We start from the raw sequence: 57,671 nt of genomic DNA on the forward strand, positions 1-57,671 counted from the left end.
TTAATTCTCCTTCTGGGGTTTGGGCTTGTGCCAGTAACCCCAAAACGAAAAATGCAATTAAGCAATTAAGTTTAGTAAGTTTCATAATTAAATTGGTTTTAAGTTTACGAAAAGGTCATTATTTATTAGCGGATTTCTTATCCAAAGAAGTATGATGTTTTCTATTTTTTCTTCAGAGCAAGTACCATGTCAGAATGAAAAAGCTAATTGGGGAATAAGCTATTATAAAATAGAAGTTGGTAAATTGTTAATCAATAAAATCAAGTGTATGAATAAGGAGAATCCGCTAATATTAATTTTGTGGATAATTCAGTGTAAATTTTATTTCATATTAATGCCAGGAAACACCTGAATAAAAAGCACAGTGCTTAAAATTAAAAGATATACATCTTGCATGAATTGTTGTAAAATGCGTTTTCTAAAGCAATTGTTGATAAATTGTGTACTACTTCGAGGTTTTAAGAAGGTAAACATATGGGGGTAAGTTTATTGGTTTTAAGATATAGCAAAGCTATTTGATGCATTTTTAAATATAATACACGATTTTATCTATCTTTTGTATTTTTTTAACCTCTTTGATTCTTGTAAACCTTTGCAAAAAAGTTTTTTTTTGTGCTAAATAAGGCAATCTTACGCCCTGTATGAGTTGATTACGTTCGTATTCTCTACTATATACTAACAACGGAGAGCCACCCATAGATTGTTAAAATAACGATTAATTTCAGGTAAACGAAAAAATTGGTAATTTCGAGGGAATCAAATCTACCTGAGTACAGTTCAAAATAATCGAATCTAGAATAATTACGTTCATATATTGCTATGGGCTTGTTTTTTTACTCCTCGAATTACGAACCATAAGATGAATATTAACTCTCCAAAGGTCATTAACTCCAGAATTAAGTTAAGTTGATCAAAATCAGGGAAAATTAATTTTAGTAAAGAGTTAATGAGATATCCAAAACCAGCAATAAATAGGAAAATTCCGATTAATTTGGGAAACCAGTCAAACTTATACGCTAACCAACCAAGAGGTAACAACCACAATCCCCAAAATATTATCGAAATATACATTCTCTGATTATAGAGTTCTAATAGTTGTAGGACTTTATTAGGATCTTCTAAATGCCCAACAACACTTAAGTTTATGGTTTCATTAACCATTGAGATAGGCACACTTACCAATGCCAGGATAAGCAATAGAGTTGATGCTGTCTTATCTAGATCTTTGAACAATTGATAAAAAAGAAAAGGAATAATAATAAAAAGCAATTGTGTGATTAATCTTCCTGCAATTCCAAGTCTAAATAGTAACATATTTTCCTTAATATTTTCGGACGTCGCTATTGGATCGGCAAAATCAATTAAGACTGAAGGAACATACATAATGCCAAACATTCCAAAAAGCATCCAAATTGGGTAAAGAATTCTAAGGTTCCTAACAATACTTGTTTTGTTTTCCATGATTCAATTTTTAGAAACTAAGCAGTGGATAATTTTGAAACTTCTTAGCAGATTAAAAATATACGACGATTGTATAGGAAGTATGTTACTTGAGTCTCTTCTTTTTCCAAGTGGTCTACAACATATGTGCAGTGACTTAAGATTAATATATACTAATTTAAAAAATGAGATTTGCATTGAACATATTAAATTGGTCACATAAAAAATCCTAATGAAAAGCTTAAAGGCAAACTGGTTCCCAGAAGGTTCTTATCTTACCATAAACAATCCCTATCTACTTTTAGCAATAATCAAACTGTTTTTTTTCTTTCTCTTTTTTACGTAATGATCACATTTAGAATCTGAAGAAAAACCTACTTTCAATTTCAAACAATACACTCTTTCGGCAAGTACACCGTCGTAATCCACCGATCCTGCTTTGGTGCAATTGATACATGACTCTTTCATTCTTTTTACTTTTTATTTTTCCCTGTCTAACGATGTTTAGCTTATAGTAACTGCCAAAACCAAAATAAATTCTACACCTAATGTTAATTCTACGTCAAGGATATATTATCCTTCCGCAAATCTCTCAAAAACATAGGTGTTTATTCCATTTATTATGGATGCATAACAGTTTTTCTACCGTTACACTGCCTTATTTTACGGCTTTCCCATAGAAAGTTTGTCTTTACGGTAAACCTCAATATAAATTGAAAATCATTTTGTAACTTTAAGATATATATACCCTGAACTATGCCTTTTAACATAGCACAATTAGAAGTTCTTGCAGAAAAAACGCAGCTTTTTCTTTTTATCTTTTCACCAGAAGGAGAGATCATTGCGTTTAATAAAAGATGTGAACTTTTGTTCCCTGAAGGTTGTGATGGAATAAAAGGAAAAAACATAACGGATTTTGTAATCGATGATGATGTGCAGGTATTTACCGACACCATTTCGAACCTAACCGTACAACAACCTAAGACTAATGAGTCTTTTACGTTTCCCTCTGGAAAAATGGGAGTCCTCTCTTTAAAGTTCGACTTTACGCTTTGTGATAATTTGGTGTATGCCGCTGGTATAGATACCACCGAAGAATATAAAGAGCATAGAGCACTAATTACGATTTCCAAACTCACCAAAACCGGAGCCTGGTATTTTAATCCAAAAAGCAAAGAAATGTACTGGTCTCAAGGGTGCTATTTTGTTAAAGACCTAGATCCCGGTACACCGATGACTCGGGATTTAGGAGCTAGCTTTTACCCCGAAGAGTCCAGAGCGCGGGTAGAAAACTATCTGGACACCCTGCTACGAACAAAAAGACCCTATGAGTATACCGAAAAGATCATCACTGCCAAAGGAGTAGAAAAATGGGTAAAAGTAGTGGCTCACCCAGTGATCTATAAAAACGAAGTGGTCTTTGTAAATGGAACTATTGCCGATATTACCGAACGCTATAACTACATCGAAAAACTAAAGTATAACGAAGAGACTAAGCACCTAGCACTAAAAGGAATTCAATCTGGTCTTTTTGATCATATCATCCCAGAAAATGAAGTTTACTACAGTGCCGAATTTAAACGAATGTTGGGGCTTCCTTGCAATCAAAACCAAGTGTCTGAAGAGGTTTTCAGACAGATGATCCATCCTGAAGATGTAGAAAATGCGATGCAACGACATTCTGAAAATCTAAACAAACCAGATAACTACTATTTTAATCATTACCGCCTAAAAGATAACTCTGGGGAGTACCGATACTATGAGGTACACGGTTTCAGAAGAAAAAATGAAAACGGCAAAACGATACGCATGATCGGAAACCTAATCGATGTGCATCAAAGAAAGGTACATGAAAAAACCATAGAAGAGAATAAAAAACGACTTCAGGCTATGGTAAACAATGGGATGGATTATGTGGTACTTTTGAATACCAAAGGAGAAATTCTAATGGCCGATGAGGATTCTGTAAAGATTATAAAACGGGACTTTAATGTTAATCCAAAAGAATCTACCTGCCAATTTATCGATGTTATCCCTATAAACTTCAAAACGACCTTTGCTCATTTTTTTAATGAAGCCATAAAAGGAAAAATTGTAAAAGAGGAAATAGAACGAGTTACCCCTATGGGAGTGAATCAATGGCTGGAAATCAAATATATCCCCATTTTTGATGACCAACTAAAAACGGATTCGGTATTGATCACTTTTCATGATATCACCGAAGAAAAACTGGCTCGTATTGCCATTAGGGATGCGCATATCAAAGAACAGGAATTAAGTGATCTCAAATCGAATATCTTGTCTAATTTTAGTCATGAAATACGAACCCCTCTTAATGGAATCATCACCATTAGCAAGCTTTTGCTAGACGATCACAGTAAAGAAGAAAAAGACCAACTCAAAGATTATCTTCAGGAAAGTCAAGACCGATTATTAGATACTTTGGATACCTTGGCTGGTTTTAGTGAGATTGAAACTATACAGAAGAATCTACAGTACACCAAACAGGACATCAATTATGTGGTAGAAACCTCACATCGGGACCATAAACATCTCGCAAAAGCCAAAGGCCTTGATTATTTTCTGGATTTGGACGAGTCAAGTCCCGAGGCCCTAATTGACGAAGGACTATTTAAAACTGCCATAGATCATATTATTAATAACGCCATCAAGTATACGAACATCGGAAGTGTAAGAGTAAAGATTAGCACCCAAGAGTCGAAAAAAAATATTTATATTTATATCATTGATACCGGAATCGGAATCGGCAAAAAATTCTTGAATAAAATATTTGATCCTTTTATTCAGGAAAGCATTGGTTTGAGTCGAAAGTATGAAGGAACCGGTATTGGCCTTAGTTTATCAAAGCGATATATTGAAATCTTAGGAGGAGAAATAAATGTAAAAAGCAAGCTAAACAAGGGTACCGAGTTTACGATTATAATTCCGAAATGCCTATGAATATTCTCTACGTAGAAGACAACAAAATAAATGCAATGGTGATGGATAAGATGTTGTCTAAACATAATTCTAATGTTATTATTGCAGAAAATGGTAGCGAAGCACTAAAATTAGTACGAGAGAAAAACCTTGATCTTATTTTGGTAGATATCAACTTAGGCTTAAATCAAATGGATGGTTGTGAGCTATTGCAACGTTTCAAAAGACTGGAAATTCTTAATAACATTCCTGTGTTTGCCGTTACTGCCTATGCCATGCCCGGTGATGAGCAACGATTTCTTAGATTAGGATTTGACAACTATTTCTCTAAACCAGTAAATTTTGAAAAGTTAATATCTGCTATTTCTACCCTAGCGATCAACTAATCTTCTATACGAATATTACCGTACTTGTCCGAATCTAATTCCGAGTTCTTTCTCTATAGACCGAATCATTTTTACCTCGGCTCTTGTCACCAAGGCTAGCGAAAGCCCTGTATTACCTGCTCTGGCTGTTCTACCACTTCGATGTGTATAGTATTCTATCTGATCCGGAAGTTGATAATGAACAACAAAAGCCAAATTTGCTACATCGATTCCTCGGGCTGCCACATCTGTAGATACCAAAAGTTGTAATTTTTTACTCCTAAAAGCCCGCATCACCTTATCTCGGTCTTTTTGAGTCATCTCCCCTTCTAGCAATCCAACTTCATAATTCTTGGCTTTTAATTGTTTTGATAATGTTCTTGCTGCAACCTTAGTCTTTGTAAAAATAATACCTCTGTTGTCCTTTTGTGTCTTTAAGAAATACGTGAGTGTATCCAACTTTCCAGCGTCTTCTCCTATTACAAATTGATGATCTATTCCTTTGTTAGCAGTGTCTTTACGGTCTACCTCTATTCGAACTGCATTTTTTGCTACATAGGTGTTGATAATCTCATTAAGACTATGCGGCATGGTGGCAGAAAATAACCAGATATTACGATACCCTTTGGTTTTATTTAAAATAGTAGTTAGATCTTTTTTGAATCCCATGCTCAGCATCTCGTCAGCTTCATCCATAACCACAGTATGAACACGAGAAATATCTACTACTTTCTTATCTATCAAATCGATAAGTCTTCCTGGAGTAGCTACAATAATATGGGTTGGTCTCTTTAATCTGGTGATTTGGCGTTCAATCTTTTCCCCTCCATACACAGATTCTGTGAATATTTTATGGGTGTACTTGGTGAACTTAAAAAGCTGTTTTGCGATTTGTTGTCCTAATTCACGGGTAGGCGCTAGAATTAATGCCTGTACCTGTTTTTTGTTAGGATCTATTTTGGAAAGTAACGGAATACCAAAAGCCGCAGTTTTTCCAGTTCCTGTTTGTGCTTTACCAATAAAATCAGTTTGCTGCTCAAGCAAGATAGGTATGGCTTGTTCTTGGATTTTGGTGGGCACCACAATACCCATTTCTTTTAATCCTTTATTAAAGTCTTTAGGTACTCCTAAATCTGAAAACGTCATAGTTCACGAGTTTAAAGTGCAAAAGTAATTGAATAATAATAATTATTCGCATACAATTCAAACTCATAAAAATGGTTTAGCAAGAAATTTTCACAAAGTATCTGAAAAGTTGTCTTCTGCTTTTGATATTTAATCCTCTTTTATGAAAGTGAGTATGATCCATACAAAAACCTCCAAGGCAATTTAGATCCTCTTCTTTTTCAGAAGACATAATATCTAATAAGGATACATCATTACAATGATTATGTTCAGCTTCTAACTCAAGGTTAGCCAATAAAACAATAATAGTATCCGCATCCAAATGTGTATTTATGGATACCTTTTCGTGGGTATGCTGATGTGCTATTTGAAAAGTAGGTGTCGACGATTGAGAAAATCCAAGGTTGGATAAAAATATAAAAACCAATAAGAAAGAATAGTGTAGAAGTTTAGTCATATAGCTCATTATTAGGGGATTGAGTTTTGTTTTTTACAATTCAAAGGTAAATTCGTACAATTTAAATCCATAAATTCTTACAAAATTACTTTTAAATTCATCGGCAAAGTACATATATTATCGTTTAAATGCAAGTTTAAACTGATTTTTAACACTTTAGCTTTGAAATTAGTAAGACAAACTACTTATCCTTATATAAAAACTATATATGCTACTCAAATAATCTAGGCTCATTAGACAAATGAGCAGGTAAATGCAACTGCAAATTTAGCTTTTCGTTTAGCTTTTTGATAAAATATCCAGACAATAATGGAGATTCTTTTTCTATGTTTTGATGTACAAAAAAATGAATATGGTTGATTCCGTAGCCTTTCCAGGCAACTAATCTTTCAATCCAATCATCTAACCTAGAATAATCAGTATCGTGATTTGCGCCTACATAACGCACAAAAGCTTCGTCGTTGGTAAGTCGCATATGCAATAGATCTCTGCGTCCTGCACTATCTGTTATAATATTGGCAATCGAATGTCTTTCTAAAAGATCATACAACTCATTGGCTACTGTTTCATCATTAAACCAATCTGTATGCCTAAATTCTACTGCTAATCGAACTTCCTTGGGCCATTTCTGAATAAAATTAACAACTCGATCAAAGTTTTTGGGAGCAAAGTTCCCATGCATTTGTAAAAAAATGGTTCCTAGCTTTTCTTTGAGATGTATCGCATTGGCCAGATACTCATCTACATAAGGATATACATCCTCATTTAATCTTTTGAGGTGAGAAATATTTTGTACTAGCTTTGGGAAAAACTTAAACCCATCTGGGGTCTTGTCATACCACTTCTTGAACTGATCTTCTGGAAATATTCTATAAAACGTGGCATTGAGCTCTATACTATTAAATTGCCTCGAGTAATACTCAAGCTCATCTTTGGTCCCTCTGGGATAAAACCCTTTAAGATCCTGTCGATTCCATTTGGCACATCCCACATGTACCGATAGACTATTTGTACTTGTTTCTTTTAAAACTCTTGGAGTTTCAGAATGATCATTAGGTAAAGTAAAATCAATGATTTCAGGACGTTCTACACTGCCAAATTTCATAAGAATATCAAAAATTAGTTGCTATTAACAAAAATAGGGTTTAATTAGTTATGCTATCTATTTTAAGAAGACAAACTATATGGACTCTTTTCTTAGCAATTCTCACCCCACTGTAACCTTATTATTATGAATAACTTATAGTTCTCCTAACTTTTCAGAAACATTAAAGTCATAAGTTATCAACGCACACAAAACATCCTGTACAACCAAAATAAACATTGTTTATAAGTAGTTTAAAACTCTAAATACAGACTTGAATTTTGCATAAAACATTTAAGTAACTTTAGTAAACCTTCTTTAATTATGGAAAACAGGGAATCTAATTTATTGGCAATGCGTCCGCAATTGCTGAATGCAAGAGTATCAGATAATATGTCTAATGACGAGAGGTTTCAGAACAAAACCATTAGACCTATTATAAAATTACAAGGAGATTTATTAATCGTAGTATTTAAAAACTACATCAAAAAAAGGAAAAACACTTTCTACGAGCTAAAGCTCGAAAAAAGAATGGAATTTATTGAGAACGCCATTCAAAAGGACATGAAATTCAGAAATAGTTTAAAAGGAATGATCATAGGCCAGTTTACGGTAGAAGAATATCAGATTTATATCCAAAATTCTTCTGCCCTCAACAAGCGTATGATGAATATTGTAAAAGAACGCTTGCAAGACAATGTGCAATTGCTTGAGCATTCTTTAGCCTCTTAGACTTATACTGTAGTCGTCTTTAAATAAGACAGCACATTGTTCTCTATGCGTTGTCTTATTTGAGACACGTCTGCTTTTTCAAAAGAAGTAGCGGTAATGTTCTCGAACAGTTCTATGTATCGATCTGAAACAGATTGAATATATGTCTCTGTCATTTCAGGAACTTGCTGTCCTTCTTTACCTTGAAATCCATTGCTAATTAACCACTGACGCACAAATTCTTTGGATAGCTGTTTTTGAGGCTCTCCTTTTTGTTGCAATTCTTCATATCCATCTGCATAGAAGTATCGTGAAGAGTCTGGTGTATGAATCTCATCAATCAGCACTATTTTACCGTCCTTGGTTTTCCCAAATTCATATTTGGTGTCTACCAAAATCAAACCACGTTGTGCTGCAATCTCTGTTCCTCTCTGAAAGAGTTTACGGGTATAGTCTTCCAATACCAAATAATCCTCTTCGGATACAATGCCTTGAGCCAAGATTTCTTCTCTCGAAATATCTTCATCATGCTCTCCGTTCTCCGCTTTTGTAGAAGGAGTAATAATAGGCTCTGGAAATTTATCATTTTCTTGCATTCCTTCTGGCATAGATACACCACAAAGCATTCTTTTGCCAGCTTTGTACTCTCTTGCTGCATGACCAGACAAGTATCCTCTGATTACCATTTCTACTTTGAAAGGTTCACAAAGATGACCTACGGCAACATTGGGATCTGGTGTAGCAATCAACCAGTTTGGCACCAAATCTTCAGTAGCCTTCATCATTTGGGTTGCAATCTGGTTTAGAATTTGCCCTTTAAAAGGAATTCCTTTAGGCATTACCACATCAAAAGCCGATAAGCGATCGGTGGCAATCATTACCAAAAGTTCATCTCCTATATTATATACTTCTCTTACTTTTCCTTTATAAACCGATTTTTGATTAGGAAAGTTATAATTTGTACTTACAATTGTATTCATTGATCATTGATTAATGTTGAGTCTTTGTGTTTCTACCGAAACCAAGACTACATTATCCATTTCTATTTTCTATTTCTTTGTAGGCTGCAATTACCTTTTTCACCAATTTATGACGAATCACATCTTTGTCATCCAGGTGGATAATCCCTATACCCTCAATATTTTTTAACACAAGTAACGCCTCTTTAAGCCCTGAAGTGACTCTGCGCGGTAAATCGATTTGACCTGGATCTCCAGTAACGATAAACTTTGCATTTTTACCCATACGAGTCAAAAACATCTTCATCTGCGCATGAGTTGTATTTTGAGCTTCATCCAAAATTACAAATGCATTATCCAAGGTTCTTCCTCGCATAAATGCCATTGGCGCAATTTGAATAACTCCTTTTTCAATCAAACTATTTAGTTTTTCACTAGGAACCATATCTCTTAAGGCATCATACAAAGGTTGCATATAGGGGTCTAGCTTTTCTTTTAAGTCCCCTGGTAAGAAACCTAAATTTTCTCCAGCTTCTACTGCTGGTCGGGTAAGGATAATACGTTTTACCTGCTTTTCTTTAAGCGCTTTTACTGCCAAAGCAACTCCTGTATAAGTTTTTCCGGTACCTGCTGGTCCTATCGCAAAAACCATATCATTCTTGTAGGAGCACTCTACTAATTTCCGTTGGTTTGCGGTTTGGGCTTTGATCAATTTACCTCCTACCCCATGTACCAAGGTTTCTCCGCTATTCTTAGACGTTTCATAATCTGCTTTACTCTCACTGGTAAGTACGCGTTCGATTATATTTTCGTCTAATTTATTGTATTTGCCAAAGTGTTCCAGTAACATGTTCAAACGAGTATCAAACTCTTCCAACATGTCCTCGTCACCATACACCTTCATTTTGCTACCTCGTGCTACAATTTTAAGCTTTGGGAAATATTTTTTTAACAATTGAATATTGCTATTCTGAAGTCCGAAAAATTCTCTCGGGTTAATTTCTGTAAGTTCAATAATAAGTTCGTTCAAAAGCTATACGAATTTTAGTATGAATTGTTTTTAGGATTAACTAAGTTTGTTATTTCGAATTTAATCGGAAAAACAAGTTGGTTTTATTGGGAAAAATGAAATGATCAATGGTAATTTACACACGAAGAGTATACGATAATACACTCTTCTAAAACGCTAATTTCTTTCATTTTATCTTTCTGACAAAACCTTTTTAAAGTTCGAAACAAATTTACATATTTTTAAGCGCTTACGATTAAAAGATATTAACAATTATTGTTCATGCCAATTATTACTTTAACTACAGATTTTGGAATTAAAGATCATTTTGTGTCTGCGGTTAAAGGGGCTATCTATTCAGAATTGCCAGAGGCCAATGTTGTTGATATCTCTCACGAAATTTCTCCCTTTCATATTACGGAAGCCGCATATATCATTCAAAATGCTTACAAAAGCTTCCCAAAAGGGAGTATTCATATCGTAGGTATAGATAGTGAGATGCATGCAGAGAACAAGCACATTGCGGTTAAACTGGATGATCATTATTTTATTTGTGCCAATAATGGATTGATATGCTTAATCACCTCTCAGTTTAATCCTGAAAAGATTGTTGAAATCAATATTCATGATGCTATAGTTTCTAACTTTCCAGTTTTGGATGTTTTTGTAACTGTCGCTTGCCATATTGCAAGGGGTGGAACACTAGAAGTTATCGGGAAACCTATTTCAGAAATTAAAACCATTAAAGGGATAACTCCAATTGTAAATGTGGGGAACAAACAGATTGTTGGAAGCATCATCTATATAGATAACTACGGCAACCTTATCACCAATGTAACTCGCAAGCTATTTGACGATGTAGGTAAAGGAAGGAAATTCAAAATAACTGCGCGAACCGCAGTTTTTCAAAAGGTATATAACCGTTACAGCGACGCCATAAATTTTGAGATTGAGAAAAGTAGACGTGAGGAAGACGGTAAAAAACTGGCGATTTTTAATTCGTCAGGATATTTGGAGCTTGCCATCTACAAGAGTAACCCCAAGACTGTAGGAGGAGCTTCAAGTCTTTTTGGTTTGTATTACAGAGATACAGTAAGTATCACTTTTGAATAGTTTTTTTTAATGTTTATTAAAGAAAAACAAAATATAAAACTTTGTAGCTTTGCCCTTTGGGTTGAAATTTAAAACAATGATAATACGGATTGTAAAAATGGGCTTTGTCCCCGATCAAATTGATGCTTTTCTTGAAAACTTTGAAAAGAATAAAGATAAAATCAGACATTTTGAAGGGTGCAGCCATCTACAACTCTTAAGAGATATACAGCATACGCATCAATTTTTTACTTATAGTCATTGGGAATCTGAAGAACATCTCAATAACTATAGAAACTCTGCGTTATTCAAAGAAGTTTGGGCAAATACAAAAAACAAATTCAACCAAAGACCAGAAGCCTGGAGTGTGGATGCCGTTTAATTTTTATGTTCATCCTTTCAATCTATAAACCTGAGCACATATGCTACCATTAATACGAAAAGAAATAAGTACCTTTTTTTCTTCGGCCGCCGGATATTTGGTGGTTGGTATTTTTTTAATCTTAAATGGACTTTTTCTTTGGGTTTTTAAAGGACAATACAATATTCTGGATAGTGGTTTTGCAGACCTATCTCCCTTTTTCCAAATAGCTCCTTGGATATTGCTTTTTTTGATTCCTGCGGTAACTATGCGTAGCATTGCCGAAGAAAAAAGGCAAGGCACACTCGAATTATTAATGACCAAGCCGCTACCTGTATGGAAACTGGCAGTTGGTAAATATTTAGGTTGTTTTTTACTGATTCTTATCGCCTTTATTCCTAGCATTCTATATGTGATCAGCATTTATCAACTAGGCAACCCTACTGGGAATCTGGATATAGGAAGTACATTAGGGTCTTACATTGCGTTATTGCTTCTAGGAGCAACATACACTGCTATAGGGATATTCTCTACCGCGATCACCAAAAATCAAATTATAGCATTTCTGATTGCGCTTTTTTTATGCTTTGTATGTTATTTTGGGTTTAGTGAATTCGCGCAGTATGCTTTTTTAAATTCAGATTCATTCAGTGCAGAGGAGTTAGGGTTAGCTTTTCATTATGATAGGATTAGCAAAGGAGTATTGGACACCAGAGATATCTTCTATTTCTTAGGGATTATTATCTTATTTCTAATTTTGACCATTATTGCGCTTAACAAAGGTGATTTCAAACAAAAAATCAAACCTATAGCTATTGGACTAGGAGCTATATTGTTTATTAATGTAGTTGGAAACTCCTTCTATAAAAGATTTGATCTTACCCAAGATCAACGTTTTACTTTATCTTCGGCCACAGAAGATTTAATCTATCAAGCAAAAACACCAGTAGTCATAGATGTTTTATTAAAAGGAGATTTTCCTTCAGAATTTAGGCGTTTGCAACAAGAAACTACACAGGTTTTAGAAGAGTTCAACGCCTTGAATTCGAACATTCAATATATTTTCACCAATCCTTTTGAAGAAGAAATTTTACGTTCCGAAACGATTGAAGAACTACAGCGTTTTGGACTAACTCCTATGGAGGTTAGTGTAAAAGAAAGCGGGAAGACAGAGATCGAAACCGTTGTGCCTTGGGCGATACTCAGTTATCAGAATAGAAGTATAAAGGTACCTTTGATCAAAAACACCATTGGAGCCACATCAGAAGAACGTGTTAATAATTCGATACAACAATTGGAATATGCTTTTGCTGATGGGTTATCGAAGTTATTGAATCCCAAAAATCAAAAAATAGCTGTGTTAAAAGGCAATGGCCAGTTACCCGATATACAAATTGCAGACTTTATAAAGACACTTCAGGATTACTATTTTGTTGGCGCTTTTACTTTAGATTCGGTAGCTAGTGATCCAGAAAAAACGCTAAATGACCTGGAAAGGTTTGACATGATCATCAACGCAAAACCGACAGAGGCATTCTCTGAAAAAGAGAAGTATGTCCTAGATCAGTTCATAATGAAAGGAGGTAAATCTCTTTGGTTGCTGGAGTCTGTAACCATGGAAGTGGACAGTCTAATGAACCCCGAGGGTAGTGCGGTGGCCGTAATGCAAGATCTTAGACTGGGAGATGCTTTATTTTCTTATGGTGTACGTGTAAATCCGGTTATTGTGAATGATTTGTATTCTGCTCCTCTGGTATTAGCTTCTGGACAAGGAAATGATACGCAATTTACTCCATACCCATGGTTTTATGCTTCTCTAACCAAAAGCAATAACAATCATCCGATTGTAAAAAATACAGAATCCGTCAAATTCGATTTTGCCAATCAGATCGACACTCTTAAAAACGAAGTTAAAAAAACAATTTTACTTACTAGTTCTGATAAATCGAAACTAGAAGGAGTTCCCAAAGAAATAAGACTAGATATTATCAGAAAAAAACCAGATATCGCCAGCTATAATCAAGGTCCACAAGATTTGGCTGTATTGTTGGAAGGAAAGTTTAAATCCACCTACAAGGATCGTATTAAACCGGTTAATCTGGATACTCACATCGATTATAGTAATCCAACAAAAATGATTGTAATCGGCGATGGAGATGTTATTCGCAACAAAACCAGAAGAGGACAACCTATAGAATTGGGGTATGATCCATATATGAATCTAAAATATGGTAATAAAGAGTTCTTGCTCAATTCGATCAACTATTTATTGGATGATTCTGGTCTGATAGAAGTACGTAGCAAGGAAATTGAAATTCCTTTTCTGAATGTAGAAAAGGTAGTAGCCAACAAAACACTATGGCAAGTAATCAACATTATTTGCCCTCTATTGGCTCTTGGCGCATTTGGTTTTCTCTTTTCCTGGATGCGAAAGAAACGCTATCAAAAATCGAGTTAAAATCTATTTTCTATCTTTGGGATAAGCGCAACCCAAAAAATTTAACCTATCGACCCCGATAATCTTCATATCGTATTAAGAACGGAAGACCTTTCTATTGGTTATCAAACCAAAAACGAATTAAAGGTAGTTTCTGCAGATCTCAATCTGAAATTATACGAAGGAGAACTGGTAGGACTAGTAGGTGCAAATGGTATCGGTAAATCTACTTTATTAAGAACATTATCCAAGGTACAATCTCCTTTGCACGGAAAGGTGATCCTCTCTGAGAAAGAACTCAGTTCTTATAAATCAATTGAGTTAGCTGCTCAACTTAGTATTGTACTTACTGAGCAAATTGCTTCCAAAAACCTCACGGTCCAAGAACTTGTTGCTCTTGGCAGACAACCCTATACTAATTGGGTAGGTAAAATGACCGAAGAGGATATAGAAAAAGTAAAAAAAGCAATCGACGTTACCCATATTAACGATCTGGTATCCAAACGTTGTTATGAGCTTAGTGATGGTCAGCTTCAAAAAGCACTAATAGCAAGAGCAATAGCCCAAGACACCCCATTTATTATGCTCGATGAGCCCACAACACATTTGGACATTTATCATAAAGCATATATCTTAAAACTACTGAAAAGACTGGCCTTTGAGACCAAAAAAACCATATTATTTTCTACTCACGAGATCGATTTTGCCATTCAATTATGCGATAAAATGATCGTGATGAACAAAGACGGTTATGAATTTGGCAGGCCCAAGGAATTGGTACAAGCAAGAGCCTTTTCTGGATTATTCCCCGAAGACCTAATACTTTTCGACTCAAAATCCGGCAGGTATAAAGTCAGAAACTAAACTTAAAAAGCTATGAAAACATTTTACTACAAACTCTTTGCACTTCTGTTTATTGTTACACTAACATTTTCTTCTTGTTCTAGTGATGACTCTACAGAACCAGATGGGATGGAAAACCCTGATGAGAATGGACTAACGGATTATCAAAAAGACGTTGTCACTTACTTCAAAGAAGTAGCTTTAGGATTCGAGTTTGGAAATGCTAGCAGAATTACCCGAAAATGGAATACGGATATGAAAATTTTTGTAGACGGTACCCCAAGTACAGCTTTGAGAGATGAACTAGATAGAATCATTGCAGAAATAAATGCACTTACCACCGATGGATTTATGATAGAAATCGTTCAGGATCAAAATGAGTCCAATTATTTTATATTCTTTGGATCTGGAAACGATTATGCTTCGATTTACCCTGATCAATCTTCATTTGTTGTCAATAACTGGGGGCTTTTTAGTGTATTCTGGAACGGCAATAACGAACTTAATGGCGGACATATGTATGTGGATATTGTAAGAGCAAATGAAGCTGCACAAAAACATTTATTACGAGAAGAACTCACACAATCTTTGGGGTTAGCCAGAGATTCCAGTAGGTATCAGGATAGTATTTTTCAAGCGGCATGGACTACTACTAATGAATATGCTACTATCGATACAGACCTCATCCGATTACTATATCATCCGGAGATGGAAATTGGATTAGACGATACTACCGTAGAAACCTTATTGATTGCTATACTCACAGCTCCGTAAACTCTTATTTGTTGTTTGCAATTTCCTTATAGCAAAAGCGACGTTTCTTAGTTCTAATCTTTATCTTTGAATACAATAAATTCAAAGATTAGATGACAGAATACACACCGATCATTATTGCTGTTGGGGCAATGGTTGCAGCCATTATTGTTGGGTTCTTTATAGGTAAGTATGTGGCTTCATTAAAGTACAAAACAGATAGTAGCACAGTTCAAGAGCGGGCAAATCAACTACAATACCAATATGATGAACTCAAAAAGGCTTCGGAAAAGCAGTTGGCAGAGCTAACACAAGATCGGGAAGGTATCCGAAGAGAAAAAGATTTCTTGAATACTGAATTGACTCGTAGAAATACGGAATTTGAAGCTTTACAGATAAAAAATAAAGAACAAAAAGAAGAAGTTGAAAAGCTACAGGAGAAATTCACCAAAGAATTCGAAAATTTAGCCAACAAAATCCTCGACGAAAAGTCCAATAAATTTACAGAACAAAACAAGGAAAATATCAAAAACATTCTTAATCCGCTTCAGGAGAAGATCAATACCTTTGAAAAGAAAGTTGAACAGACTCATAAAGAAAGTATCGACTATCATGCTGCGCTGCGACAGCAAATACTAGGCCTTAAGGATCTTAATGAACAGATGAGCAAAGAAGCTACCAATTTGACCAAAGCACTGAAAGGAGATAGCAAAATGCAAGGAAATTGGGGTGAATTGGTGCTTGAAAGAGTACTCGAGAAATCTGGTCTGGAAAAAGATAGAGAATACTTTGTGCAACAAAGTTTTACCAATGAAGAAGGACAACGCGTAATGCCAGATGTCGTGATCTATCTCCCAGATAATAAAAAAATGATAATTGACTCTAAGGTAGCATTAACTGCCTACGAGCGTTTTACCAATGAAGAAGACGATACCCAAAAAGCTATCCATTTAAAAGAGCATATTGGTTCTTTAAAAAGACACGTGGATCAACTTTCAGAAAAAAATTATCAGGATCTCTATGATATCGATTCTCCAGATTTTATTTTGATGTTTGTTCCTATCGAACCTGCATTTGCAATAGCTATAAACGAGGATAACAAACTCTATAATCAGGCTTTTGAAAAGAATATTGTAATCGTAACACCTTCTACCCTTCTGGCAACATTGCGTACCATAGATACCATGTGGAATAATGAAAAGCAACAACGTAATGCCATTGAGATCGCCAGACAAGCTGGGGCATTATATGATAAGTTTGAAGGCTTGGTAAAAGATCTTACTGGTGTAGGTAAAAAAATTGATGATGCCAAAAAAGACTATTCTGCTGCAATGAATAAATTGGTAGAGGGACGAGGTAATCTTATTACCAGTGTCGAAAAACTAAAGAAAATGGGAGCCAAAGCCAAAAAAGCGTTACCAGAAGCTATCATCAAAAGAGCAACTGAAGATTCAGATCTATAAAACTTTTAGCATGGGACCTAGTATATCAGAAATTATTTATTACATTTTTTTAGGATTAGTTACTTCTTTGGGACAACTATTTCTAGTGGCAATTTGCGTGTATTATCTTTTTAAAAGAGGTCCAAAAGCGGATAGTCTTTTATTAGTGATTGGTAGTGGATTATCTATTTTAGGAACTATTACCAGTCGGGTTGGGATCGGTTATGCTACTACCTGGGGATCCGACAAATATCTAATTTTCTCTTATTTTTTACAGGGGCTTTTCTTTTTAAGTTCACTCCTATTTGCCGTTGGTTTCCTGCTTTTAGTTCGACGAATCACCAAGAAACAACTTTAATTTTATGATTTCAATCCATCTCACACCAATTTCTCGTCTTTTTAGTAGTATACTACTCTTATTATTTATGTACTCCGGTTGGGGACAACAATTGTATTTTCCTGAAAGAGGACAATGGGAAGAAAAAACACCAACATCATTTAAGATCGACTCTCAAAAACTACAAGAGGCCATAGATTTTGCCAAGATTAACGAATATTCTGGTGCCAAAGATTTAAGACAAGCGATATTAAAAGGATTCGAAAGAGAACCCTATCATAAAATCCTAGGCCCTACCAAAAAGAGAGGAAATCCAGCGGGTGTAATTCTAAAAAATGGATACATCATAGCGCAATGGGGTGATACCGAGCGAGTAGATATGACTTTTAGTGTCACCAAAAGTTACTTGTCTACCATGGCAGGGCTCGCTGTAGACGCCAACTTAATCTCTTCTGTAGATGATTTTACACACACTTATCTATGGGATCAAACCTTTGATGGAGTTCACAACAAAACGATTACCTGGCGTCATTTATTAACACAATCCTCCGATTGGTCAGGTCAATTATGGGGAGGATATGACTGGGCAGACAGACCCCCAAGAGAAGGAGGAATAGACGACTGGAAATCTCGCAAGTTCGACACCCCGGGAACTGTTTTTGAGTATAACGATGTACGCGTAAATGTACTGGCATATTCCTTACTTAACGTTTGGCGTAAACCTTTACCTCAAGTACTAAAGAAAAAAATTATGGACCCCATTGGCGCATCAACTACCTGGAGGTGGTTTGGGTACGACAACTCTTGGGTCACTATAGACGGTTTAAAGATGCAATCGGTAAGTGGTGGTGGGCATTCTGGTGGTGGACTTTTTATCAACACCCTGGATCATGCCAGATTCGGACTCTTATTTTTGAACAATGGTAAATGGAAGAACCAACAATTGCTATCGCCATCCTGGATAAAAGAGGCTATACAACCTTCGCAAGCTAACTCGAACTATGGATTTATGTGGTGGCTCAATCAAAAAGGAGCTCGTCATTGGGAAGGGCTTCCAGAACATCTGTATTATGCGGCCGGTTTTGGAGGAAATTTTATTGTTATCGATCAAAAAGAACAATTAGTGGTAGTAACCCGATGGTTAGAGCCTAATCAAATTGATGAATTTATGACCAAAGTCTATCAGGCACTATGAAATGAGTATAAACAAAATTAATTTTTTGTTTACTCACTTAAATAATTAAATTTTTTATGCGAAAACGAAGTGGTTGATCTAAGCAGAAATTTTTTATTTGTTTTATCACCAGAAAATAAAAATTTTCAAATAGATGAAAAAAATACTAGCCATAATTATTGCTGTTATTTTGCTGCTATTTGCGGGTTGGTATGCTACCGTATATTATACCACTTATAGCAAAGGAACACGCAGTGGCGAGCTTATTAAATTTAGCAACAAGGGTGTTGTTTTTAAAACCTGGGAAGGCGAAATCAGTCAGGGAATATCAGGAGCGCAAATTTTTAGTTTCTCTGTAGAAGATAGTGACAAGGAAGTGATCAAAAAGCTTCAGAAATTTCAAGGACGTTATGTAAAACTTACCTACAAAGAACGATTTGCAACCATCTCCTGGTTGGGCGACACCAAATATTTTATTGTAGACGTAGTAGAAGAAATCTCTCCACATTTCAGAAATAAATAACTTGCTATGAAAAAATATAAAACCAATAAAGATTCCAGAGTACTGATTTCTGAACTCATGCTTCCCTCCCATTCTAATTTTAGTGGAAAAATACACGGAGGTTATATTCTTTCGTTAATGGATCAAATTGCCTTTGCATGCGCTTCCAAACATTCTGAAACTTATTGTGTAACAGCTAGCGTGGATAAAGTAGATTTCCTGAAACCGGTAGAAGTAGGAGAACTAGTAACCTTAAAAGCTTCTGTAAATCATGTTGGTACAACCTCTATGGTGGTTGGAGTGCGGGTTGAAGCTGAAAATATACAAACGGGTAAAATCAAACATTGCAACTCTAGTTACTTTACGATGGTAGCCAAAGACAATGCCGGAAAAAGTGTGGCGGTACCTGGTTTAATATTAGAGAATAAAACCGCCGTACGACGTTTTGTAAGAAGTATTATCAGAAAGGAAGATGCCAAAGTAAGACGAGGGCGTTTTAAAGCTTCAGAATTTGAATACGAGTCACATTTGGAATTACTGAAGGAATATAACGTTAAAATTGAACTATAATTTAGCTGTATATTTCCCGTTATATAGGTAATTCTTGAATCTTTTGTATATTTCAGAGAAAAACCCCACGCTATGAAAACTATATGTTCAAAATTTTTACTTTTCAGCTTATTGCTTATACTTGCAAGTTGCGGTGGTAGTGATGATTCTGATCCAGATGCAGGACCAGATCCGGATGTAAATCCTAATCCAAATAAAATAACTACCTATGATGCGGATGTAAAGGCGATCATCGATGAACACTGTTTAGAATGTCATACTATTCCATTGGCTCAAGGTGCTCCTTTCCCAATGAGAAATTATGATGAAACCATTATCGGAGTAAACAGAGATCTGGTATTAAGAATGGTTTCTAATAGTGTAAATAACGTAATGCCTCCTGCAGGAAGGTTACCACAAGAAACTATTGATGTCATTCTAGACTGGGAAGCTGATGGTTTTTTAGAAAGATAGAGCTATTTATTTGTTATTTATAGCGTCCTGTCCTTTATAAAATCTTCCAATTGCGACATAATTACCAGTATACACTTCTACCAGATAGTGCCCTTTCCTAAGGCCAGACACATCGATATCTCGTTCTAAGTGTAACTTTTTCTCTAGTCTAACTAGTCCTCCTTTGTCCATAATTTTGATCTGGAGAGGTCCTTTTACATCCAAATTGGTTTTGATTGTAATCAAACCTGATGTAATAGCGGGAGCAACTTCTACAGAAAACACTTCATTGTTTACCTTTATAGGATTTGTGCTTTCAGGAAGGTTGGGGTATACCAAGGTCATACCTGCGAATAACAAAAAATAGAGTAATACTTTTTTCATGTGACTGCTTTTACTACAATTTACTAATAATCAATAATATAAGTCGTTAACAAACACATAAAACAACAGATCTTTTGAAATTTTGACAAAAGATTATGATTTGTTGAAAAGCTACGCTCAGTTTTAATTTTCGGTTTTAACTTCTACAAATTGAAGGTAATCATTGTTCTTTGCCGATATGATATACTCAGTCTTTTTGTTAGAAATTAGCGCCATATCCTTTACATCTCCAGAAATGAATAATCCGCTCTCTGAAGCTGAAATGGGATCAAAACCGCCCATTCCGTTTCCTTTTAGGAACAAACCATAACCCGCATCATTTCTCGGGGTTTCTACTTCAGAAGCATATAGGTTTCCTGCAACTACTGCATCCATATTTCCATCTTTATCAAAATCCTTCACCAAAACCTGATTGATTGAAGACAATTGCGCTTCTACAGGTAGCACATGTACCTTAAATTCGGTTCCATCTTTATTTTCAATATAAATACTTGCAAAAGACTTAACCTGATAATGCAAAGAAGAATCCAAGGACTTTTTGGTATATACTTCAACCAACGTTGCTTCAGAGAAACTTTTGTAGTCTTTGAACTTATATTCTATCCCTGGGATTTGCTCTGAAGAACATTGTCTCCCCCTAACGGGAAACTGCTTCCCGTCATTAAAATAACTCAATACGATATCTGAAGAATTATTTTTATCAAAATCATTCACATAAATATCAAAGGTTTCATCTTCGGTGGCCTGGTATTTATAATTGAGTCCATTATTTCCTAAGATATAGTCCATATCTCCGTCATTATCAAAATCTCCCTCTGCTATACTCCACCACCAACCGGTAGTATCATCGCCCAACCCTAATTGTTCTGTCCTTTCTTCGAATCCTGCTTTCGTGTTCTTAAAAACCCGTACTGGCATCCATTCTCCCACAATAATCAGGTCTGGCCAATCATCATTGTCTATATCTGTAACTACTGCACTGGTTGCCATCCCCAGTCCTGTTAGTTCCTTCGCCATTTTTTGAGTAACATCTTCAAATTTTGGAACCCCATCGCTACTCACGTTTCGTAACAAGTAGCTATTTGCAGGGCTTGGGTAATGCCATGGCACCTGTCTACCCAGCACCAAAATATCTTCTTGTCCGTCTTTATCAAAATCTAGGTTATACACACGAGATCCACTGGTTAACATTTGAGGTAAGGTACCTTCTTCTGCTTTGGATAAATTTCCTTTACCATCATTGATATAAATCCGATCCTGTAATTGTACGGCATCTGGAGCAAACTCATATCCACCACTTACCACATACAAATCTTTATCTCCATCCTGATCTATATCAAAAACAAGGGCTCCAGTATCTTCGCTTTTCTTATCCGCTTCAAAACTATCTGTCTCTAACTTTTTAAAACCCGTCTCTTCTTGCAAATACACACTTCCTGCAACTCCAGAAGCTCCTCCTACAAAATAGTCTTCTAATCCATCATTATTAAGATCTCCAACCGCTAATGCAGGGCCAAAACGAGACATTCTATGTGGTAGTAGCACTTGTATTTTAAAATCATCATAGGAGTTTTCTTTGTGTTTGTGTGCCGGAAATGAGGTTTCTGCTAAAGAAGAGAACAATGTTTGTCTTTCACCTTCTGAGGAGTCATTTTGAACAGCATCTGCATATGCTAAAGTGAGTATCTGATTTCCAGAAACTCCTTTAAGATCTTGTGATTTACCGTCTGGCCATACCACTTTAACTTCTTCTATTGCAGTCTCTGAACCGATTCCAAAATGCATTTCGGGAGCTACCGAAGATTGAAATCCACGAGTAAGTGTCAATTCCTGCATTTGAGTTTGATCTGCTATAGTGACATAAACTCTGGCTCCCAATCCAAATGTGTTATTTTGATCTCCTTTGAATCGAACCGTAAGATAATTATGAAGCTGTGCGCTTTTATTTTCAAAAACAGAAGCGTGATCGTCAATATTATTGGTCACAATTTCCAGATCTCCATCGTTATCCAGATCTGCATAGACCACTCCATTTGAAAAACCTTCGTATTCAATACCCCATTCTTTATTGATCATTTCAAAATTGTAATCTCCTGTATTGCGATACATGAAGTTATCTATTCTTTCTGAAGGTATTTTTAGGCTTTTTTGTAATAAACTATCACTATCGGCCGATAATCGATCAATTTTCTTAAAATAGTCATTATTGTTTATTTCTCGTCTTGTCCCGTTAGAAACAAACAGGTCTTTGTAACCGTCGTTATTGAAATCTGCAAATAATGGCCCCCAGCTCCAATCTGTAGAAGAGGTTCCTGTTATTCTGGACACATTTGTAAATTGAGGAACACCATCTTTAATAATTCCGGTGTTTTGTTGTAGACAGTTATGCATGTATTGATAATGAAAGCCTGAATTTACGGTACTCCAAAACAAACTAGGATTCATACTGGCCATGTTGGCTTTTTTCCTCCTATTGGATTGCGCATCCATGTCCACCTGAAAAATATCCAGATTTCCATCATTGTTGAAATCTGCGATATCTGCTCCCATACCAAAAAAAGCGGTTTGCGAAGTAGCTTCTTTTACGACTTCTCTAAATGTACCGTCTTGATTGTTGATGTATAAATAGTCTGGCGTACTAAAATCGTTAGACACGTAAATATCTGGCCAACTATCATTGTTTAAATCTCCTATAGTTGCGCTAAGGGTTAACCCAAAACTCCTCACATTGGCTTCCTTGGTTACATCTACAAATTTATCACCATCGTTACGGTACAAATGATCAGATTCATGATCTTTTAATGTTCGCATTTTGAATGCATAATAGAAATTAGGAGCATTAAAGCTGGTAGGAGGATAATTGGCTACATACAGATCCAGATCCCCGTCCTTGTCGTAATCAAAAAACGTAGCCTGCACACTGTTCCCTATATCAGCAATACCATATTCTTCAGCTCTTTCTGAAAAAGTATTGTCCTTATTATTGATAAATAGTTGATTGTATTTTGGTTCAAACTTACCTCCTACTGAACAATAAATATCTAGATAACCATCATTATTGATATCTACCATAGTAACCCCTGTATACCATCTGTCGTCTCCTGAAACTTTGGCAGTTGTTGTAATATCTTCAAAAGTAAGATCTCCTTTATTGAGATATAATGCATTAGCCACCTGATTTCCTGTAAAATACAAATCTTTTAGTCCATCGTTATTGATATCTCCAACAGCTACTCCTCCACCCATATACAAGTATGAGTAGGTAAAATAGTTTAGAGAATCAGTCTCGGTAAGGATGTTACTAAATTCAATACCTGTCGTTTTTGGGGTTAACCTTTCGAAAATTTTCTCATCAAAAGATATTTCTTCTTTTGTACAACTCCCTAAAATCAGCCCTATAATCAGGATTTTCAAATATCTCAATGTCATTTTCTTTTATTTAAAGAAGCAAAAAAACAGTATGCATAACATACTGTTTTTTAGAAAACAATTCAAACTAAAAACAATTTAATATCCATCGTTTTGCATGATAACACCACCGCTCACATCAATTACACTTTGTGCAATTGGATATACAACACTTCTTGCGGGAAAGGTTACTCCACTAAGATGCGTACGCTTGGTGCCTTCAACAGCAAGGTAGGTATTAATTGTATTGACGGCTTCGCCGCGTCTTACTAAATCAAAGAATCTATGTCCTTCGAGTGCAGTTTCAATTCTGTACTCGTGTGCTACAGCTCGTATTGCTTGTGCTTGATCTGTAAAGGTTCCATAAGTACTAATTACATAATTAGCAGCTGGTGTTGCGGTTGGGTTACCGTCTACATCCAACGTTCTTACAAAATCTTCTGGATTGGCCGCACGCATTCTTACTCTATCCACTAGTGCTGCTCCAAGATCACCCTCACCATTAGCAGCCATGATCTCTGCTCTCCATAAAAGAATTTCAGCAAAACGAATAATATTGGTGTTAATCGCACTTACAGCAGGAGCCCATGCACTTGGTGCATCAATAGAAGGATCGTTAAACTGGCTAGCTCTAAATACCGAAACTTTTTGTAAGTACGGTCCTCCATTGGCCGGGTTTCGAATCCAGGATTGTCCTGGCATAATTCCCCAACCATTAAAATCTATTCCTCTTCGACCTACTTTCCAATCTAATCTTGGATCCAATTCACCTGTGAATGGTGTAAAAGGATCTTCTGCAGGAATTCCATCATCATTGGTTACATCAACATCATTAAATGTATCCAACAATGGTAATCCAGAAGCATCGGTCTTATAGGCATTCACCAAATTTTGTGATGGTTGGAAGAAACCACAACAAGCTCCTCCTGTAGTACCTACTGGTGCTCCTTGAGGAAAATTAAGTGCTTGTCCCCAAGTACCATTATCATCATTTGCAGCTCCATCACTAACCGTATGTTGTACCGCAAATATAGATTCACTAGAGTTTTTTGTCGCTGCATTAAAATTATCAGAATATTTCATCGTCAGACTATACGGACCTCCATTGATAACATTATCCAATATTGGACTTGCCGCAGCATAATCTAATTGGTACATATGGGCCTTAGCCAAATAAGCAGTGGCTGTCCAGCTATTTGCTGCTCCAACAAATCTTGACGTTTCAGGAAGATTATCTATAGCATACTGAAAATCGGCTTCGATTAATGCCCAAGAATCTACATTTTCGTTAGTCTGAGATTCTGTTATCGTTTCATCGATATAAGGAATTTTACCCCAAATCTTTTTAGCTTCAAAATGGTAATGTGCTCTAAGGAACCTACCTTCTGCTTCAAACTGTGCAGCTTCAGCCGCAGTTAGCTCTCCACGTTCTAAACCTGTTTGAGCTCCACGGATTGCTTCATTACTTCTTGCTACTCCTTCAAAAATAGCATTCCATAAAAAACCATAATAACTGTTTTCCGTAGCTAAAGCTCTATATGCCTCAATATTATCAATAATAGGCTGATCTCCAGGATCACTACCCTTGTATGCATTATCTGATGATACCTCTCCGTAAATCCAGTGCGAAGGGTCTGATCGCCATGGGTCAGACGTTGAAACATTAAGATCCAACATTCCATAAGCTGCTGTTAATTGTGAACTTACCCAACTACTATCAAACACAATTACATCTTCACTCAACTGACCTTGCAACGGGATTTCTAACTCGTCTTTACAAGCCTGGAATATCGTACCAGCAAGTAACAAAACAGTCATTACTTTGATTGTTCTGATTTTCGAAAGTTTATATATCTTAATCATTGCTATTTTTTTTAAAATGAAACGTTTACTCCCAGGTTTACTGAACGTGAAACTGGGTATGCTCCTCTATCAACTCCGATTTCCAGGTTGGCTTGTTGTTGGTTGGTGTAGTTTGATAAATTGATCTCAGGATCTAAACCAGAATAATCAGTAATCGTAATCAGGTTCTTTCCTTGTAAGAAAAATCTAATCTTATCTAACTTCAATTTTTCACTAATTGCATCTCCCAAGGTATATCCAACGGCTATGTTTTTTAATCTTACATAAGATCCATCTTCGATATAGTAGGATGATCCTACAGACTCATCTGCACTAAGCGTAAATGCAGGTAAAGTACCTCCTGGATTTGTTGGAGACCATGAGTTTCTAATATAATCTAAACTTCTAGCTCCTTCAAAATTTGAGAAATCTGTCCAGAATCTAGTTAGATTATAAATATCATTTCCTTGAGATCCTTGGAAAAGCATCGATAAGTCGAAATTCTTATACGTAGCATCGAAATTGATTCCGTAAGTGAAATCAGGATGCGGGCTTCCGATAATATCTCTGGCATCTCCCGTAATAATAGCTCTACCTGTATTTGGGTCTATTCCTTCCCAAGTAAATCCAACAAAAGAAGAAATAGGCTCACCTGCTAATGTATTGGTCGTTTCGAATCTAGTCTGCGATCCTAAATTCGGATTTGCAATTACTTGATCCAAGTTGCTCTCATCCAAGAAATCCACTTCATTCTTATAGTGAGAAACGTTAAGACCTACCGAATACGTAAAAGCTCTTTCGGGATTACTAGAGTACGTAATTCCTAAATCAAATCCTCTATTCGTCATCTGACCAAAGTTTCTAAAGATAGAACCAATAGTATTACCAAACACAGTAGGATCTACTGGTACTGCCAATAACATATCTTCGGTTACGGCTTCGTACACGTCTAAATCAACACTTAATGCATTGTTGAACAACGTAGCAGCAATACCAATGTTAGTTGTGGTTGTGGTCTCCCAGGTAAGATCTGGATCTCCTATATTAGATAAGAAAAATCCAGTATTCCCATTATAGTTATAAAAGTTCAGGTTCGAAGCAAAAGACGTGATTCCTCTAAACGCAGGAATCGAGTTGTTTCCTACTTGTCCCCAGCTAAACTTTAATAATAAATTATCAACTATGGGAGAGTCCTCAAGGAAATTCTCTCCTGATAATCTCCATCCTAAACTAAATGCAGGGAAAACAGCATCTTGATTACCTCCTTCAAAAAGTGAAGACTGATCTTGACGAACAGTAGCACTTACCAGATATTTATCGTCATATGCATAATCTACTTTTCCGAAGACAGAAAAACTAGAAGATTTTGACTGTCCACTACCTACTGTTTGCACACCTGTACCTGCGCTAATGAAGGTAAAATCAGGATCATCCTGTAAGAAATTTGTTACCTGCGCAAAGAATTGTTCGAATCGGTTCTTTTTAAATTCCGTACCTACGAAAGCATCTACACTATGTACACCATTAAAGATCTTTTTGTACTGTAAAATATTGTACCAGTTTGTATTAAAAATATCTGTAGATGTTTCTCTTAACAAGTTTACTTGTCTCGCTGCAGAATTTTCAAAATCTACAGGTCTAAAGAATGAAAATTTAGTAGCTGTTAAATCTGCAGTAAATGTAGTTTTTAAGGATAACCCATCAAAAATGTCTACTTCTGCATAGATAGAACCTAAGGCTCTAATAGTTTCTGTAGGGTTTTCTGCATTTCGATCAGCTTGTCCAATTGGGTTAGAAGCATTACCAACTCCACCAATACCGGCTGTACCTGCATAATTTCCTTGAATATCAAAAACAGGAATTAAAGGATTACTACGATATAAGGATGCAATTTGTCCTTCATTATTCTGGTTACTTGAACTCCCTACAGGGTCAATAATTCCGATTCGTTCTGAATACGATACGTTTACCGACTCTCCTAATCTAAGACGATCAGTAATATCAAATTCAGAGTTTACTCTAAGGTTATATCTTTCAAAACTAGTCGCACGTCCTACCCCTTCTTGATCTAATAAACCAAGTCCTACGTACAACTTCGAATTTTCTCCTCCTCCAGTAGCAGAAATATTATGTTGTTGTACAAAGGCAGTATCAAAAAATGCATCAAACCAATCCGTTCCTGCCTGATTTGCTCTAGTAATTCTATTATTTGGAAAACTATACGTACTCTCATCAAGTGTTCCCACAAAACCTTCAGGAAGAATGTAATCCGGAAGTACTGGATTAGGTCCTGTACCATATTGTGGATGAGAAAGTGCCAAACCATCATTTGATAGAGCTTGCCAGCGTGCATCTGCAATTTGTTGCGGTGTAGCAAACTCCGGAAATACAGATTCTGGAATAAAATCAACACCAGTTAGTGCACTATAATTAAAAGAAACTTTATTGTTCTTGTTTCCGTTTTTTGTCGTAATTACGATAACACCGTTTGCAGCACCAATACCGTAAATAGAAGCTGCTGCTGCATCTTTAAGAACCTGAATGGATTTGATATCATTAGGGTTTAAATCATTTAAACCTTGTCCTGTTTGTACCCCGTCGATTACATATAATGGATCATTACCATTAATAGTACCATATCCACGAATTCTTACTGCCGAGTTTCCTCCTGGTCCACCTTCAACACCAACAGTAACACCCGCTGCTTGTCCTTGTAACGCCTGCTCTAAACTAGCAGGAGTAGTCGCTGCAATAGCCTCAGATTCTACTATAGTTACAGATCCAGTGATGCTTCTCGCACTTTGTGTTGTATATCCTGTTACGATTACTTCACTAAGTTCGCTAGCATCTTCTAGCAAAGTAACATCCATTGAAGATTGACCTGCAAATGTTAGTTCTTTGGTTACAAAACCAATATATGAAAAGACTAAAATATCACCGCTAGAAACTTCTAACGTATACTTTCCATCAAAATCAGTTTGTGTACCTGTCGAAGTTCCTTTTACCAATACATTTACTCCTGGTAATGGAGATCCGTCGGATGTACTTACCGTTCCAGAAATTGAAGTTTGAACAGTAAGTGCGTCTGAAAACGTTTTCGTAATTGGCTCAATTTTTTGCCTTGATATGACAATTTGCCGATCAATAACTTTGTATACCAGACCTGTTTGCGTTAATGCCTTATCCAGTATTTCGTTTACTGTAGATCTTTTTAGATTAAGCGTTACTTTATGATCCTTTTTTAATACGTCGTCTTTGTAGAAAAATATAAACTCACTTTGAGAATGAATCTGCTCGAACAGATCTTCCAAAGTTGCGTTTTCGACGTTAATAGTAAGCTTTGTTTGTGAGTAAGAGTTATATGCGTATGCACTCGATAGCCCCAGACACAAGAATAAAATAAAAACCCTCATAATGGTTAATAAAAAATTGTATGTCTTCTTTTTGGATAAAAAAGAGTGACAGTTAGCTTTTTTATTCATAATTTTGTTTTTTATGCGTTAAGTATTGCTTTACGCAATACGAGATGACTCTGGTCAGAAAATGTTGCCGCATTTTCTGACTTTTTTATGAAGTAAATAAAATGGAGGTGGTGGTTCTGTTATTTCATATATTTTCTGTTTAGTTAATTACAATTTTACCGTTCTCTTTTTCATATTTTAAATCAGTGGTTTCCTTAATAATTTCGATCACTTTCTCTATACTATCTTTTAAATCCAAATGACCAGAGAAAGTTTCATTCTTAAGATCCTCGTCATTGATAACAATCTGTACATTATAGAATCTGGATAGTTTTTTTACAATTCCTGAAAGTCGTTCTTTTTTGAAAATGAACTTCCCATCTCTCCAGGACATATATTTTGCAACATCTACATTACTGCTCCTTATCGTTTTGTTTCTATGGCTATACACCGCTAATGTTCCCGGCTTGATTTTTATTTTAGAATTTCCAAAAATAGAATTTGAAGTGTATTTGATTTCCACGCTTCCACGTTCTAGAGCTGTACTAGTATAGGAATCATCCTCATAACTACTTACGTTAAACACTGTTCCTAAAACCTTAATATCATAATCATTAGTCAATACATAAAACGGTTTTTTCTGGTTATGTCTAACATCAAAAATCGCTTCTCCTGTCAAGTGTACTTCTCTTTTATTCCCAACAAATGCCACCGGATATGTAAGCTTTGACCCAGAGTTCAACCATACTTTGGTTCCATCTGATAAGGTAAGTTTTGTTCTTTTCCCATAAGGCACCAATATCGTATTGTAACTTTCTTTGGCTACTTGTGCTACCTTCTCTGAACTATTGATATTCACTTGATCCCCAGTACTAGAATATTCAATATTAGATTCTTTTTCCTGGATATTGATTTCTTTATTATCGTGTAATACAAGTTTCACATCTCCTTCTTGAATCAAATTTACCTTATTGGCATCCACATAATTTTTGATTTTCGAAGTCTTTGTGAATTTATTCTGGTAGACTATCGACAGCAATAACACTGAAATCATTGCCGCCGCCATACCAAAAAAATAGGTAACCTTCCTCTTTTTCCTTTTGCGATTATGTTCAACAATGGAGGTATTTATCCTAGATTTTAAAAATTCCTTTTCTTTTTCCGTTAACATCTTTATGATATTATATAATTACAATATTTCTTTATCAACACACTTTTTATTCGACGCAACTCACCATTCTGATACATAACGAATTGATCTTCTACATACTAAAGCACTCATATCAAAAAACATAGACAAAAATCTAATATTATTTTTTTGACTGGCTATACTTCTATTTCACTTCGGAGTTTTTTTACTGCTCTGTAGATAAGAGTTCTTACAGATTCGATAGAAATCCCAAGGATAGCAGCTATTTCTTCGTAAGACTTTTTTTCATCAAATTTGAGGGACAATCCTTCTCTTTGCCTACTAGATAGGGAGGTTAAGGCCAAAGAAAGTTTAGCACTGATTTCTGCAGATTTTTCAGATTGTATAATAGATTCTTCGACAGAACTATTCATAGATACTATTTCTTTTCTATTCTCATCTGCCGAAAAAAGTTTGATTTTAGACTTGAACTTTTTATTAATCTTACGTTTTAAAGATTTAAAAAGGTAGAATTTCACATTATCAACATCAGATAATTTCTTTCTATACTTGTAGATATCCACAAACAAATCATGGATACAATCCATAACATGATCTTTGTCGTTGGTATGTTGTGTCCCAAATGCATACAACGTATCAATATATTTATCATAAAGCGAGTTAAAGGCTTCTAAATCTCCTTGTTTAACTTTAGACCATAATATAGCATCAACATTTGTAACGACTTGCATTTGAACGAATTTGTGTAATTTATGAATTCCTTAAAAATATAACCTCATTAGTACCTTTTCAAGATTAATTTAACATTTTTTTTCATATATAAATATAATCAAAAACGTTTATATCTCTTTTTCTAAAACAATTTTTTTGACCAAATTTCCTACAGAAATTTCAAACTCCCCACTTTCTGCGACCCACTGGTTATTTTCATCTACAAATTTGAGATCATCTACGTTGATTGTAAACGAAACGGTCTTAACTTCTCCCGGCTGAAGTTCGATCTTGCTGAACCTTTTCAGCGATTTTACTTCTGGAGTAATACTCGCATAAAGATCTGTGAGATACAATTGTACCACTTCTTTTCCTTTTCTCTCTCCAGTGTTTTGTACATCTACGCTCACTTTTACAGCATCTCCTTTTTTGAAGAAAACCTTATCAAAGCTTAAATTTTTATATTCAAAAGTGGTGTAGGACAATCCAAAGCCAAACTCCCACTGTGGATTATAACTTCTTTGATAATCTGCATCATCATTTTGTTCACTATCCCCAAGGCTTTCAGTATACTTACGATTGTACTTTTGCAACGCACTGGTATATCGCGGGTAATTATATGGTAACTTACCACTTGGGTTTACATCTCCGTAAACCACATCAACCAAGGCTTTTGCGCCTTCATTTCCTGGAAGATAGCATTGTAGTACTCCGTCCATATCCTTTTCAAACTGGCTGATAATTCTTGGTCTTCCTTCATTAAGTACTAAAATGATTGGTTTATTCAGTTTACTCAATGCTTCAGCCAATTTTACTTGTGGTTCTGTAATTACCAAATCATCAATATCTCCTGGCGTTTCCGTATAATTATGTTCACCCAAACACAACACGATATAATCTGCTTGTTTTGCTAGAGCAACCGATTTGGCAATATCTATTTCTTCAAAAATGGATACTCCCGGAGCATATAATACATTTTCTTGCCCTAATTTCTTTTCAAAAGCTTGCTTAATATTCAAATTATCTTTGGCATACTGATCACTCTTCTCCCCTTGCCATGTATAAGACCAACCACCATTTAGATGTTTCATGCTATTTGCGGTTGGCCCTGTAACCAATACTTTCTTTTCTTTGGATAATGGTAAAACATTCTCCTTATTTTTTAATAACGTAATAGACTCTGAAGCTGCAATGTATGCTAAAGCCGAAGAAGAGGCTGTTCCAAAATCCGGATAATCTTCAGGATTGGTAACTGGCGTTCTAAATAAATCTAATTCGTATTTTACTCTTAATATTCTTCGTACTGCATCATCGATTCTTGACATGGGTATTTCCCCATCACTTACCAAAGAGAATAATTCTTCATAAAACGTATAATCTTCAGGAACCATACTCATATCAATACCTGCCATTACAGACTTTTTTACAGCTTCTCTCATGGTTGCTGCTACTTTATGACGGGTATGTAAATAAATAATATCTTTCCAATCGGTAACTACAAATCCTTTGAAGTTAAGTTCCCCTTTTAAAATATCGGTAATAATCCTTTTACTGGCATGAACTGGTGTACCGTTTATCTCTCCAGAGCTGATCATTACACTTTTGGCTCCAGCTTCTACACTCTTTTCGTAAATCGGTAAATCGTATTGTCTCAATACTCGTTCTGGTATGATACTTGGCGTTCGATCCTTACCTGTTGTTGGACTACCATATCCTATATAATGTTTAATACAAGCTGCAACCTTGTTGGCATCCCCGATATCATCTCCTTGAAATCCTTTAACCATGGCTACTCCCATTTCGGAAGATAAATAAGAATCCTCTCCAAAAGATTCCCAAAGTCTTGACCATGCTGGGTTTCTAGGCAAATCCAAATCCGGAGAAAATACCCATGGGATCGAAGAAGCTCTTGTTTCATATGCAGAAACCGCCGTACATTTCTCAACCAATTCTGGATCCCATGTTGCTGCCATACCAATCTGCTGGGGAAACAAAATGGCACCAGCGGTATAACTGGCTCCGTGTATAGCATCAATGCCATAAATCACAGGGATCTTATTATCGGTTTTATTCGTTTCTTCTAGAATTTCGCTCAATACTTCATACCACCGTTGTGGTGTAGGTGCACCAGGGTTAGGTACATTTAATATAGAACCTATTTTATACTTATGAATAGCTTCTCTCAACTTCTCTTTATCCAAAACACCTGGAGATCCGCTCTTCTCTAAAGCAGTAATTGTGATTTGAGTCATCTGACCTATTTTCTCTTCCAAGGTCATTTTTGACATCAATTCTGCTACTTTTTTATCTATTGGATCTGAAATTTCTTCTTTTTCTTTGAAGGCACAAGAGGAAAATAATGCTATTCCATAAATCATAATTAGGAAAGTGACGGTTCTCATATCAATATAAAATTTATTTCTCAGATACTATTATACAGAGAACCCAATTTACGATGCATAGACAAAAAAAATTAAGTTTTTTTTAAGGAGTCCAAAAAAATAACTTAAAATTTTACGTATTTAACAAAATAAGCCGGATCCTAACTGGTAGAATCCGGCTTATTTTTATGTGTCAAAATGCTTATTTACTTAGATACATCTTTCTACGTGAGTATAGATCGTAGAACTGATCATCTTTAAGATCATCAATAAATAAAATGCTCTCTCCAGTACTTTTCATTTCTGGTCCTAACTTCTTATTCACGTTAGGGAATTTATTGAACGAGAATACAGGTTGCTTGATGGCATACCCATTTAGATGTGGCTTGAAATCAAAATCAGTCACTTTCTTTTCTCCTAGCATTACTTTGGTTGCATAATTTACATATGGCTCTCCGTAAGCTTTTGCAATAAACGGAACCGTTCTAGAAGCTCTTGGGTTGGCCTCGATGATATATACTTTATCATCTTTGATCGCAAACTGGATGTTAATCAATCCCACTGTATTCAACTCAAGTGCTATCTTTTTGGTGTGGTCCTTAATTTGTTGCATTACAAACTCTCCTAAATTGAAAGGAGGCAATGTAGCATTCGAATCTCCTGAGTGAATACCACAAGGTTCAATATGCTCCATGATACCAATAATATATACATTCTCTCCATCACAGATCGCATCAGCTTCGGCTTCTATTGCTCCATCCAAATAATGATCCAATAACAACTTATTGTTTGGTATTTTACGCAACAAGTCCACCACATGCTCTTCTAACTCTTGCTTGTTGATCACAATTTTCATCCCTTGTCCTCCTAATACATACGAAGGTCTTACCAGAATCGGGAAATTTAATCGATCCGCCACTGCTAGGGCTTCGTCTGCTGTTTCAGCGGTATCAAATTCTGGGTAAGGAATTCCATTTTCTTTCAATAAGGTCGAGAAACTTCCTCTGTCCTCTGCCAAATCAAGGGATTGGTAACTTGTACCGATAATCTTGATTCCGTAACGATCCAACTTCTCTGCAAGTTTAAGAGCTGTTTGCCCTCCTAACTGCACAATAACACCTTCTGGCTTTTCGTGTCTTATGATATCGTAGATATGTTCCCAGAAAACTGGTTCGAAGTATAGCTTATCTGCAGTATCAAAATCTGTAGAAACCGTTTCTGGGTTACAGTTGATCATGATCGTCTCATATCCGCATTCTGCAGAAGCTAATACCCCATGCACACAACAATAGTCAAACTCGATTCCTTGTCCAATTCGGTTAGGACCAGAACCCAATACTACAATTTTCTTTCTATCGGTTACTACACTCTCATTATGCACAGACACCACACCTTCTGGCGTTTCTATTTCTTCTTCAAAAGTAGAATAGAAATAAGGTGTTTCTGCTCTAAACTCTGCAGCACAGGTATCTACAAGTTTATATACTCGTTTGATCCCTAGCTCTTCTCTTTTATTATACACTTCACTTTCGTAGCAACCTACCATATGTGCAATTTGTCTATCTGCAAATCCTTTTTGTTTTGCTTCTAAAATCAAATCTTTAGTAAGTGACTGTATCGTGTAAGTAGAAATCTCTTTTTCAAGATTATGCAGTTCTTCATATTGTTTCAAGAACCACATATCGATTTTGGTAATCTCATGAATTCTACTCAATGGGATTCCCATCTGAATAGCATCATAGATCACAAATACTCTATCCCAGCTGGCATAAGTAAGTTTTTCTATAATCTGATCGTAGTTCTTATATCCTTTTCCATCAGCTCCCAAACCATTTCGCTTGATCTCTAGAGACTGTGTAGCTTTATGCAATGCTTCCTGGAAAGACCTACCAATCGCCATTACTTCTCCCACAGCTTTCATCTGTAATCCTAGGGTCCTGTCTGATCCTTCGAATTTATCAAAGTTCCAACGTGGTATTTTAACGATTACATAATCCAAAGTAGGCTCAAATAACGCCGAAGTAGATTTTGTAATTTGATTATCTAACTCATCTAAGTTGTAACCGATCGCCAATTTTGCTGCTACTTTTGCTATAGGATATCCAGTAGCTTTTGATGCCAATGCAGAAGATCTGGATACTCGTGGATTAATTTCGATAGCAATGATTTCCTCCTGATCATCTGGGCTAACAGCAAACTGTACGTTACATCCTCCTGCAAACTCCCCAATACTGCGCATCATATGAATTGCCATATCACGCATCTTTTGGAAGGTCTTGTCACTTAATGTCATTGCTGGCGCAACGGTGATCGAATCTCCGGTATGAATCCCCATTGGATCCATGTTTTCTATCGTACAGATAATAACTACATTGTCATTATTATCACGCAGTAACTCTAATTCGTACTCTTTCCATCCGATCAAGGCCTTATCGATCATTACCTCATGGATTGGCGAAGTTTCTAATCCTCTGGTCAACAACTCATCAAAATCCTCTTCTTTATATACAAAAGAAGCTCCGGCTCCTCCTAAAGTATAGGAAGCTCTAATTACCAATGGAAATCCGAACTCCTGAGCAATTTCTTTACCTTTCAAATAAGAGTTAGCAGTTGCCTGAGGCGCCATTCCAATTCCTATCTTGAGCATTAACTCTCTAAACTGCTCTCTATCCTCTGTAATATTGATGGCGTCGATATCTACACCAATTATTTCAACATTGAAATCTTTCCATATCCCTTTCTCATCTGCTTCGATACACAGGTTAAGTGCGGTTTGACCACCCATAGTAGGCAATACCGCATCAATCTGAGGGTGTTCTTTTAAGATTTCAATAATCGATTTTGTATTCAAAGGTTTAAGGTATATGTGATCCGCCATAGATGGATCAGTCATAATCGTTGCAGGATTCGAATTGATCAAAATCGTTTCAATTCCATCTTCTCTTAATGAACGTAATGCCTGCGATCCTGAATAATCAAATTCACAAGCTTGCCCAATAACAATCGGTCCAGATCCGATAATCAATATACTCTTAAGGTCTTCTCTTTTTGGCATGTACTTAAAATTGTGTTGTATATATTATTTTTTTCTAGCAGATATAAAAAAAGGCGTTACCGATAAAGTAACACCTTTAATATTTTAAACTACGCATTCTCATTAATGCTTGTGTCTTAACTCTGAAGAGACAGATAATTTCTTTCTTCCTTTGGCTCTTCTTCTAGCCAATACCTTTCTACCATTTACAGAAGCCATACGCTCTCTGAAACCGTGTTTATTTTTTCTTTTTCTTTTCGATGGTTGAAACGTTCTTTTCATTACTATCTATCTTTATAAAATCTTCTTGAATACCTTATTTTGAATCTTTCGGATATCTCTACCCAAAACTGCGGGCAAATATACGAAGACTTTTTACTTTGACAAACCTAAATATCAAAATATTTTTATTTGTTTTTATTACCTTTGCCGCGACTTACAAAATAACACATTTTCAATGTTCAATAAAAATATAAAATTAGTAATAGCAGCCCTAATTATTGGTGCTGGCGTATGGCAAATCATAGAAGGATACACGGGTAATGGAATCATGCTAATTTTATTATCACTGGTTTTTGTGTTTTTATACTTTAAAAACGAAATGATTTTGCTTGCTTTTTTAAGACTGCGCAAACAGGATTTTGATGGTGCAAAAAAATGGCTAGATAAAATAAAAAACCCAGAGGTTGCTCTTACTACAAAGCAACAAGGATACTATAATTATCTTTTAGGGATTATGCTATCCCAAACCAATATCACACAAGCCGAAAAATATTTAAAGAAAGCAGTTAAGCTTGGACTATCAATGAATCAAGATTTGGCCGTAGCAAAACTTAATCTTGCTGGTATCGCAATGACCAAAAGAAGAAAGAGAGAAGCACAAACTTTGCTTACCGAAGCCAAAAAATTGGATAAGCATGGTATGCTTAAAGATCAGATTGCGATGATGAAACAGCAAATGAAGAAAATTTAGGCACACTAATTGTTTACTATATTACGTTATGTAATAAGTCTTGTATAGCTTTATTGTTGAAAACCTTAAAGTAGGGAGCATTAGTTTTTATAACAAAAAAGTTTATTTTTAAGGACTTTATAGTACATTAGCTATTGTAATTATTTTAGAATGAGAAAATTATTAATTCTAGGAATACTCTTCTCTTTTTGTAGTCATCTATTTGCACAAGAAGAAGTAAGAATCCCCTTTTCTGTCGCTATTTCTGCTCATATCGTCAAGTATAATCAAAAGATGGATGAAGCTTATAGGCAAAGCGACTTAGAGCGGGCCACCTTTTTATTTGATTCTTTGGTTACCAATCATCTTAATGGGACCTATATGGATGACTTTACCTTTAACACCATTAAGGAAGAGCCTATCACTTTCAAAGAATACGAAAAACCCATTTTTTTAATTACATATGCCGCATGGTGTGTTCCTGGAATTGGAGAAATCCCCGCACTTAATGATTTAGCAGATAGATTTCATGATCAGATTGATTTTGTCGTATTGTTTTGGGACACCAAAGAAAACTTAAAAGACAAAAGCGACGACTATAGCAAGAACATCCAAATGGTTTATGTTGACGAAAAGACAAACCAGGACTCGTATATCGTAAATAAGCTTAAACACGCACTAGGATTCCCGATGATGTACTTTTTGGATGAAGAGAAAAAATTATTGAATATTCAGAAAATAGAAACGCATCACTCTAGCGAAACCTTGAGTAATTCTTATAACATTCATTTCAATTCCCTGTCTAAGGGAGTATCTCTAATCATTGCTGACCTTGATAGAAAAGGTCTACTTAAGGATGATACAGACACTGAAGCTCTTAAAGAAAAAGAAGCCGAAGATGAAGAAGTGGGTGAAGATGGTAGAACTGCCGAAGAAAGAAGAATCGACGAAGAGTACGAAAAATACAAAAGAGAAAAAGATTCGTTGCGAAACCTGTTAAGGGATAAAAACTAATATTGAATTCGCTACTTTCCTAGAATCATTTTTAGAGCTACTAGTAAAAGTACACCTCCGAATATTTTTTTAAGCAAAACTTGATTTACAGATATTGCAAGTTTACTCCCTAGGTATCCTCCTATAATAAAGGTAATAGCAATAATACCTGCATATTTCCAGTTTACATGCCCTTCCTGATAATAGTTATAGGCCGCCAATAAGGTAACTGGTACTGCAAGCACAGCCAAACTCGTCCCTTGCGCTTCGTGCTGAGAAAAATTTAACCACAGTAACATTAACGGAATCATTACCACACTTCCGCCAATACCTAAAGTTCCACTAAAAAAACCAGCTAATAATCCGATTAGCACCAAAGAGACTAGCACACTTATATTCATAGTAAAAATATATAAGCGGCTAACTTACTTAAAAAACTTGTAAAACGGGAGATTTAATTACTGTCCGGTACCTACATTATAATATCCGTCTCTAGGAATTTTTATAAAATATTCCTTACCTGTGGTATTATTCAAGTGGGTTTCTCTTAACCAAGGATTATGCAATTTTAAAATCTTGTAATTGATATCATGTATTTTGGCAAACTCATTGAAATCAGTAATAGGCTCATCCACAAACACATTAAACGTAGGAATATGCTTATACAAATCCTCGTCATTGAAGTTGAATCCATATTTCTTCGGGTTACTCAAAATCTCTTTTACCGCTACAATCCTAAACACATAACGCCCTGTCTCCTCACCTAGCAACAAATCATAGTAAGATCCAGCATCTTGTCTATCTAACTGTCTATTGATCCCAGCACGACCTGCATTGTATGCAGCTGCAGCCAATGTCCAGGATCCAAACTTTTCTTTGGCACTCTTTAGATATTTACAAGCTACTTCTGTAGATTTTTCGATATGATAACGCTCATCCACATTTTGATTTACCTCTAACCCGTATTCTTTTGCAGTTCCTTTCAACAACTGCCAGAAGCCAGTTGCTCTTGCTGGCGATACCGCTTGAGTCAAGCTACTCTCAATAACAGCAAGGTATTTGAAGTCTTCAGGCACACCATTTTCTTCCAAAATAGGCTCAATAACCGGAAAATACTTGTTGGCTCGTTTAAAAAGTAACAACCCATTAGATTGCCAGTAGGTATTTACCAACAATTCTCTATCCATACGCTCTCGGATATCCGGATTATCGATAGGCACTAATTCTCCAGCAAAATTCAGATTATCAGGCATTGGGATTGCGTAAACATTGTAGTCGTTTACCAAATTATCCTCAAGCTGTTCTTGTACGGGGGTCTTTTGAGGTTCTTCCTGCGTTGCGTTTACCAGAATACTAAAAACAAATAGCACTCCTAAAAAAACTAATACTTTTTTTATCATCTTCATCTCTAAGTAGGTTTTATTTTATTGGGGAAATAAAATTTAGATTACAATATAACGTAAAAAGTTAGACTAATGCAAGTTATCCCTGATTATTTCAGGTAAATGTTTATTAAACCATCTCGCCCTATTTACAATCATAACATGCGTTCCCTGATCAACTGTTATGCAATTTTTGATATTCGCTATCGGAAAAACAATATCCTTATCCCCATGGATATGAATCAGATTTTCTGGAGCTTCCTCTTGCTCCCAGCAAACCATATTCTTGATTGCCCAGTCCAAATACCCTTTATCATTCACCGATAAATAGCGTTGATACATCGTCGCTCGTTTTTTGGCAAAATCTCCAAAAGCCAGTTTTTCCCAATTATCAATTTTAGAAACCACAGCAGTTGGCAACAACTTATACAGTCCGGTTTTACGAGCGATTTTCATTCGCTTTGGCAATTCGTCTTTACTCTTTACACTAGAAACGATAATAAGTTTCTTAAGTTGCAAATATTTACTCATTTCCTGAACAATGACCCCTCCAAACGAAACCCCAAGCAACACAGCATTTTCATGCCTGATTTCTTCGCACATACGTTGCGCATATTCCGCAATAGATTCTTCCTTATTTGGGATCTTCCAAGGGATGGTGTAGGTCTTAAAATGTGCTTCCGGCAAACGTATATGTTCAAAAATTGAAACATCGGCAGCCATTCCCGGCACAAAATAAACATGGGTAACTTCCTGCGACATAGGTATTTTAACAGTACTATTAAAGTTTAAAGCTCTAATTTTCTTATCTTTGCAACTCAAAATTATAGTATTCCCCCTTTAGATAAAAGGAAATACATCAATAATTTTTTATTGAAACAGGGAATGTAAACTAACAAATCTTAGTTAGGCATCAACAAAATAATTACTGAACCATCAAGTTTCGGATATGGTTTTGCGTGTTGCTTTCGGATGTTAGTCAGTTAATCAAGGGGGTTACCCCATAAGTAAAACTTATTTACCTCATAATTAAAAAACAATATGGAGAACCTGAGTGATGTTGGATTAGAAGTTATTGACAATGAATTTCTAAGACAATTTGAGACTACAATTGAAGGTCAGAAAGCGACCATCGAGTACGCCCAACAGGAAAGAAAAATTTTCCTGACAAAACTCATCATGAGCGAAGAACTAGTAAAAAAAGGATTTGAGGAAGATTTTATCGTTGCTGTTTTCAACATTATCGAAGATCGCAACATAAGATTGGTCCCCACAAGTCCTACGATTGCAAAATTTATGCGGAAAAATAGAAGGAAATACAAAGATTTATTACCCGTAGGAATAAACATATAGTTGTACAACGTATATAGAATAAAAAAAATCTGCAATTACTTGCAGATTTTTTTTGTTTATGCTTCTTGTATTTTTTCAGGTTCTGGCACAAAATCAAATCGCACCATCCCATCATCATCAATTTTTGTCAACACCACCCGGTGCAAGGTATTTACATAAGACGGATTCCATGGCATTTTTACCTTTACATAGTTTTCGGTAAACCCGTGGATATAACCTTCCTTATTTTCAGATTCAAACAATACTGTTCGTTCTGTTCCTATTTGACTTTCATAAAATGCTCTTCGTTTCTTCACGGATAAACCACGTAACATTTTACTTCTCTTCTTACGCACATCCATAGGCACTACGCCATCCAAATCGGCAGCAATTGTATTATCCCTTTCAGAATAGGTAAACACGTGCAAGTAAGAGATATCTAATTGCGATAAGAAATTATACGTATCCAGGAAATGATCATCAGTTTCTCCAGGAAATCCAACAATCACATCTACCCCAATACAGGCATGTGGCATTACTTCTTTGATTTTTGTCACTCGATCCACATATAGATCACTCAAATACCTACGACGCATCAATTTCAAAATCTCATCATTACCGGATTGCAACGGAATATGAAAGTGCGGCACAAAGGTTCTGGATTGGGATACAAAATCTATAGTTTCGTTTTTCAATAAATTAGGCTCGATTGAAGAGATACGTAATCGCTCTATACCTTCAACCTGATCCAAGGCTTGCACCAATTCAAAAAAAGTATGCTCATGTTTTTTGTTCCCGAACTCTCCTTTACCATAATCCCCAATATTTACACCAGTAAGTACGATTTCTTTAATTCCTTGTTCAGATATTTCTTTGGCGTTTTTCAACACATTAGACAAGGTATCACTACGGGATATTCCACGAGCCAATGGTATGGTACAATAGGTACACTTATAATCACAACCGTCTTGCACTTTCAAAAACGCACGAGTTCTATCCCCGATCGAGTAACTCCCTACATAAAAATCAGCCTCCTCGATCTCGCAAGAATGTACTTGACCGAAATCGTTTTTAGACAGATCATTGATATAATCTGTGATCTTGAACTTTTCTGTAGCCCCCAACACCAAATCCACTCCATCTACCGCAGCCAGTTCTTCCGGTTTCAATTGCGCATAACATCCTACAGCAGCTACAAACGCATCTGGGTTTACTTTTTGTGCTTGTTTTACGATAGTTTTAAATCGCTTATCCGCATTTTCGGTTACCGAACAGGTATTGATCACATAAATATCCGCATGCTCTGCAAAATCCACACGATCAAAACCTTCGTCTACAAAACTTCGGGCAATAGTCGATGTTTCTGAAAAATTCAGTTTACATCCCAACGTATAAAAAGCAACTTTTTTTCTCATAAAACCAGCTGTCGTTTTCCTTGAAGGCAGAAATCTCTTTATCTTTATCCTTTACAATAAAATTTGAGGGTGCAAATATACCAACAATAATTCGTTTACTAAAATTGAAATTCAATTATCATTTCCACATAAATCACTATATAACAATATTTTATATAGCCTTAACACTTGTTTCTTGTAGTAATTCTGAAGAAAAAGATAGAGATCATCTTGTTTTTCGGTACAATCAATACGAGAATGTAAGTTCACTAGATCCAGCTTTTGCCAGAGATGTAGCCAATATTTGGGCTACAAATCAATTATTTAACGGATTGGTACAGTTGGACGATAATTTGCACATCAAACCGGATATCGCCAAACGCTGGGAAATCTCTGAAGATGCATTGCACTATACTTTTTACCTTCGGGATGATGTAAAATTTCATAAGCACACTTCGTTTAACACCAAAGACAGCACAAGAAGAGTGGTTGCGAAGGATTTTGTATACAGTTTTAACCGACTAAAAGACCCTAAAGTTGCCTCTCCTGGTAATTGGGTACTAAAAAATGTAAAACACTATCACGCCGTTAACGATACCATCCTAAAAATAGACCTCAATATGCCGTTCCCTGCCTTTTTAGGACTTTTGAGCATGCGATATTGCTCTGTGGTACCCAAAGAAGCAGTTTCGTATTATGGTGACGAATTTAGAGCTCACCCCATTGGTACGGGTCCTTTTAAATTTAAACTATGGGAGGAAAACGTAAAATTGGTCTTTCGTAAAAATCAATTGTATTTTGAAAAAGATGACAACGGCAAGCAACTCCCCTATCTTGAAGCGGTAGCAGTTACCTTTTTACCCGATAAGCAAAGTGAGTTTTTACAGTTTGCCAAAGGAAAGATCGATTTATTAAACAGTTTGGATGCTTCGTATAAAGATGAACTTTTAACACCCAGTGGTAAACTAAGAGATAAATACAAAGATCGAATCAATATTAGCAAAGGACCTTACCTAAACTCTGAATACCTGGGCTTTTATCTGGATACCGAAAAAGAGGAAATTCAATCGCTTTTATTGCGTAAAGCAGTAAATCATGGGTTTGATCGTAAAAAAATGATTACCTATCTTAAAAATGGTATTGGTATGCCTGCGGAAAATGGTTTTATCCCTAAAGGAATCCCTGGATATGCCAACATTCCTGGATTTGAATACAATCCCGAAAAATCCAGAGAACTAGTTGAAGCCTATAAAAAAGAAACAGGAGACAACGAACCCACAGTTCGAATTGCCACCGATGCTAACTATCAAACCATCTGTGAATATATACAACGTGAACTCGAAAAAATAGGGATCAATATCATTGTAGATGTGATGCCCTCCTCAACCATACGACAAAAGAAATGGGCAGGAAAACTGGACACCTTCAGAGCGAGTTGGATTGCCGATTATCCCGATGCCGAAAACTTTTTATCTCCCTATTATAGTAAAAACCATACACCCAACGGACCAAACTACACACATTTCAAAAATGAAACTTTTGATCGTTTGTATGAGGAAAGTTTTTTGATCACCGATGATCAAATACGAGAACAGTATTACGCCAAGATGGATTCTATCATTGTAGCCCACGCTCCTATTGTTCCATTGTATTATGACGAAGTAGTGCGTTTTACGCAAAAAAATGTGAGAGGATTAACCAATAACCCTCAAAACTTTTTGATTCTAAAACGAGTTTGGAAAGAGAAACTCGACTAGAAGTTTTTTCTCCAGTCTTTAGTGGTCTCAAAAACGTGTTCTAATATCTTTTTATCCTGTTCGGTAAACTCGATTTTACGTCTATCCATTACTACTTTGGCCACTTCGAAAGCCTTTTTGGTAAGATAGGTCTTAAAACCAGCGCTCCCACCCCAGCTATAGCTTGGAATAAAATTACGCGGAAAACCACCACCAAAAATATTGGCGTTTACTCCTACTACAGTACCCGTATTAAACATGGTGTTAATACCACATTTGGAGTGATCTCCCATCATTAATCCGCAGAATTGCAACCCAGTTTTTGCAAAACCTTCGGTTTCGTAACTCCAAAGGCGTACGGGAGCATAATTATTTTTCAGGTTCGAAGTATTGGTGTCTGCTCCCAGGTTACACCACTCACCTAGTACGGTATTCCCAATAAATCCATCATGCCCTTTATTGCTATATCCAAAAATCACAGAGTTATTCACCTCCCCTCCTATTTTGGAGTGTGGCCCCACAGTGGTTCCTCCATAAATTTTGGCTCCCATTTTTAATGTGGCGTTATTACACAGCACAAAAGGTCCTCTTATAATGCTACCTTCCATAATTTCGGCATCCTTACCAATATAAATGGGTCCAGCACTGGCATTCAATATGGCAAACTCTAGTTTTGCTCCTTCTTCGATAAATACATTTTCTGGAGCAATCACACGATTACTTTCCGGTATAGGTTGACTTTCTCTATCTGCGGTAACCAAGGCAAAATCTTGTGCAATGGCTTGCTCATTTTTAGAGAAGATATCCCAGATATTTTTAACCGTAAGCAATTCCTGCTCGTATTGCACAATGGTAAAGCTTTCAAAATCCACTTCCTGATCTTCTTTTACAAAAAAGGCAATTGGCTCTTCTCCATCAAAAATGGCTTGATTTTCTTGCAAATCTTTGATTTTGGCTACCAAATCCGTCGTAGGCAAATAAGAGGCATTGATCATTACATTATCCTCCAGCTCCACCATTGGGAATTTCTCACTCAAATACTCTTCGGTAACGGTAGAAGTGGTATACCCCAGGTGTTGCTCCCATTTCTCACGAATGGTTAAGATCCCGATTCGTATATCTGCTACAGGTCGTGTATAAGTAAATGGTAATAAAGCATTGCGCGAAGGCCCATCAAAAAGAATGTAGTTCATGTGCTATGATCAAAAAGTTACTATTGGTTAACTGCGACAAAAATAAGCACGTTGGTCTTAAAAATAATGCGGTTGGGCTATTTTATTTGGAAATAAATGGTGGAGCTATGTTGATAAAGGCCGCACTTCGACTCCGCTCAGCGCTCGATAACATTACAATACACTCAAGTCTGCCTACGTGCACTGAGTAGAAACGCCCTTCGAGAGCCTCAGGGCTCGATAACGTAATTATTGGGCGTACACTGAGCGGAGCCGAAGTGTACAAACAAAAAAGCCTTTCCTGCTCGGAAAGGCTTTTTGTAAACGGTGTCGCCAAATTACTTCTTGAATTTCGCGTATTTGTTTTTGAACTTGTCGATACGTCCTGCAGTATCGATAAGCTTTGATTTTCCAGTATAGAATGGATGAGAAGTTCTAGAGATTTCTAATTTCACTAGCGGATACTCAACACCATCAACATCGATAGTCTCTTTAGTATTCGCAGTAGACTTAGTAATAAAAACCTCGTCGTTAGACATATCTTTAAAAGCTACTAATCTATAATTTTCTGGGTGAATACCTTTTCTCATTTGGTTTATATTTTCTTTTTTGCGAGGTGCAAATTTACAACTAATTTCTTAATTGCAAAATATTTTTAAATAAAGAAGTAGAAATTATTTAGACTTTCTAATTGAAATCTACTCATCACCCGTAGGATCTTCTTTATCTTCTCTTTCTCCACCTCCGCTTACCCAATCAATTAAAGCGCACCAAAGGTATTCACATCCTGAAGCCCCTGAGTCTTTCAACATCTTAGCATTCAAATTCGGCCTTAAATATTCAAACTGATCGGCTATTTTCAAAAATTCTTCACCTGTCATATTAATAGCTTTTAGCTGAAAATACAAATTGATAAAGGCTTGAGAATTGTCTCCAAAAATTTGCACGAACAAATCCTCAATCTCTTCTTCACTTAAAGTCTCTGTAGCAGATTTTTTTGCTAGAACAGTAACAAATTCTTGATATTTACCGCTTTTTACACTTTTATTCAACTCTGTAAGCGTTTGCTTAACTAACAGTATTTTTTCTTCTTGAGAAATCTCCTCTACATCATCTTTGGTACAAGATGAAATGCCTATAACCGAAACGGCTATTAAAAAAAGTAATAATTTTCTCATACGTGATTCTTTTTGTTAATATATTTTTATTCAATTTAAAATTGGGGTATTCTGTTAAAAACTCATCTTTTTCACATTCCAATTCAAGAGAAAAACTCATATCACTCAAAAAATCAATCATTTACATCAAATCCCCCATAATTGAGTAAATCCCCTTATTTCATAACTGTTCACGCCTTAAATCATATGTGGTAAAACCGTAAACATCTGGCTAAAGATACGATAAAATTATGAATTATCCCGATAAAATGCTACTTTTATTACAATTGTAACATTTTTTTATATTTGTATACTGATATTGGAAAGCATATTAAAAGGAATTTATTGCTTATGGTTGAAACTACTATTTCTGCAAAAAGACATATTCTTATTTACGGTTTACTTCTAGGTGCCATATGGGTACTCTACGCTGCATTTCGTAATTTGAACGACAGCGACATAACACCGAATTGGATTAATTACGTTTTTGAATTATCTCTTCATATTGGTTTTACAACTTTTGGTATATATAAATTCAAATCCAATAATGACGGGTTTTTAACTTTAAGACAAGCTCTAAAAGTTGGATTTGGAATCGCTCTTTTAGGTGCATTTTTGTTCATGATCTGGGATATTTTCTTTCTAAAAGTTATCTCTCCTGAAAATTTACATGAGATAATTAGCTCACTAAAACCTTCTGTTAATGCAGAAACAAACGAAAAAAGTGGTTTTCTTAGTAAAGAAAGTAGCTACCTAATAAACAGATTGATGTCAGGTTTAATTTTTCATTTGGTTATAGGACTTTTAGTTTCTTTGCTTGGTGGTGCCATCATGCAAAAAAATCCAGATCCTTTTGATTAGTAAAACGTTCTGTTGTTTCTATAGTTATTCCAACAGCAATATTTTGAATAAAAAGGGACAGCTTGTAACATTTTAGTATCTTTGAATACGTATAGGTTATAATTAACCTTAACAATGTTCAACAATGGAAAATGAAAAACCTTCTTCAAAAAAGATAATTATCAACTATGGAGTAATACTAGGAATCATCTCTGTATTACTTGGTGTGGTGATTTATGTAACCAATACATACACCGATCCACATTGGTCTTTTACCCTAATTGGAATTTTAATCCTTATTGCAGTAATTGTAATGGGAATCAAGGCCTACAAAAAGTCAAACCACGGTTTTCTTGAACTTACTGATGCCTTAAAAATTGGTATTGGGATCGCCCTTATCGGTGGGATTATTGTTGTGATCTGGTCATTTGTGTTAACAACAGTAATCGAACCAGAATACATGCAAAATGTACTGGATGCGCAACGTGAGAAATTGTTAGAAAATCCAGACATGACAGAAGCTATGGTAGAGCAAAGTATGTCTGTAATGGAAAAAATGAGTAGCCCAATGATCGGTGCTGCATTTTCTCTTATTGGTAACTTGTTTTTAGGTTTTATCTTTTCGTTATTTGCGGGACTCGCAATGAGACAAAAACAGGAACTCTATTAATATATGAATATATCTGTGGTCATACCACTGCTCAATGAGCAGGAATCACTTACCGAATTATACAATTGGATTGCAAAAGTTATGCAATCCAATTCTTTTTCTTACGAAATTATCTTTATCGACGATGGTAGTACCGATGGGTCGTGGGATACCATCACCCAATTGTCACAACAAGACCAACAGGTAAAAGGGATTCGCTTTTTAAAAAACTTTGGAAAGTCCCAAGCCTTACACGCTGGTTTTGAACAAGCAAAAGGTAATGTGGTGATTACTATGGATGCAGATCTACAGGACAATCCAGAAGAAATCCCAGAATTGTATGACCTGATCGACAAAGACGGGTATGATCTGATCTCAGGCTGGAAAAAGAAACGCTACGACTCGGTAATTGCAAAAAATTTACCATCTAAACTATTTAACGCTGCCGCACGTAGTACCTCTGGAGTAAAATTGCATGATTTTAACTGCGGGCTCAAAGCATATAAAAATATTGTAGTAAAAAACATCGATGTACATGGTGAGATGCACCGCTATATCCCAGTTTTGGCTAAAAATGCTGGTTTCAACAAAATTGGAGAAAAAGTAGTGTTGCATCAGGCCCGTAAATATGGTAAAACCAAGTTCGGGATGAGTCGTTTTATCAATGGCTTTCTGGATTTGGTCACTATTTGGTTCATGTCTCGTTTCGGTAAGCGACCTATGCACTTTTTTGGGTTAATCGGCACCTTATTATTTATCGTTGGATTTGGGTTTTCGCTATACCTGGGTATCGATAAACTTTTTATAGAAACCAAAGGTCGACTTATCGCCCAGCGCCCAGAGTTTTATATTGCTTTAACTGCCATGATTCTGGGAACACAGTTCTTTTTGGCTGGTTTTTTAGGAGAAATTATACTTACCAGCAAAAGAAGCAAAGAGCGCTATAAGATTTCCGAAAAAATACACCTCTAAAAGTGTGATTTTCTGTGGTATTTTCATGCCCAAACTAGTATTAAATAGTATTTTTGTTATAAAATCATTTTCATGCAAGTAACAGATTCCGACATCAGCCAAAAAGTAAGCGAGTGGCTTACTCCTATCTTTGACACAGAAACACAACAACACATTAAAAACCTGCAGAAAAACGCTCCCGAAGACCTAAAGGAAAGCTTTTACAAAGACTTAGAATTTGGTACCGGTGGAATGCGTGGTGTTATGGGTGTCGGAACCAATCGCATTAATAAATATACCCTGGGTAAAAGTACCCAAGGACTTAGTAATTACTTACTCAAACAATTTGAAGGCGAACAACCCAAAGCAGTAATCGCCTACGATTGCCGTAATAATAGTGATACCCTGGCACAAATAGTTGCCAATGTATTTTCGGCCAACGGAATAAAGGTGTACCTATTTTCTAGCCTACGCCCTACTCCAGAGTTATCTTTTGCCGTAAAGGAGCTAGGATGCCACTGTGGGATTGTACTTACGGCTAGTCATAACCCACCAGAATATAACGGATATAAGGTGTACTGGCAGGACGGTGGACAATTAGTGCCTCCGCAGGATGCCGAAATCATTGCAGAAATCAATGCATTACAATACGCCGATATTAATTTTGAAGCACAATCAGACCTTATTGAAAAAATAGATACGGCGATTGATGAAACTTTTATCAATCAAAGTGCACAAAACGGAAGTATCGCAGCTACTCAAGAAGCGAAAGATGATCTTACCATCGTATTTACCTCTTTGCATGGCACTTCTATCACTGCCGTACCTGAAACTTTAAAACGTGCAGGGTTCAAAAACGTACATATCGTAGAAGAGCAAGCAGAACCCGATGGTAATTTCCCGACAGTAAAATCTCCTAATCCGGAAGAACCAGAAGCCCTAACCATGGCTATGGATTTGGCCAAAAAAGTAAATGCGGATATCGTGATCGGTACAGATCCTGATTGTGACCGTTTAGGAATCGCGGTACGAAATACGGATGGAGATTTGCAATTGCTGAATGGGAATCAAACCATGGTAGTAATGACCTGGTTTTTGCTAGAGCAATATGCTAAAGAAAAAACATTTAAGGGTAACGAATTTATTGCCTCTACCATTGTATCCACCCCTATGATGCGTAGCATTGCCAATGGTTTTGGAGTGGAGTACCTGGAAGTGCTTACCGGATTCAAATGGATTGCAAAGCTGATCAAAGATTTCCCTGAAAAACATTTTATTGGTGGTGGAGAAGAGAGTTTCGGTTTTATGGTAGGTGATTTTGTACGTGATAAAGATGCGGTGACTTCTACCCTATTGGCTTGCGAAATTGCAGCCTATACCAAAGCAAATGGCAGTTCGTTCTACGCTACTTTACTAGAACTATATACCAAATATGGTTTTTATAAAGAAAATCTAGTGTCCCTAGTTAAAAAAGGAATCGAGGGTGCGCAAGAGATCAAACAAACCATGATTGATCTGCGCAATACTCCACCACAACATTTGAATAACGAAAAAGTGGTCTTGATCGAAGATTACCAGAGCAGCGTTGCCAAAAACCTACAAGATCATACAGAAACGATCATCGATATCCCAAAATCGAATGTATTGATTTTTTATACCGAAGGTGGTAGCAAAATTGCAGCTCGACCTAGTGGTACCGAACCAAAAATTAAATTTTACATCAGCGTGCAAGGATCTTTGGATTCTGTTGCTGATTTTGATACCGCACAACAACAATTGGATAGCAAGATTGAAGCTATCAAAAAAGATTTACAATTAACTTAAATAACAGTGATAGCTGTTTTGAAATAATTAATGAAATACTTTAAACAAATTCTCCGCTTTGCGGCTCCTTATAGAATATATGCAATCTTAAATATCATCTCGAATATTTTTTATGCGCTCTTTGGTACATTGGCCATGGTGTCTTTATTTCCTATGCTTAATGTATTGTTTGATAAAACCAAAAAAGTATATGAAGAACCGCAGTGGGAAGGTTTCTTTAAGGTGCGCGATTATGCCGAGAGTTACCTGAGTTACTTTGTAACGCAAAAAGAACAACAAGGAAGCGATGATGTATTGATTTTTATGGTGATTCTGGTGATCAGCATGTTCTTTTTGAAGAATATTTTTAGTTACCTGGCCATGTATTTTATCACTTTTTTACGAAATGGAGTGTTAAAAGACATCCGTAATGAGCTGTATCACAAAACCGTAGCATTACCTCTCTCTTATTTTTCTGAAAAACGAAAAGGAGATACGATGGCACGTATATCTACCGATGTTTTGGAGATTCAACATTCTTTTTTATCCATTTTAGAATTGATTGTACGAGAACCGTTAATGATTCTATTCACTATTGTTGCGATGGTGTTGATCAGTGTAAAACTGACCATATTTGTATTCATTTTTATACCCGTATCTGGTTTCTTAATCTCTTTGATCGGAAAGCGTTTAAAAAAGGACTCAGACAAAGTACAGCAAGAGCAGGGATTTTTCCTCTCTATAGTTGAAGAAACGCTTGGTGGATTGAAGGTAATCAAAGGATTTAATGCCGAAAAGATCTTTGGGAACAAATTTGAAGCTTCCACAAAACGATTCTATGACTTTTCGAATACCTTATTAAATAGACAGAATTTAGCATCTCCTACTAGTGAGTTTTTGGGAATCTCAGTTATTGCTATCTTATTATGGTATGGTGGACAAATGGTTTTGGTAGACAAAACCCTGGATCCAGGGCTCTTTATTGTGTATATGGGATTGGCCTATAATATATTGACTCCGGCCAAAGCCATATCTAAAGCCAGTTATGGTGTAAAAAGAGGAAATGCAGCTGCAGAACGTGTCTTAGAAATTTTGAACACGCCTTCTCCTCTACAAGACAAGCCTAATGCACAAGAAAAGGAAGGGTTTAATCAAAAAATTGGGATCAATAAAATTTCCTTTAAGTACGAGGATGACTATGTATTAGATGATTTTTCTTTAGAGGTTCCAAAAGGTAGTTCGGTTGCCTTGGTAGGACAATCTGGCAGTGGTAAATCCACCATTGCTAACCTGGTCACTCGTTTTTATGATGTAAATAAAGGAAACATCAGCATCGATGGTGTTGATATCAGAGATTTGAGCAAACACTCCTTAAGAAATTTAATGGGATTGGTGACTCAGGATTCGATCCTATTTAATGATACCATCAAAAACAATTTATTAATAGGAAACGAAACAGCAACAGAAGAAGAGATTATAGATGCGTTGAAAGTAGCCAATGCCTGGGAGTTTGTAAAAAACTTACCAAAAGGTATCGATACCAATATTGGAGATAGCGGAAATAAACTAAGTGGTGGTCAAAAACAACGTCTATCGATCGCTAGAGCGGTATTAAAGAACCCTCCTATCATGATTTTGGACGAGGCTACCTCTGCACTGGATACTGAAAGTGAACGACTTGTACAATCTGCCTTAGAGAATATGATGAAAAATCGAACCAGTATTGTGATCGCTCATCGATTATCAACAATACAAAATTCAGATTTAATCGTTGTAATGCAAAAAGGTAAAATTGTTGAAAAAGGTACACACGAAGAACTTACTGCAAAAGATGGAGTGTATCAAAAATTAGTAACGATGCAGTCGTTTGAATAAAAATTAATTGACTTCCAAATAGTTATAAAAGAAAAAAGAGTGCTATCGCACTCTTTCTCTTCACACAAATCATCTTAATTTAGGGGCTTACTCTAAAATTAAAACTCACTCTTATTAATAAACTTTCACCTTGGGGGAAATGAAAGTAGTAATTCATTATTACAGTGTAAAGATACGACTAATTTTCAGTTTTCCAAATAAAAAATGCATTTTATCTAAAAAAATGTGTTTTTTAACGTTTTGACATGCTGAATATATCATATTTTGTAGCTTTATTCCTACTTTACTCAGAAATATCAAAAACCTATAAAAAGAAAAAAGAGTGCTGTCGCACTCTTTCTCTTCACACAAATCATCTTAATTTAGGGGCTTACTCTAAAATTAAAACTCACTCTTATTAATAAACTTTCACCTTGGGGGAAATGAAAGTAGTAATTCATTATTACAGTGTAAAGATACGACTAATTTTCAATTCTCCAAATAAAAACTGCATTTTATCTATAAAAAATGCAAATAAACATCAAATTTAACATTTATTCCTACATTTTTCCTACAAAATTGATCAGTTTACCTTTTTTTACAAGTTTATTAAACCTTTTTTGTGTACATTAGTCTAAGAGGTTAGAATAAACTATCACTAATCATATAAAAAGTCTATCATTGAATATTCAAGAAGAAGAAAGCTTACTTATTGCCCTGCAATCTGATGAAGATATCAATGCAGCCTTTAGCAAGTTGGTTACCCTCTACAAGCAACGTTTGTATTGGCATATACGTAATATGGTCAAAAGCCATGACGACACCGATGATATTTTACAGAATGTCTTTATTAAGGTATATAAAAATATAGGTAAGTTTAAAGGAGAAAGTAAATTGTATTCCTGGTTATATCGTATTGCTACCAACGAATCGATTACCTTTCTCAATCAAAAAGCAAAAAAATATAATATTAGTAACGAAGAACTAAACTTGCAATTGGTACAGAATTTGGAAGCTGATGTATATTATAATGGTGATGAAATGCAATTGAAGTTACAAAAGGCCGTTGCCACTCTGCCTCAAAAGCAGCAACAAGTATTTAACATGAAGTATTTTCAGGAATTAAAATATAGAGAGATATCAGAAATCCTGGAAACCAGTGAGGGAGCCCTAAAAGCTTCTTATCACCTGGCAGTGAAAAAAATAGAAGAATTTTTAAAAGAAGGTTAAACCTTTATACATTTACACAGTCATATATATAGTGAAAAAAGATAAATTACATAAAGACAACGGAGGTTTTAAAATACCAGATGGATATTTTGAAACATTTGAGGACCGGTTACAAGAGGCCATTGCTTCTGAAACCGATACCTCTCCTACTCTGGATACAAAGATATCTTCAGGGTTTACTGCTCCTGATGGTTACTTTGATCATGTAGAGGAATCTATCACTAAAGCCATAACGTCTCAAGAAGAAGAGAAATCAATACTAGATCATAAGATCTCTTCTGGGTTTGGCACTCCAGAATCCTATTTTGAGTCTTTGGAAGAAAAGGTATTGCAAAAAGCTACAAAAGAAGTGCCTAAAGGAAAGGTAATCTCAATATTCTCTAAAAGGAATCTCCTTTACATCTCTGGAATAGCAGCTATGATTGCCATTATCATTTCTGTATCTATTACTAAAGGGAATACTGACTTAACAGATATCAATACTTTGGAATTAGCAGATATACAGGAGTATTTTGCAGAGGGAAATGTAGAGCTTAGTAATGAAGATATTGCTTCCTTATTGGATGAAGAGACTAACTATACTGATGTATTTGAGGAAAAAGAAATTTCTGAAGAAGAACTATTAGAATATCTATCCGAGGAAGATCTCGAGGATGACATTATATTTACAGATTAACAAATGAACGAGTGTATAGCTCCAAATGAACGATTGAAAAATTTAAATTGATGAAAAAGATACTACTACTGATATGCTTCGCTTTTATTTCGCTACACGCTATGGCGCAAGGACCTGGTCCAGGTGGTGAAAAAATCAAAGCGTTTAAAGTTGCCTTTATCACAGAACAATTAAATCTAAGTAGCAAAGAAGCGCAACAGTTTTGGCCTATCTATAATGCTTATGATGAAACCGTACACCAAATAAAGAAAAGTGAGCGTAAGGGTTTTAGAGCACTAAAAGAAGCTTACAATGGACCCGACGGATTAAGTGATAGCCAAGCAGGAACATTTTTGGACAATTATATGAATGGCGAAACCAAAAAAATGGAAGCTAGAAAAAAATTGATCAAAGATTTGCAAAGTGTGCTCCCAAATAAAAAGATCGTACGTCTGATTAAGGCTGAAAATGATTTCAATAAACGACTATTGGATCGAGTACGACAATGGCGAAATCGAAGAAATAATCAATAAATATAGGAAGAGGCTTGTTTAAGCCTCTTTTTTATTTAAACGTAAGTTTGGCAATTCTTCCTTTACTCGCTGCAATAGCAGTACTATCTGTCAAAAAACGTAAGGTGTAAAATCCTTCTTTACTGAGTTCTTTCCAGGAAGCTCCCCTATCGTTGGAAATGCTAATCCCGGTAAAACCTACCACAACCATTTCTTCTCCTTTCCCATTAGGGATGTAGCGAACGCAACTTTTATAACCCGCTCCACTACCATCGGCAACCAACGCCCAGGTTTTTCCACCATCTTTTGTAATGGCTTTGTTGGCTTTGTTGTCCTCAGGTTGGGTATAGTCTCCTCCATAAATCACTCCATTCATAGCATCAAAAAACGCCATCGAATATGCTCCCGTAGTTGGCTGTCCTTGTATAATAGGTGTATCTGTAACCATCCAGGTTTTTCCTTTGTCTGGCGAGTAAAATACCCGAGATTTCATCCCTCCTGACACTATCCAGGTATGTTCACCTTGTATAGCAATATTCCCATTACTTGCAGCAAATGCGGCCTCTCCTTCTGCTGTTTCAGGTAGATCTTCGCAAGATACCTTTTGCCAGGAATTGCCTCCATCCCTAGTGATGATAATAGATAGACATCTGTCTGTTGGATCCCCCATTGCGATTCCTTCTTTATCGTTCCAAAACGCAATGGCATCATAAAATGCTTTTTTATGATGTTCTTCATAGACGAGCTTTTCTTCTTTATTTTCAATATTCATCTTTCGCAACCTGGCTGGCGAACTGATTCCCAAACTAAAAAATGAATTGTCAACAAAAGTAACCGCTCGATGTTCTGTGATCCAATTTTTACTGCTATCTACCGTCTCATTAATTGTATACTCTTTCAATTCCACTGTATTGGTCTTCAAATCCAAAAAACCATACCCTTTGTTAAATCCAAAACCAACCAAAGAATCTCGATATATGTCAATAGCGCGTATGCTTATTGAGTCCTTATAGAGTATTTCTATATCCACTTCAGAAAAACTGGGCTTAACAATTTCTTCTTTGGTATCACAGGATAATATGCTCAAAACGAAAATAAGGATCAAAACTACTCTCATATGCAACAATTTTGACCAAATATAATAGTATTTGATTACAAACGTCTACCTTTGCAAACCTTTAAAAAGTAGCAGCATGCGTTTACATAGAAATCTTGTTTTTGCGGTAATTGACGGACTTAACGAAATCTTTAATGAAGATGGGTATGCCGACAAAGTAGTTCAAAAACTTTTGAAACGAGACAAAAGATGGGGATCTCGGGATCGAAGCTTTGTAGCAGAAACGGTTTATGAAATTGTACGTTGGAAACGCCTGTATGCTGAAATCGCTGAAGTAAAAGAGCCTTTTTCAAGAGAAAATCTATGGCGAATTTTTGCGGTTTGGGCTACGCTACGAGGAATTACACTACCCGATTGGAAACAAATCGGTCCTACTCCTACCCGACGTATCAAAGGGCGTTTTGATGAACTGAGTAAAATCAGAAAATTTAGAGAATCTATTCCTGATTGGATGGATGAAATCGGAGAGCAAGAATTAGGAGCTAAATGGGAAAAAGAATTGAAAGCGCTCAACGAGCAAGCTCCTGTAGTGTTAAGGATCAATACCTTAAAAATTTCTAGAGATAAATTACGAAGTGCCTTAGAAGATGAAGATATCGATACCGAATTCATCAAAGGATATCCAGACGCTTTGCAGCTTACTGAGCGCAAAAATGTATTTACCTCAGATGCTTTCAAAAATGGTTTTTTCGAGGTACAGGATGCTTCATCGCAATTGGTGGCTAACTTTCTGGATGTACAACCAGGGCAACGTGTGGTCGATACTTGTGCCGGTGCTGGAGGCAAAACGTTACACCTTTCTGCATTGATGCAAAACAAAGGGCAAATTATTGCTATGGACATCTATGGCAATAAACTGAAAGAATTAAAAAGAAGAGCAAAAAGAGCTGGTGCTCATAATATCGAACCTCGTACCATAGAAAGCACTAAGGATATCAAAAAGCTACATGGAAAAGCTGACCGGGTTTTGATTGATGCTCCGTGTAGTGGATTAGGAGTACTAAGCAGAAATCCTGATGCCAAATGGAAGCTTCAGCCAGAGTTTCTGGATTCGATCAGACAGACACAATCAGAAATTTTGGAGAGTTATTCAAAAATGGTAAAACCCGGAGGGAAACTTGTTTATGCTACGTGTTCTATCCTACCTTCAGAAAATCAAAACCAGGTAGAGCATTTTCTTACCACAGAAACCGGAAAAAATTTCAATTTTATCAAAGACAAAAAAATATTATCTCATCAATCTGGTTATGATGGGTTTTATATGGCTTTACTAGAAAGAAAGTAAACTCGTCTTTTCTTACCTATTAATAATTGCCAATCATTTTCACTGAAAACAAGGTGTTTTGGTAAATGTCTTTGCAAGATATTTGCTTCATGTTTATAAGTACAACACTATAATTGTAATTCGTAAAATGAAGTGGATTAATTCTCAAATGGTGATCTGGTTGGTAATTCAATTACTGATGCTTCTATTTACCATGTCTTCTCAGGAGCAAGAAAGCCTCATTATCTTTTGGATGACTCTTCCATTCGCAATA

The 57,671-nt window shown here is 36.0% G+C and carries 52 protein-coding genes (1 of these 52 running past the window's edge); 28 read left to right on the plus strand and 24 right to left on the minus strand.

Going from position 1 to position 57,671, the window contains the following annotated elements:
- Nucleotides 1-807: 807 nt before the first annotated feature.
- Both BUE24_RS04620 and BUE24_RS23850 read right to left on the minus strand, forming a co-directional pair.
- Nucleotides 808-1,461: a DUF4386 domain-containing protein gene (locus tag BUE24_RS04620; protein WP_073314482.1), complete on the minus strand. Its 654-nt coding sequence runs from the start codon at nt 1,459-1,461 to the stop codon at nt 808-810.
- A 270-nt stretch (nt 1,462-1,731) separates the two neighbouring features.
- On the minus strand, nt 1,732-1,908 hold the full coding sequence (locus BUE24_RS23850; protein ID WP_170864557.1) for a hypothetical protein: 177 nt from the start codon (nt 1,906-1,908) through the stop codon (nt 1,732-1,734).
- Nucleotides 1,909-2,196: 288 nt separating this feature from the next.
- Here BUE24_RS23850 and BUE24_RS04630 point away from each other — a divergent pair, with 288 nt between their 5' ends.
- Nucleotides 2,197-4,401: a PAS domain-containing sensor histidine kinase gene (locus BUE24_RS04630; RefSeq protein WP_073314486.1), complete on the plus strand. Its 2,205-nt coding sequence runs from the start codon at nt 2,197-2,199 to the stop codon at nt 4,399-4,401.
- Nucleotides 4,398-4,766, plus strand: a complete 369-nt coding sequence (locus tag BUE24_RS04635; protein WP_170864558.1) for a response regulator — start codon at nt 4,398-4,400, stop codon at nt 4,764-4,766. The genes BUE24_RS04630 and BUE24_RS04635 overlap by 4 nt, the downstream gene beginning before the upstream one ends.
- A gap of 15 nt (nt 4,767-4,781) precedes the next feature.
- Here the strand turns inward: BUE24_RS04635 and BUE24_RS04640 are convergent, their stop codons facing one another.
- The 3 genes from BUE24_RS04640 to BUE24_RS04650 form a co-directional block, all read right to left on the minus strand.
- Nucleotides 4,782-5,891 (minus strand): DEAD/DEAH box helicase, encoded by a 1,110-nt coding sequence (locus BUE24_RS04640; protein ID WP_073314490.1) that lies wholly within the window; start codon nt 5,889-5,891, stop codon nt 4,782-4,784.
- 76 nt (nt 5,892-5,967) lie between these two features.
- Complete coding sequence (locus BUE24_RS04645) at nt 5,968-6,327, minus strand: hypothetical protein (protein ID WP_073314492.1); 360 nt, start codon at nt 6,325-6,327, stop codon at nt 5,968-5,970.
- A 211-nt stretch (nt 6,328-6,538) separates the two neighbouring features.
- Complete coding sequence (locus tag BUE24_RS04650; RefSeq protein ID WP_073314494.1) at nt 6,539-7,432, minus strand: DUF72 domain-containing protein; 894 nt, start codon at nt 7,430-7,432, stop codon at nt 6,539-6,541.
- A gap of 303 nt (nt 7,433-7,735) precedes the next feature.
- Between BUE24_RS04650 and BUE24_RS04655 the strand changes: the two genes are divergently transcribed.
- Nucleotides 7,736-8,143 (plus strand): glyoxalase, encoded by a 408-nt coding sequence (locus BUE24_RS04655; RefSeq protein ID WP_073314497.1) that lies wholly within the window; start codon nt 7,736-7,738, stop codon nt 8,141-8,143.
- Nucleotides 8,144-8,145: 2 nt separating this feature from the next.
- Here BUE24_RS04655 and BUE24_RS04660 read toward each other — a convergent pair whose 3' ends face one another.
- Together BUE24_RS04660 and BUE24_RS04665 are read right to left on the minus strand one after the other, a co-directional pair.
- Nucleotides 8,146-9,102: a phosphoribosylaminoimidazolesuccinocarboxamide synthase gene (locus BUE24_RS04660; protein WP_073314499.1), complete on the minus strand. Its 957-nt coding sequence runs from the start codon at nt 9,100-9,102 to the stop codon at nt 8,146-8,148.
- A 52-nt stretch (nt 9,103-9,154) separates the two neighbouring features.
- Nucleotides 9,155-10,111 carry a PhoH family protein gene (locus tag BUE24_RS04665; protein ID WP_073314501.1) on the minus strand — a complete coding sequence of 319 codons (957 nt, stop codon included), beginning with the start codon at nt 10,109-10,111 and terminating at the stop codon, nt 9,155-9,157.
- Nucleotides 10,112-10,372: 261 nt separating this feature from the next.
- On the opposite strand from BUE24_RS04665, the gene BUE24_RS04670 reads away from it, so the two are divergent.
- From BUE24_RS04670 to BUE24_RS04720, 11 genes are all read left to right on the plus strand, one after another.
- On the plus strand, nt 10,373-11,203 hold the full coding sequence (locus BUE24_RS04670) for an SAM hydrolase/SAM-dependent halogenase family protein (RefSeq protein WP_073314503.1): 831 nt from the start codon (nt 10,373-10,375) through the stop codon (nt 11,201-11,203).
- Between the two features lie 76 nt (nt 11,204-11,279).
- Nucleotides 11,280-11,564 (plus strand): putative quinol monooxygenase, encoded by a 285-nt coding sequence (locus BUE24_RS04675; protein ID WP_073314505.1) that lies wholly within the window; start codon nt 11,280-11,282, stop codon nt 11,562-11,564.
- Nucleotides 11,565-11,604: 40 nt separating this feature from the next.
- On the plus strand, nt 11,605-14,001 hold the full coding sequence (gene gldG, locus BUE24_RS04680; protein ID WP_073314507.1) for a gliding motility-associated ABC transporter substrate-binding protein GldG: 2,397 nt from the start codon (nt 11,605-11,607) through the stop codon (nt 13,999-14,001).
- A 147-nt stretch (nt 14,002-14,148) separates the two neighbouring features.
- A complete protein-coding gene (locus BUE24_RS04685) occupies nt 14,149-14,844 on the plus strand; it encodes an ABC transporter ATP-binding protein (RefSeq protein WP_342039420.1) in 696 nt (231 codons plus the stop codon).
- A 12-nt stretch (nt 14,845-14,856) separates the two neighbouring features.
- Nucleotides 14,857-15,597 (plus strand): DUF2927 domain-containing protein, encoded by a 741-nt coding sequence (locus BUE24_RS04690; RefSeq protein WP_073314511.1) that lies wholly within the window; start codon nt 14,857-14,859, stop codon nt 15,595-15,597.
- A 92-nt stretch (nt 15,598-15,689) separates the two neighbouring features.
- Complete coding sequence (locus BUE24_RS04695) at nt 15,690-17,039, plus strand: DNA recombination protein RmuC (RefSeq protein WP_073314513.1); 1,350 nt, start codon at nt 15,690-15,692, stop codon at nt 17,037-17,039.
- A gap of 10 nt (nt 17,040-17,049) precedes the next feature.
- On the plus strand, nt 17,050-17,376 hold the full coding sequence (locus BUE24_RS04700) for a hypothetical protein (protein ID WP_073314515.1): 327 nt from the start codon (nt 17,050-17,052) through the stop codon (nt 17,374-17,376).
- A 4-nt stretch (nt 17,377-17,380) separates the two neighbouring features.
- Nucleotides 17,381-18,550 (plus strand): serine hydrolase domain-containing protein, encoded by a 1,170-nt coding sequence (locus BUE24_RS04705; RefSeq protein ID WP_084549406.1) that lies wholly within the window; start codon nt 17,381-17,383, stop codon nt 18,548-18,550.
- 133 nt (nt 18,551-18,683) lie between these two features.
- Complete coding sequence (locus BUE24_RS04710) at nt 18,684-19,052, plus strand: 6-phosphogluconate dehydrogenase (RefSeq protein ID WP_073314517.1); 369 nt, start codon at nt 18,684-18,686, stop codon at nt 19,050-19,052.
- A 6-nt stretch (nt 19,053-19,058) separates the two neighbouring features.
- Nucleotides 19,059-19,601: an acyl-CoA thioesterase gene (locus BUE24_RS04715; protein ID WP_073314519.1), complete on the plus strand. Its 543-nt coding sequence runs from the start codon at nt 19,059-19,061 to the stop codon at nt 19,599-19,601.
- Nucleotides 19,602-19,673: 72 nt separating this feature from the next.
- On the plus strand, nt 19,674-20,054 hold the full coding sequence (locus BUE24_RS04720; protein ID WP_073314521.1) for a c-type cytochrome: 381 nt from the start codon (nt 19,674-19,676) through the stop codon (nt 20,052-20,054).
- 6 nt (nt 20,055-20,060) lie between these two features.
- On the opposite strand, the gene BUE24_RS04725 is transcribed toward BUE24_RS04720, so the two are convergent.
- The 9 genes from BUE24_RS04725 to rpmH all read right to left on the minus strand — a co-directional run bounded on the left by BUE24_RS04725 (nt 20,061) and on the right by rpmH (nt 36,686).
- Nucleotides 20,061-20,417 (minus strand): T9SS type A sorting domain-containing protein, encoded by a 357-nt coding sequence (locus tag BUE24_RS04725; protein ID WP_073314523.1) that lies wholly within the window; start codon nt 20,415-20,417, stop codon nt 20,061-20,063.
- A 123-nt stretch (nt 20,418-20,540) separates the two neighbouring features.
- On the minus strand, nt 20,541-23,846 hold the full coding sequence (locus BUE24_RS04730) for a VCBS repeat-containing protein (RefSeq protein ID WP_073314525.1): 3,306 nt from the start codon (nt 23,844-23,846) through the stop codon (nt 20,541-20,543).
- A 78-nt stretch (nt 23,847-23,924) separates the two neighbouring features.
- Nucleotides 23,925-25,688: a RagB/SusD family nutrient uptake outer membrane protein gene (locus tag BUE24_RS04735; protein ID WP_244548121.1), complete on the minus strand. Its 1,764-nt coding sequence runs from the start codon at nt 25,686-25,688 to the stop codon at nt 23,925-23,927.
- Nucleotides 25,689-25,699: 11 nt separating this feature from the next.
- A complete protein-coding gene (locus tag BUE24_RS04740) occupies nt 25,700-29,149 on the minus strand; it encodes a TonB-dependent receptor (RefSeq protein WP_084549407.1) in 3,450 nt (1,149 codons plus the stop codon).
- A gap of 139 nt (nt 29,150-29,288) precedes the next feature.
- Nucleotides 29,289-30,299 (minus strand): FecR family protein, encoded by a 1,011-nt coding sequence (locus tag BUE24_RS04750; protein ID WP_073314527.1) that lies wholly within the window; start codon nt 30,297-30,299, stop codon nt 29,289-29,291.
- Between the two features lie 155 nt (nt 30,300-30,454).
- Nucleotides 30,455-31,009: an RNA polymerase sigma factor gene (locus BUE24_RS04755; RefSeq protein WP_073314529.1), complete on the minus strand. Its 555-nt coding sequence runs from the start codon at nt 31,007-31,009 to the stop codon at nt 30,455-30,457.
- Nucleotides 31,010-31,117: 108 nt separating this feature from the next.
- Nucleotides 31,118-33,391 carry a glycoside hydrolase family 3 N-terminal domain-containing protein gene (locus tag BUE24_RS04760; RefSeq protein WP_073314531.1) on the minus strand — a complete coding sequence of 758 codons (2,274 nt, stop codon included), beginning with the start codon at nt 33,389-33,391 and terminating at the stop codon, nt 31,118-31,120.
- A gap of 181 nt (nt 33,392-33,572) precedes the next feature.
- On the minus strand, nt 33,573-36,425 hold the full coding sequence (gene carB / locus BUE24_RS04765) for a carbamoyl-phosphate synthase large subunit (protein WP_073314533.1): 2,853 nt from the start codon (nt 36,423-36,425) through the stop codon (nt 33,573-33,575).
- A 102-nt stretch (nt 36,426-36,527) separates the two neighbouring features.
- Nucleotides 36,528-36,686 (minus strand): 50S ribosomal protein L34, encoded by a 159-nt coding sequence (gene rpmH / locus BUE24_RS04770; RefSeq protein WP_073314535.1) that lies wholly within the window; start codon nt 36,684-36,686, stop codon nt 36,528-36,530.
- A 175-nt stretch (nt 36,687-36,861) separates the two neighbouring features.
- Here rpmH and BUE24_RS04775 point away from each other — a divergent pair, with 175 nt between their 5' ends.
- Together BUE24_RS04775 and BUE24_RS04780 are read left to right on the plus strand one after the other, a co-directional pair.
- Nucleotides 36,862-37,377, plus strand: a complete 516-nt coding sequence (locus tag BUE24_RS04775) for a tetratricopeptide repeat protein (protein ID WP_073314537.1) — start codon at nt 36,862-36,864, stop codon at nt 37,375-37,377.
- A gap of 150 nt (nt 37,378-37,527) precedes the next feature.
- Nucleotides 37,528-38,370 (plus strand): redoxin domain-containing protein, encoded by an 843-nt coding sequence (locus BUE24_RS04780; RefSeq protein ID WP_084549408.1) that lies wholly within the window; start codon nt 37,528-37,530, stop codon nt 38,368-38,370.
- Between the two features lie 11 nt (nt 38,371-38,381).
- Here BUE24_RS04780 and BUE24_RS04785 read toward each other — a convergent pair whose 3' ends face one another.
- The 3 genes from BUE24_RS04785 to BUE24_RS04795 form a co-directional block, all read right to left on the minus strand.
- Nucleotides 38,382-38,750: a sulfite exporter TauE/SafE family protein gene (locus BUE24_RS04785; protein WP_073314541.1), complete on the minus strand. Its 369-nt coding sequence runs from the start codon at nt 38,748-38,750 to the stop codon at nt 38,382-38,384.
- A gap of 57 nt (nt 38,751-38,807) precedes the next feature.
- Nucleotides 38,808-39,755 (minus strand): lytic transglycosylase domain-containing protein, encoded by a 948-nt coding sequence (locus BUE24_RS04790; RefSeq protein ID WP_073314543.1) that lies wholly within the window; start codon nt 39,753-39,755, stop codon nt 38,808-38,810.
- Between the two features lie 66 nt (nt 39,756-39,821).
- Nucleotides 39,822-40,493 (minus strand): alpha/beta hydrolase family protein, encoded by a 672-nt coding sequence (locus tag BUE24_RS04795; RefSeq protein ID WP_073314545.1) that lies wholly within the window; start codon nt 40,491-40,493, stop codon nt 39,822-39,824.
- Nucleotides 40,494-40,772: 279 nt separating this feature from the next.
- Here BUE24_RS04795 and BUE24_RS04800 point away from each other — a divergent pair, with 279 nt between their 5' ends.
- The gene (locus tag BUE24_RS04800) at nt 40,773-41,084 is read left to right on the plus strand and encodes an N-acetyltransferase (RefSeq protein ID WP_073314547.1); all 312 of its coding nucleotides are present in this window, start codon (nt 40,773-40,775) and stop codon (nt 41,082-41,084) included.
- A 56-nt stretch (nt 41,085-41,140) separates the two neighbouring features.
- Here BUE24_RS04800 and mtaB read toward each other — a convergent pair whose 3' ends face one another.
- Entirely contained in the window at nt 41,141-42,478 is a 1,338-nt protein-coding gene (mtaB, locus tag BUE24_RS04805) for a tRNA (N(6)-L-threonylcarbamoyladenosine(37)-C(2))-methylthiotransferase MtaB (RefSeq protein ID WP_073314549.1), read from the minus strand.
- A gap of 104 nt (nt 42,479-42,582) precedes the next feature.
- On the opposite strand from mtaB, the gene BUE24_RS04810 reads away from it, so the two are divergent.
- A complete protein-coding gene (locus BUE24_RS04810) occupies nt 42,583-44,214 on the plus strand; it encodes an ABC transporter substrate-binding protein (RefSeq protein WP_073315335.1) in 1,632 nt (543 codons plus the stop codon).
- Here BUE24_RS04810 and BUE24_RS04815 read toward each other — a convergent pair.
- The 3 genes from BUE24_RS04815 to BUE24_RS04830 all read right to left on the minus strand — a co-directional run bounded on the left by BUE24_RS04815 (nt 44,211) and on the right by BUE24_RS04830 (nt 46,543).
- On the minus strand, nt 44,211-45,386 hold the full coding sequence (locus BUE24_RS04815; protein WP_073314551.1) for a GlmU family protein: 1,176 nt from the start codon (nt 45,384-45,386) through the stop codon (nt 44,211-44,213). The genes BUE24_RS04810 and BUE24_RS04815 overlap by 4 nt on opposite strands.
- Nucleotides 45,387-45,703: 317 nt before the next feature.
- Complete coding sequence (locus BUE24_RS04825) at nt 45,704-45,955, minus strand: type B 50S ribosomal protein L31 (protein WP_073314555.1); 252 nt, start codon at nt 45,953-45,955, stop codon at nt 45,704-45,706.
- Between the two features lie 108 nt (nt 45,956-46,063).
- A complete protein-coding gene (locus tag BUE24_RS04830) occupies nt 46,064-46,543 on the minus strand; it encodes a hypothetical protein (protein ID WP_073314557.1) in 480 nt (159 codons plus the stop codon).
- A 330-nt stretch (nt 46,544-46,873) separates the two neighbouring features.
- Here BUE24_RS04830 and BUE24_RS04835 point away from each other — a divergent pair, with 330 nt between their 5' ends.
- The 8 genes from BUE24_RS04835 to BUE24_RS04870 all read left to right on the plus strand — a co-directional run bounded on the left by BUE24_RS04835 (nt 46,874) and on the right by BUE24_RS04870 (nt 55,037).
- Nucleotides 46,874-47,383: a DUF4199 domain-containing protein gene (locus tag BUE24_RS04835; protein ID WP_073314559.1), complete on the plus strand. Its 510-nt coding sequence runs from the start codon at nt 46,874-46,876 to the stop codon at nt 47,381-47,383.
- A gap of 124 nt (nt 47,384-47,507) precedes the next feature.
- The gene (locus BUE24_RS04840) at nt 47,508-48,032 is read left to right on the plus strand and encodes a DUF4199 domain-containing protein (protein WP_073314561.1); all 525 of its coding nucleotides are present in this window, start codon (nt 47,508-47,510) and stop codon (nt 48,030-48,032) included.
- A gap of 3 nt (nt 48,033-48,035) precedes the next feature.
- Nucleotides 48,036-48,983: a glycosyltransferase family 2 protein gene (locus BUE24_RS04845; RefSeq protein ID WP_073314563.1), complete on the plus strand. Its 948-nt coding sequence runs from the start codon at nt 48,036-48,038 to the stop codon at nt 48,981-48,983.
- A 72-nt stretch (nt 48,984-49,055) separates the two neighbouring features.
- Nucleotides 49,056-50,786, plus strand: coding sequence for a phospho-sugar mutase (locus BUE24_RS04850; RefSeq protein ID WP_073314564.1), 1,731 nt, complete (start codon nt 49,056-49,058; stop codon nt 50,784-50,786).
- Between the two features lie 30 nt (nt 50,787-50,816).
- Nucleotides 50,817-52,640 (plus strand): ABC transporter ATP-binding protein, encoded by a 1,824-nt coding sequence (locus BUE24_RS04855; protein WP_073314566.1) that lies wholly within the window; start codon nt 50,817-50,819, stop codon nt 52,638-52,640.
- Between the two features lie 666 nt (nt 52,641-53,306).
- Complete coding sequence (locus BUE24_RS04860; RefSeq protein WP_073315336.1) at nt 53,307-53,849, plus strand: RNA polymerase sigma factor; 543 nt, start codon at nt 53,307-53,309, stop codon at nt 53,847-53,849.
- Between the two features lie 31 nt (nt 53,850-53,880).
- Nucleotides 53,881-54,525 carry a hypothetical protein gene (locus tag BUE24_RS04865; RefSeq protein ID WP_073314568.1) on the plus strand — a complete coding sequence of 215 codons (645 nt, stop codon included), beginning with the start codon at nt 53,881-53,883 and terminating at the stop codon, nt 54,523-54,525.
- 50 nt (nt 54,526-54,575) lie between these two features.
- Nucleotides 54,576-55,037 carry a hypothetical protein gene (locus BUE24_RS04870; protein ID WP_073314570.1) on the plus strand — a complete coding sequence of 154 codons (462 nt, stop codon included), beginning with the start codon at nt 54,576-54,578 and terminating at the stop codon, nt 55,035-55,037.
- Between the two features lie 31 nt (nt 55,038-55,068).
- Here BUE24_RS04870 and BUE24_RS04875 read toward each other — a convergent pair whose 3' ends face one another.
- The gene (locus BUE24_RS04875) at nt 55,069-56,133 is read right to left on the minus strand and encodes a WD40/YVTN/BNR-like repeat-containing protein (protein ID WP_073314572.1); all 1,065 of its coding nucleotides are present in this window, start codon (nt 56,131-56,133) and stop codon (nt 55,069-55,071) included.
- 76 nt (nt 56,134-56,209) lie between these two features.
- Between BUE24_RS04875 and BUE24_RS04880 the strand changes: the two genes are divergently transcribed.
- Together BUE24_RS04880 and BUE24_RS04885 are read left to right on the plus strand one after the other, a co-directional pair.
- Entirely contained in the window at nt 56,210-57,418 is a 1,209-nt protein-coding gene (locus BUE24_RS04880; protein WP_073314574.1) for an RsmB/NOP family class I SAM-dependent RNA methyltransferase, read from the plus strand.
- 127 nt (nt 57,419-57,545) lie between these two features.
- Nucleotides 57,546-57,671 carry the beginning of a hypothetical protein gene (locus BUE24_RS04885; protein ID WP_073314576.1) on the plus strand. The gene runs 168 nt beyond the window's last position, so only the first 126 of its 294 coding nucleotides appear in the window; the start codon lies at nt 57,546-57,548; its stop codon lies beyond the right edge, outside the window.

Source organism: Aquimarina spongiae, from assembly GCF_900141785.1.
Classification (GTDB): Bacteria; Bacteroidota; Bacteroidia; order Flavobacteriales; family Flavobacteriaceae; genus Aquimarina; species Aquimarina spongiae.

Coding starts and splice junctions, on each gene's coding strand:
- BUE24_RS04695 (WP_073314513.1), top strand. CDS start 15,690: ATGACAGAATACACACCGATCATTATTGCTGTTGGGGCAATGGTTGCA.
- BUE24_RS04700 (WP_073314515.1), top strand. CDS start 17,050: ATGGGACCTAGTATATCAGAAATTATTTATTACATTTTTTTAGGATTA.
- BUE24_RS04795 (WP_073314545.1), bottom strand. CDS start 40,493: ATGTCGCAGGAAGTTACCCATGTTTATTTTGTGCCGGGAATGGCTGCC.
- BUE24_RS04715 (WP_073314519.1), top strand. CDS start 19,059: ATGAAAAAATATAAAACCAATAAAGATTCCAGAGTACTGATTTCTGAA.
- BUE24_RS04875 (WP_073314572.1), bottom strand. CDS start 56,133: ATGAGAGTAGTTTTGATCCTTATTTTCGTTTTGAGCATATTATCCTGT.
- BUE24_RS04725 (WP_073314523.1), bottom strand. CDS start 20,417: ATGAAAAAAGTATTACTCTATTTTTTGTTATTCGCAGGTATGACCTTG.
- BUE24_RS04800 (WP_073314547.1), top strand. CDS start 40,773: ATGGAGAACCTGAGTGATGTTGGATTAGAAGTTATTGACAATGAATTT.
- BUE24_RS04735 (WP_244548121.1), bottom strand. CDS start 25,688: ATGATTAAGATATATAAACTTTCGAAAATCAGAACAATCAAAGTAATG.
- BUE24_RS04690 (WP_073314511.1), top strand. CDS start 14,857: ATGAAAACATTTTACTACAAACTCTTTGCACTTCTGTTTATTGTTACA.
- BUE24_RS04845 (WP_073314563.1), top strand. CDS start 48,036: ATGAATATATCTGTGGTCATACCACTGCTCAATGAGCAGGAATCACTT.
- BUE24_RS23850 (WP_170864557.1), bottom strand. CDS start 1,908: ATGAAAGAGTCATGTATCAATTGCACCAAAGCAGGATCGGTGGATTAC.
- BUE24_RS04870 (WP_073314570.1), top strand. CDS start 54,576: ATGAAAAAGATACTACTACTGATATGCTTCGCTTTTATTTCGCTACAC.
- BUE24_RS04760 (WP_073314531.1), bottom strand. CDS start 33,391: ATGAGAACCGTCACTTTCCTAATTATGATTTATGGAATAGCATTATTT.
- BUE24_RS04635 (WP_170864558.1), top strand. CDS start 4,398: ATGAATATTCTCTACGTAGAAGACAACAAAATAAATGCAATGGTGATG.
- mtaB (WP_073314549.1), bottom strand. CDS start 42,478: ATGAGAAAAAAAGTTGCTTTTTATACGTTGGGATGTAAACTGAATTTT.
- BUE24_RS04790 (WP_073314543.1), bottom strand. CDS start 39,755: ATGAAGATGATAAAAAAAGTATTAGTTTTTTTAGGAGTGCTATTTGTT.
- BUE24_RS04785 (WP_073314541.1), bottom strand. CDS start 38,750: ATGAATATAAGTGTGCTAGTCTCTTTGGTGCTAATCGGATTATTAGCT.
- BUE24_RS04630 (WP_073314486.1), top strand. CDS start 2,197: ATGCCTTTTAACATAGCACAATTAGAAGTTCTTGCAGAAAAAACGCAG.
- BUE24_RS04660 (WP_073314499.1), bottom strand. CDS start 9,102: ATGAATACAATTGTAAGTACAAATTATAACTTTCCTAATCAAAAATCG.
- BUE24_RS04880 (WP_073314574.1), top strand. CDS start 56,210: ATGCGTTTACATAGAAATCTTGTTTTTGCGGTAATTGACGGACTTAAC.
- BUE24_RS04655 (WP_073314497.1), top strand. CDS start 7,736: ATGGAAAACAGGGAATCTAATTTATTGGCAATGCGTCCGCAATTGCTG.
- BUE24_RS04740 (WP_084549407.1), bottom strand. CDS start 29,149: ATGAATAAAAAAGCTAACTGTCACTCTTTTTTATCCAAAAAGAAGACA.
- BUE24_RS04850 (WP_073314564.1), top strand. CDS start 49,056: ATGCAAGTAACAGATTCCGACATCAGCCAAAAAGTAAGCGAGTGGCTT.
- BUE24_RS04675 (WP_073314505.1), top strand. CDS start 11,280: ATGATAATACGGATTGTAAAAATGGGCTTTGTCCCCGATCAAATTGAT.
- BUE24_RS04670 (WP_073314503.1), top strand. CDS start 10,373: ATGCCAATTATTACTTTAACTACAGATTTTGGAATTAAAGATCATTTT.
- BUE24_RS04645 (WP_073314492.1), bottom strand. CDS start 6,327: ATGACTAAACTTCTACACTATTCTTTCTTATTGGTTTTTATATTTTTA.
- BUE24_RS04815 (WP_073314551.1), bottom strand. CDS start 45,386: ATGAACTACATTCTTTTTGATGGGCCTTCGCGCAATGCTTTATTACCA.
- BUE24_RS04640 (WP_073314490.1), bottom strand. CDS start 5,891: ATGACGTTTTCAGATTTAGGAGTACCTAAAGACTTTAATAAAGGATTA.
- BUE24_RS04750 (WP_073314527.1), bottom strand. CDS start 30,299: ATGTTAACGGAAAAAGAAAAGGAATTTTTAAAATCTAGGATAAATACC.
- BUE24_RS04830 (WP_073314557.1), bottom strand. CDS start 46,543: ATGAGAAAATTATTACTTTTTTTAATAGCCGTTTCGGTTATAGGCATT.
- BUE24_RS04840 (WP_073314561.1), top strand. CDS start 47,508: ATGGAAAATGAAAAACCTTCTTCAAAAAAGATAATTATCAACTATGGA.
- BUE24_RS04755 (WP_073314529.1), bottom strand. CDS start 31,009: ATGCAAGTCGTTACAAATGTTGATGCTATATTATGGTCTAAAGTTAAA.
- BUE24_RS04825 (WP_073314555.1), bottom strand. CDS start 45,955: ATGAGAAAAGGTATTCACCCAGAAAATTATAGATTAGTAGCTTTTAAA.
- BUE24_RS04705 (WP_084549406.1), top strand. CDS start 17,381: ATGATTTCAATCCATCTCACACCAATTTCTCGTCTTTTTAGTAGTATA.
- carB (WP_073314533.1), bottom strand. CDS start 36,425: ATGCCAAAAAGAGAAGACCTTAAGAGTATATTGATTATCGGATCTGGA.
- BUE24_RS04620 (WP_073314482.1), bottom strand. CDS start 1,461: ATGGAAAACAAAACAAGTATTGTTAGGAACCTTAGAATTCTTTACCCA.
- rpmH (WP_073314535.1), bottom strand. CDS start 36,686: ATGAAAAGAACGTTTCAACCATCGAAAAGAAAAAGAAAAAATAAACAC.
- BUE24_RS04780 (WP_084549408.1), top strand. CDS start 37,528: ATGAGAAAATTATTAATTCTAGGAATACTCTTCTCTTTTTGTAGTCAT.
- BUE24_RS04710 (WP_073314517.1), top strand. CDS start 18,684: ATGAAAAAAATACTAGCCATAATTATTGCTGTTATTTTGCTGCTATTT.
- BUE24_RS04730 (WP_073314525.1), bottom strand. CDS start 23,846: ATGACATTGAGATATTTGAAAATCCTGATTATAGGGCTGATTTTAGGG.
- BUE24_RS04650 (WP_073314494.1), bottom strand. CDS start 7,432: ATGAAATTTGGCAGTGTAGAACGTCCTGAAATCATTGATTTTACTTTA.
- gldG (WP_073314507.1), top strand. CDS start 11,605: ATGCTACCATTAATACGAAAAGAAATAAGTACCTTTTTTTCTTCGGCC.
- BUE24_RS04720 (WP_073314521.1), top strand. CDS start 19,674: ATGAAAACTATATGTTCAAAATTTTTACTTTTCAGCTTATTGCTTATA.
- BUE24_RS04855 (WP_073314566.1), top strand. CDS start 50,817: ATGAAATACTTTAAACAAATTCTCCGCTTTGCGGCTCCTTATAGAATA.
- BUE24_RS04835 (WP_073314559.1), top strand. CDS start 46,874: ATGGTTGAAACTACTATTTCTGCAAAAAGACATATTCTTATTTACGGT.
- BUE24_RS04775 (WP_073314537.1), top strand. CDS start 36,862: ATGTTCAATAAAAATATAAAATTAGTAATAGCAGCCCTAATTATTGGT.